Raw genomic sequence first — 57,671 nt, 5'->3', positions numbered from 1 at the left:
CGATTGGATACTTGGAAGGTGTTGGAATAGCCGGGCAGCGTTTTTCAAAAATTCGACTATAATAGAGTGGGAAGCGATTGATATCCTGATTAGCTTCTTTGATTACTCCGAGGGCAGCGTTCAATAATGGATGCTATGTTAACGAAGGCGCGAAAGGATGGTAAGGTTACTATAGCATCATTATCCAACACTACACTAGCAACAGTCCACGGAATTGAACGAGAGGCAGCATAATTGGCCTTTTTTTGTTGAGCTTCGATTGTTGGAAGGTAGGGCAGCTGTTATACTGAGGAGTAAATCGAATCCTACTCTCCATCGGATCAGGGAGCCTATAGCATGAAACAGATAGATGCATTTGATCGACCCTTTGATAGTTTCGACACGTTAGCCGACCGGATCGGAGAAGCGCTCCGCTGTCCGGTAACGATTGAAAACGCTAACCATCAGCTGATCGCTTACAGCTCTCACAAGGTGCCCGCCGACCCCGCCCGTACGGCAACGATAATCAGCCGGCGCGTGCCGGAGCAAGTCGTTAGCTCCTTGTGGAAGAACGGGATACTGCGGATGCTGATGGATAGCGATCAGCCGGTGAGGGTGCCGGCGATTTCCGACGTCGGATTGGGCGATCGGGTTGTCGTGGCCATTCGGCATCACAACGAGGTGCTTGGCTATATTTGGGCCTTGGAGGACGAGGAGCGTCTGGATGAGCAGGGACTGATGACGCTGCGTCAAGCGGCTCGGGCTTCCCGTGACCTCATGCTGCAATTGCAACTGCAGCGAAGCAAGGAAGAAGCCGGCAAGCAAAATTTATTTTGGCAACTGCTCACCGGGAACAGGATGACTGCGGACGAAATCAAACGAAAAGCCGCCGAGCTGGGGATCGACCTACCTCGCGCTTATCAGGTGCTCGTGCTTCAATTCGGATCGGAGATTGTCCTCAACGAGTATCGGCAAATCCAGTATATGCTGACCGCAGCGGCGGGCATGTCCGTTAAGCTCCAGGTACGGGATGCGCGCCATCTTATTGTGCTAGCGGGTACTGCCTCCGGGCAGCCGGACAACAAGGCCTCCGGCGCATTCGTCCGCTCGTTTATCCGGCAGTGGAGCGAGCGAATGGGAGGCGCTGCGGTCGACGGCGCCGGCGGGCTTTTCTATGACGATTATACGCTGGTTGAGCGAAGCTATCGGGAAGCTCTTCAGGTGCTGAGCTTGAAGCGTGATTTTCCGCAAGCCTTATCGGACGCGGTCAGCTACGGCGCTCTTGGCTTTTACCGCTTTTTGCCGCTTATGGATCAGGCGGGGAATGCGGCGATGGAGGAGCCAGGCGTTATCCATAAGCTGCTCAAATATGACCGGGAGCATGGAAGCTGCCTGCTGCAGACGCTGCGGGTCTACCTGGAGCAGGACAGCCATGTCAAGGATACTGCCGACGCGCTGCACATCCATACGAATACGCTTACCTACCGGCTGAAGCGAATTGCCGAGGTTGGAGGCATTGATTTGAACAGCATGGATCAGAAGGTGGATGTGTATCTCCAGCTTAAGCTGATGACGATGACGCGAAGCGTTTGTTGATTTTAACCAAAGCGCTGCCAATTTTTCTGAGTTTTGCACAATGTGGCGGCGTTAACTCCCCTCTATACTTGTATCAAACAAGGCGGGGGGAATCTTAATGAAGATTGGCATACCAAAAGAAATCAAAAATAACGAAACACGAGTGGCGCTGACTCCGGAAGGCGTTAAGCAGCTCACAAGCGAAGGGCATCGGGTTGCGGTGCAGCAGGGAGCCGGCAGCGGAGCGGGCTTCGCGGATGATGAATATCGCGAAGCGGGGGCTCTTCTACTGGAGGACGCGTCGGAGGTTTGGGCGTTCGCTGAGTTGGTTATGAAAGTGAAGGAGCCGCTGCCCGTAGAGTATATGTATTTCCGCGAAAACCTCATGCTGTTCTGTTACTTGCACCTGGCTGCGGATCCCGGGCTGGCTCTTGCGCTCGTGAAGCATAAGGTGACTGCCATCGCTTACGAGACGGTGGAGGTGAATCGGACCTATCCGCTGCTTGCACCCATGAGTGAAATCGCCGGAAGAATGGCCGTACAGCTCGGGGCGCGATTGCTGGAGAAGCCGCAAGGCGGCAAAGGACTGCTCCTCAGCGGGGTCCCGGGCGTCGGACGGGGCAGGGTGACCATTATCGGCGGAGGGGTGGTCGGAAGCAATGCGGCGAAGCTGGCGATCGGCATGGGGGCCGATGTCACCGTGATTGAGCGCGACCCGCAGCGGCTCCGTTATTTGGACGATCTGTATGGAGGCTTGCTGCATACGCGCTTGTCCGGCGAGACGGCTATTGCCGAAGCGGTGATGCAATCCGATCTGGTGATCGGCGCCGTTCTCGTGCCCGGGGCCAAGGCGCCTGTCCTGGTTAAGGAGCAGACGGTTTGCCAAATGGCGCCGGGGTCCGTCGTAGTCGACGTGGCGATTGACCAAGGAGGCATATTCGAGACGGTGGACCGCGTGACCACCCATGACGATCCGTATTATGTGAAGCATGGAGTTTCCCATTATGCCGTCCCCAACATCCCTGGCTCGGTGCCAAGAACGGCAACGCTCGCTTTAGCTTATACAACGCTTCCCTATGTCTTGAAGCTGGCTTCCCTTGGCATGCAACGCGCGGTAAGCGAGGATGAGGCCTTGGCGCTTGGCGTAAACACCGCAAGGGGAGCGATCACCCAGCCGGCAGCCGCACGCGATCTCGGATACGAGCATGTCCCTGTAGCGGATGCATTGGCCGCAGTCGTGTAGGCTGGAGGCGAGAATGAACAGTTGTAGACAAACATGGGCCGAGGTAGATCTGAAAGCGGTTAAGGCCAACGCCGCCTTCTTCCGTCAATCGGTCCTCGCTTCCTCCTGCCGACTGATGGCAGTAGTCAAGGCTGATGGATACGGTCATGGTGCCGTAGAGGTTGCCCTGGCCGTTCTGGAGTCGGGCGCCGACTGCTTGGGAGTCGCCTTCGCCGATGAAGCTGTGGCACTTAGGCAAGCCGGTATCGGGCACCCCATTCTTGTGCTGGGGTATACGCCCCCGCAAGCCGTAGAGGTCGCCGTAAGGCATCGAATCGCACTAACCGTGTTCTCGGAGCAGGTGCTGGAAGCGGTGATCGAAATCGCTGAGCGGCTTCGTTGCCGAACCTCCATTCACATCAAGATCGACACCGGACTCGGGAGGCTTGGGGTGACCGGCCGCGAGGAAGCGGCCTCCCTTATCAGAAAAGCACAGCAATCGCTCTATGTCGAAGTTGAAGGGATTTTCACGCACTTCGCCGAAGCCGATAGTGAGGACCCGGCTTATACGGAGCACCAATATAACCGGTTTATTTCGATATGCGGACATTTGGAGGACGAAGGCCTGCGGATTCCGTTGAAGCATTGCTGTAATACGGCTGCCGCTCTTCGGCATCCCGATTATCATCTCGATATGGTACGGATCGGCATCGGTTTGTACGGTCTCCAACCGGCTCAAGGTGCCTCCGACGGCTCTTCTCGGCTTCAACCGGCCATGCAGCTCAAGACGAGAATCGCTTCCTTGAAGCGCATCGGGATTGGGGAGTGGGTCAGCTACGGACGTACTTTCCGGGCTGAGCGAAGCACGCTGGCCGCCATCCTTCCGATCGGTTATGCCGATGGGGTGCCCAGGCTTATTTCCAACCGGGGTCAGGTGCTGGTCTGCGGCATTAGAGTCCCCGTCATCGGTCGCGTATGCATGGATCAGATGGCGGTGGATGTTACGGAGCTTCCATCTGTGAGCGTAGGGGACGAAGCGATTGTTTTTGGCGGCGAGCAAGGGATCGGAGCAGGTGAAACGGCGGCATGGGCGCAGACGATTCACTACGAGCTTGTATGCGGTATAGGCAAAAGAGTGCCGCGCGAGTATATCCGCTAGGTTGGACGGGGGGGATGAGGCTGAATGACGCCAGACATGGTAAATGATTGGGACAAGGCGGTTTCCGGGCTAGGATTCAGCGGTGTCCTACTGGCTGCAGAACGGGGAGAAATCCGGTACATGAAAGCATTCGGCTTGGCTAGCTATGAGCGGGGGGAGCCCTGCCGGACGGATACAGGATTTCTTGTCGCATCGATTACGAAGCCGTTCACTGCATTCGGGATTCTGCTGCTTCAGCAGCAAGGAAAGCTTGAATTGACCGATCCTGCCGCAGCCTACCTGCCCACATTGATTCGTGACGAGCGGATTACCATCCACCACCTGTTAACCCATACGTCCGGACTTCCGGACTTCGAGTCGCTTCCCTTATTTTTTGAACGATTCGGTCATGTGTCCTATCCCCGGGAGCACATATTCAAGCTGTTAGAAGACATGCCGCTCGAATTTGCTCCTGGAACCGATTGGAGCTATAGCAATACGGGGTATAACGCACTGGGTCTGCTGATCGACCAGGTTGCAGGCATGCCCTATGAAGCATTTATATACAATCAAGTGCTGGAGCCCTTAGGCATGAGCAATACAGGCTTCGTCGGTTCCGGGTTACCGCTTCCGGGGCTGGCTGAAGGCTATTCGTGCCGGGAAGGGGAGAAGGTTAGAGTCCCTTTTTTTGAACCCGGCAATTTCCGCGCATCGGGAAACCTGTATACCACAGCGGAAGATCTTCACAAGCTGGCGTCCGCCCTTATGGGGATTAGCGCTTCCGTCGTATCGAAGGACATAACGGAGCGAATGCTCACCCGGCATGTATGGGCTAAAAACCGGCATTACGGTTACGGGCTTTCCCTCTACGAAAAGAGCTGGGGTCACGGCGGAACGCTTCCTGGATGCCGCTGCGTTTGGAGGGTGTATCCCGGGCGCCAACGGACAGTGATCATGCTCGGAAACAGCGATGCCGTTGCCGCTGGGGATTTGCTTCGAATTCTCGAAACATGAGATTGTCTGTCTATGTGGACACTCTGTAAGGCGGAATGCTTCGGAACAACAAGTTCTGCTATTCCGTTTAATAGCCCCATTATTATGAAATAGCGGAACGCGTTGTTCCGTTATTTCCCGTTTCAGCCACTAAAACTGGAAAAATAGACTCCGGCTCGAAGAAGAAGATAACAGAAAGGTACTGATGGTCAAGGAAAACAAATCATCCGTTAAGAATAAGTGGAACTTCCCGTACGGTAGAATCGTGTATGGTGAAGATATAAGCGTGGGGGGGCAAACCACGTTCTTCTCATTTCGTTTTCGTTATTTACCATGATATGCAATATTGTTACTTTTCATTTAGTGCCTTTTTGTTACTATACTAACACAAATGAAACTTGGTTTCACTGGTTGGAACTACACCCCGTTATTACTACTAAATCCATTAGGTAATAGAGGGGGAGATTTTTATGAGAATCATATTTGATAATCATTTACACATAGTCAACTTGCATATCTTCTTTAAGAATCAGGCGCTACTACTCAATTAATGATCATGAGCGAACTGCAGTAATTGGGTGGGGCATTGAAGCAACGGTGAACTATAGCGCAATAAACAGGGGACAGAACGTTTCAGTAGCTGTTCTCTGTTTTCATTAAATTAACGGAGATAAAAAAATCCATATATAAATTGTATAATTATACAATATAATGTATTGTTATAAGGAAAAATGGGTGAACGAAAATGATTCAAATAAGAAAAGCAAATACTAATGATGCCCATACCATTGCCTTAATGGTAGCGAAACTTCTTACAGAATTAGAAGGGAAAAGTTTTGAACAGCATTCTTTTACCAATGCCGTGAAAGAATGCATGGACACTGATTTGTATACAGTTTTCCTTGCATTTTCCGAAAATGAAGAATGTATTGGAATCGTATCGGTTTCATTATCAAGAGCAGTATATGCTGGTGGTACTTTCGGTATCATTCAAGAATTATACGTTCAACCAGAGATGCGTTCTCTTAAAATCGGTCAAAAACTAATAAAGACAATAATTGATTATGGCGTTAATCAACAATGGAAACGAATTGAAGTTGGGGCTCCAAATCCATTAAATTGGCAAAGGACCATTGACTTTTATGAAAGGGAAGGCTTTACCGCAATAGGGCCTCGCTTGAAAATGGTGCTTTGAATACACCTTTATACAGAAATATAAGATCCATTGTATCGAACGGGAGATGGTAGCGCGACTAATGTAATCAAGTTGCCTTTTCTAAGAACTTGGAGAGATCCTTAACCGTCTACCCATTTTCCTTGAACGCAAGCGAGAACAAATAATTCGCAAACATGTGTTGGAGGGCTTGCTTGAAGTAAGTTACAATCGGAGCGAGAGAAAGATTTCCTAATAATGGTGGTGGATTGTGATATCTTACAATGACTGATGCGGTAAGTAGTGGTTATGAATATGTATGTAGCGTTCAATCCCTCGCCTTGTTTCTCGAGGTGTCTCATAATCATTGAGATATACCTCGTTGTACTTCAGGCTACGCCAGAAGCGCTCGATGACAATATTATCGGTAGCACGCCCCTTGCCGTCCATGCTGATACGGACCTCATTACCTTTAAGCAACTCAATATACTTGGGACTCGTAAAATGGCTTCCTTGGTCACTGTTGACAATTCCGGGCTTCCGCCGCTTGAGTGCACGTTCCATGGTGTCAAGAACGAAGCCGATCTCTAAGCTCTGATCCAGCTGCCAGTCCACAAGATAGCGGGAGAACCAATCCATTACTGCATAGAGGTACATCCAACCTTGTCTCATGCGAATATACGTGATATCTACACTCCAGACCTGATCAGGTTCCGTAATCTGTAACCCCCGAAGCAGATAAGGATAAGTCCGATGCTGCAGGTCGCGTTTGCTCAGATTGGGACCTGGATGTATTGCCATGATCCCCATTTCACGCATGTAGCGCCTTACTGTATTCCCGTGAATGAAATCCTGACCACGATTCATAATGGCCGCGATCTTACGATAGCCCATGAAGGGATATTGCGTGTAAAGCTCGTCAATCCGGTGTTTGAGGCGAATCTCCTCCGGAGAGGGAGGAACCGGTTTGTAATACAAACTGGAGCGATTTAGGCTCAGGAGATCAGCCTGAACGAGGATAGAGTGCTCAGAGCCCTCCCATTCTAGCAGATCCAAACGTTCCTCGCGGGAAAGATTAGAGGCCAGATTTTTTTTTGAGCCACGACAATTGTGTGGTTAGCTTTCCCACCTCGGCGTAGAGTTCATCGATCTGTTGCTCGTATTCTTTTTTCATCTTAGTGATGCCCTTACGGTCATCCACGAAGAGCTGGGACAAGTTCTGGACGGCTTCGGACTTCCATCGGTTCAGCACATTAGCGTGAATACCGTGTTCAGAAGCTAGCTGAGCGACGGACTTTTCCTCTCTCAAAATTTCCAGTACGATTCGAGCTTTTTCTTCGGGTGTGAACTTCCTTCTGGTGGATGCCATACAACTAAGATACTCCTTTTTTACTGTCTAGTTTCTGTGTAGCATTATAGACTTTACTATTGTATGTGTAAATCCCAATGATATTGATTACGAAAGATTGTCAAATATTAAAGACAGGCTGTTGGAAGAATATCCATTACTAACTAAGATTGATACGATAATTTGCTCGATTGACGATGTATTAAGCAAACCAAATGAGTGGGGTTTTTGGATTAAGATAATTTGTGTTTGCATATATGGTCATGACGTTGGTGAAAAAGTACCACCGATAATTATTTCTCCAGAGTTCATTTTAGACTTAAATACAGAGACCAAAGAGGAAGTAGATCGTGTACGTAGTTCACTTTCTAATGCTAGTGATAACACAATGAAAACTAGATATATTAAAGGTTACTCTAAGAGATTAATTCGTGCATTATACTCTTTAATTTTAGAAGATACAGGAGTATGGCAAGATGACATTATTAAGATGAAGAATGCCATATTAAACTATTGTGAAATTGACTCCGCTTTAGTTGATTATCTCTATGCTTGTTACTTGGATAGTAATAATGTACTTGTTGAAGAGTTTCTGGGAATTGCAGATGAAGTATATAGCTATTTTGAGAACGCGTTAAATGCAATGGCTGCTTCCAGAACTTCCTTCGACTAACACCATATTGACGCTTCGGGTCACTCTGAGAAGCGAGTGACCACATTCGGCCCCCTAAGCCCGTCGGAAGTCACTGCATTAGGTGTTCGGCAAGCCTCACAACTATAAGCAGTGACTCTAATTAAAACATAAGACTATTGAGCTAACGAAGAACGATAGCGTAATAACCAGGGAGCAGATCGCTACTGCAGCTGCTCCTTGGCCCGTTGAACTAAAGGTCAGGATAGCGACATCAGAAAACCGACTGTAAAAAGTACAGTCGGTTTTGTCTAATATTATAAAATTTATTAAATCCAACCATTAGGCCTATCTGCCAATTCCTGAACAGAGTTCATAAACAATCCTGCATGATAACCATCACAAACAGAGTGATGGACTTGTAAAGATAACGGTAAGTATATTGAATTACCTTTATTAATGAATTTTCCTGCTGTAATAATGGGCAGAAGATAATTACTGTTATTATTGATATTTAAGTTAAATCCAGTAAATGAAGTCCATGGGATAATAGAAATAGAAAAAGTATTTTCAGGTATAGGTGTTTTGGGAAACAATTTCCTCGAACCATTATAATTTTCTACATCAGAAAGGTAAAAATCATAAAACTCTTTGAAATCATTCTTTCCAGTAGTCCAAATACCAGAGAATGATTCAGATACACTATCAAAAATCGTATAAAGTGGATCTAATTTATCCCAATAACCTAAATCTCCCTCACTATTGTAACCAGTTCTAAAAGCTGTATTTGAGTTTATCACACTTGTCACTAAGAAAATAAATGCAGGATAAAATTTATATTCTTTTTGTTTAATGCTTCGATATAAAACACTAATATCAATTTCTGTGGTTATGCTAAAAGTCGTATGTTGGTTCAAATAATGATTAAATATCTCTTTTCTCTTCCAATTGTCAAAATCAATTTTATTAAAGTTCATTTGATATGCCTCCTAAATTTTGTCTAAAGTGAATTTAGGAGGCTGACTTGTCTGCTTTCTTCATTAAAACCAATCCTTTTTTAAGAGTCAATATTATTGTATCATAAATAACTATTTTAAAAACAACCCACTTCATCCAATTTTCTTTCCTAACGGAGAACGATAGCGTGGAGATGCCGCCAGGACAGCTCCTTTTTAATGACCATTGAAGTAACGGGCAGCATAATTAAAAAGAGTTGAGGTGGAGAATGTGGATTTTAATGATTTTTCATCCGTGGTAGAAGAAGCAAGATTAAAGCATCCCGTATGGTTTGGATTAGATAGTGACCCCACGGGGGCTGATGACGCTATTAGTAAGATTGAAAGCCGATTATCAGTGATTCTTCCAGAAGAGTACAAACGTTTCGTAAAAACGTATGGTGGAGGCTATTTCGCTTTCACTAACATTTTTTCGGTAAATGAAGATAGCGAATGGCATATAACCGAAAGAAATATTAAAATTGGACTTTTGTACTCTCACAACTTTATAGCTGTTTCGGATAATGAAGTTGGCGATTTTTATGGGTTTCAGATTGAAAATGGAGTATGTAACCCGAGTATTAAATTTTATGACCACGAATCAAATCAAGTAAAAAAAACAGGATACAAAAACTTGTATGAATATATATTGAAGGTGGGGCTAAAGCAAGGTTAAGGAAGTCAAGTGATTGCGCTAACGGCGAACGTTAGCGGAATAACCAGGGAGCAGACAGCCGCTGCTCCCTGGTGTCGTTGAAGTAACGGGCAGCAGGATAGTTTAATGAGGCTGTAGAATATAATCATTTACTTACCATTCAGAAAGGTGTGAGTACCATGGAGCAAATCAATACCAATTAAAAAAGGCGGTAACCTAAAGTTAACCGCCAATTCTTAATGGAAGCAAGGTGGTTACATGACAACGTTAGACTATAAAATTCATGAAAGAATACCATCTGTCTCTGAACACCAGTTCTTGTGGGAGTCAGTCGGTTGGGGTAGGATTAACACTGAAATGTCCAGAGGTTCATTGAATAACTCTCTTTATGGTGTTGTAATAACAGTCAATGATGAACCGGTTGGCATGGGGCGCATCGTTGGCGATGATCATATGTTTTTTTATATTCAGGATGTGGCTGTTCTTCCTTCCTTTCAGGGAAAAGGAGTAGGTAAGGAGATAATAAATTATTTACTTGCATACATCAAGAAGCGTCGACTTGAAAATGGGATAGCTTTCGTCGGACTATTTGCTTCTGAAGGGAAAGATGATTTTTACGAAAAGTTCGGTTTTAAAGATCACTCTCCACATATGACGGGGATGTTTAGTGTTATCGAAAATTAGTTACTCACGAATAAGTGGCTGTCATTTCTCTGACAGTCACTTATTACGCTATATGGGAACGATAGTTCAACGAATCAGGAGCAGTTTACCGCCACGGCAGCCGCTCCTTTTTGCGTTAAGCTATTGGTCAGGAAAAGTTCCAAATTGGTAGCCTTGGACATCTTGCTTGACTCGTAAATTAACCTTAAATTGATTCTTGTACTAAAAGAATTCTAACAAAGACAGGAGTAGAACAGATGGAAATAGAAGATTTCGTAGATCCTTGTGGCGGATAGTTGGCATTCTATTCAAGTATATAAACCTCATGCTGTTTATTGATTCAGTATTGAGTTTATTGCGTTTATAGGAGACGTTAACGGAATAACCAGGGAGCAGACAGCCGCGCGGCAGCTGCTACCTTGTGTCGTTGAAGTAACGGGAGAATACTTATAACCAAAAATAACCAACCAAATGCTAAGATTTAGGTTAAAATTGTTTGAGTATCCTTAAGTGTTGGAGGTATGCCCATGCGAAATATAGATTACAGCAACTATTTTTGGCAAGATGATGAGATAAGGTTGCGTGCGATACAACCAGAAGATTGGGAAAGTCATTATATTAATCGATTTGATACACCTGCACGGCGCCTTCTAGAGTGTGCAGTTGAATTGCCACCAACGTTCGCAGAAGCAAAATCTTTTATAGAGCGATTTTCTGACTTTTCATCAAACCGTCTTATGTTTTCCATTGAAAATTTGGATGGTGAAAATGTTGGCGGAATTAATTTAAACAGTATTGACGAAAGAAACGGTACGTTTAGCATTGGGATCCAAATCGACACAGATCATCGAGGGAAGGGTTACGGTACTAGGGCCATAAATATACTTTTAAAATATGCTTTCTTTGAGCGCAGGCTTAATAAATTCAATAATTTCGTTCTTGAAGGGAACAAGGCCTCGGCTGCAATGCTAAGGAAAGTAGGATGTGTTCAAGAAGGAGTCCGTCGCCAAGTGTGCTACACCAATGGAAGATATTATGATTCCATCTTGTTTGGATTGACCAAGGACGAATATGTTGAACGACTTCAGCTTTGAATTAACGGAGACGATAGCGTAATAAATAGGGGACCTATAGCCGCTGCAGCCCCCCCCCCTATTTCAGCAAGCGGACCCGTGCGGCAAGCGGCTTCTTCTTCTAGCGACGGGAAAGTTTCCGTCCACATAATCCCAATTTCTGCTATAATATTTAAATGCACTGATCACCATTTCTCTAGCAGAAGGAAGTGTGTCCTTTGTCAACATTTCAATGGATCACAGGTTTTCTCAAGCCTTACCGCAGTAAGTTGATGTGGTTTGTCGGATGCGGTTTACTTATCACGGTCATCGAGCTGTCTATTGTTTATTTTGTTAAAATAGTCATTGATGAGCTCATCCCGAATAAACAAGCAACCCAGCTGTACCTTGCCATTGTTGGATTCGTGGTGCTTGTCGCTATCATGCTAGGTGCCCAGGCCTGGCGAACCTTCCTTCAACGTGAGCTTCAGGAGCTTCCCTCCAAGGACTTGATCCTCAGCATCTTCCGTCATCTTAGAAGGCTCGGCTTCTCCTATTACGAGCAGCATCCGGCAGGGGAAACCCTCGGCTTGTTCCATACGGAAGTAACATCGATCCAGAGAATGTTCCGGCAATACGTACCTTCGCTTATACAACACTCCATAACGTTAATCATGTGTTTGGCTGTCATTGTCTATCTCTCCTGGCAATTAAGTCTGACGATCGTTCCCTTCTTCTTGTCCTATTACTTATTCGGGCCGTACTTCGAGAAGAGAGCAGCCCTGCACGCCAAGGAGGCGAACCGAGAGCGGCAGAACTCCAACAAGATGTTGTATGACAGCATTTCAGCGATTCATGAGGTCCGGGCGTATGGCGGCCAGCAATGGAGCATCTCCCGGTTGATCGACCAATATCGCCTTTTACATGACACTCAGCTGAAGCAATATTATTATGCCTACATGCGCGGAACGGTGCGCCGAATCACGACAGGGCTTGGGGCAGCGGGCGTAATGGCGTACGGGATTTATCTTGTTCAGCTGGGGCAGGTTACCGTAGGTGAATTTGTCATTTACACGATCTTTTATTTTCGCGTGATGAATTTGATGACCTCTATCGTTACGTTGACCACGGAGCAGAGAATTCTGCTTCAACAGGCGGAAGCGCTGAGAAGCTTCATGCAGGAATCTCCTCAGGTGACGGAGTTGCTCGAGCCTACGATTCTCCCGAATATTCGAGGGGAGATCCAATTCAAGCAGGTGAGCTTCGGTTATCCCTCCAGGGAGTATGTGCTCAACCAATTGTCAATGCATATTCAGCCAGGACAAAAAATAGCGCTGGTCGGAGCCAGCGGTGGGGGCAAGTCTACCGTGTTGAAGCTGATTGCCCGCTTCTACGATGCAACGGAGGGCGAGCTTCTCGTCGATGGCATACCGATCAAACAGCTATCCTTCGGGCAGCTACGCTCGGCCATCGGGTATGTTTTTCAAGAAACATATGTTTTCGGAGGCTCTGTGAAGGACAATATTCGCTTCGGAAATCCGGATGCTACCGATGAGGAGATTACTGAGGCTGCGAAGGCCGCGTATGCTCACGACTTCATTGAACAGCTGCCGAACGGCTACGATACGCTGGTAGGGGAGCGAGGGATCAAGCTCTCGGGAGGACAGAAGCAGCGGATTGCGATTGCCCGAATGTTCATCAAGAACCCGACGATCGTGCTTCTGGACGAGGCGACAAGCGCTCTGGACAATGTGAGCGAGCATGAGGTGCAGAAGGCGCTGGAGCGGCTGCTTGCAGATCGTACTACGATTGCCGTAGCGCACCGTCTGGCAACAGTACAACATTATGATCAGCTGATTGTCCTGGACCAGGGAACGAATGCAGAGCAAGGTACGTATACGGAGCTGCTGCAGCGGGGAGAGCGGTTCCGGCAGCTGGTCCATGGTACAGGAATGGAGGCAGGAGCATGAGCAATGCCAGATGGTTAGCCCAAGTGTTGGGAATGGTGAAATACGGGGTATGGACCGGGCTTACACTGTTTGCAATTAAGATCGTAGCCAGTTTATCGATGACAGGAATCCAGAAGTGGATCATCGATGACGTTTTTCTAGGGGGACAGTATGATAAGGCGGTTCTCTATCTATCCATATTTGTCATAGCTCTGATTGTGTACAATGCCTTCCACGCGATCGCTGCTCGATTCATCGATGGGAGTGCCTTCCGACTGTTCCGTATCTTGACCGAAAGGTACATGGAGCGGCTGCACCTGTTTCCGACAGCGAAGCTCCATGGGGAACGCACAGGGAGCTTCATTCATCATGTGACGGGAGATGTGCAGGGGATCACCTCCATCCTTCAAGGCTTCCTGCCTCAAGGTATCCAGCATACGTTGAGCTTCCTCTTGCTAACAGGTTTTATCGGCTGGTCCAGTCCGATTCTGTTGATTGCCATCCTGTCGGTTAGCAGCTTGTACATCGTGATGGTTCGTCGATTCGCCCCCAAGGTCAAAGCGGCAGCCAAAGAGGTTCAGGAACGCAGATCTGACCTGATGGTGCATTTGGAGGAGGGCGTTTCCTCCTCGCGCGAAGTGATTGCCTTTCATCGCCTAGCTTGGGAGAATCATAAGTTTATGCATCACTTCGAAAAGCTGTTTGCGGCCATACAGAAAGAAGCTGCGCTAGACAATCAGCAGATGCTCCGGAGCGAGCCACTACGTCATATCGTCACTTACCTTACGTTGGGTATCGGGGGAGCCATGGCGATCAAAGGGCAAATCTCGGTAGGAACGCTCGTGGTGGTATTTCAATTTACGTCACAGCTCATGGAATCTGCTAACGGATTATATCAGTTCATTATGCAGATTTCAGGCAAAATGGCTGTCGTCGAACGGCTTCGCAAGGTTCTGGAGCAGGACATCTGGCAGGATGGAGAGCACCAGCTGAAGGGCAGCATCCATGAATTGAGAATGAACCAGGTCAGCTTCCGGTACCAAGAGGACCTGCCCGATGTGCTGCGAACCGTAACGGCCGAGCTTCCGGTCGGAGGGAAATCGGCATTCGTCGGCACCAGCGGCGGAGGGAAGTCGACCATATCCCAATTGCTGATTCGATTCTTCCAGCCGACAAATGGGGAGATCAACGTCAACGGCATCCCGCTGGAGAAGATTCGTCGGTCCGACTGGACCTCGAGGATTCAGATCGTCTTTCAGGAGCCATATTTATTTCCAGAATCAATTCGTACCAATATAACGATGGGAAGGCAAGGGTATTCGGAGCCTGACCTCCGTGAAGCATGCAGATGGGCACAGATTGACACCTTCATCGAGAGCCTGCCTCAAGGCTACGATACGGAGCTAGGGGAGAGAGGCATTACGTTATCGGGAGGGCAAAGGCAACGGCTTGCGATAGCACGTGCGCTTCTGGCTCGGCCCGAGATTCTGATCCTGGATGAAGCAACCAGTGCGCTCGATGTAGAGACGGAACGAAGATTGCAAGAGGCAATTGATGAGGCGCGGCAAGGTCTGACCACGATCATCATCGCTCACCGACTGTCCACCGTCCAGAATGCCGATGTGATTTTTGTTATGGATCAGGGCTGTATTATTGAAAAAGGAACCCACGAAACTCTCCTCCGCCTAGATGGTGTGTATTCGAGGTTAAGCAGCAAAGAGCTGCAGCAGGAACATATCGCGAGCTGAAATCCAATCTAGTAACGAATGTGTAGGGAATTCTTTGTAATTGTGTTTTACCACCCCCGTTTACCCAAGTCAATACTGTTGCTTATCCCAAACAGCACAGAATGCTACGAAGAGACCTTAAACTTCGTGATATTTGCTCGGGTGTCATTACACCTAAGCTAATAGCGGTTTCAAAATCATCCATATCAAATACATGATAACTGCCATCCAAGTTCACTGAAGAAATGAAATTAGAGGGGGAACTTGCATCTCCACTCCGACAATTTTGCCAGACGGCCGAGTAAGTCTAAATGAAAAATGGAGATGGTCTGATACGGAGCAGAGTGAGGGTGAATCGATTGTTGAGGAGGTAACAGTTCAACCAGATCTATGAGGATCGGGTTCAAGCACCCTTCATTTTTTGCTTTCGACTTCATTGGATATGTCGACTCAGCGTATGACTCATGTGGGCATTAAAGCGGCTAGCACATCACGCAGAGATTGAGGCAAATGTATACCCCCATCAATTCCGTCATACCAGTGCATGCCAGTTTCTTGATAACTGAGCATCTTTACAATTTATTCAAGGCATGCTGGGGCATAAAAAAGGCAAATCTACACTCAGCTCCGCGGAGATCGACGGAGAGAACTTTGAAGCCGGTTTTTTTAAAAATGGGTGCTAGCGGCGGATTTACCATTAAAGATCCGCTACTCAACGGAGAATGTTAGCACAAGTACCGGAAACCATCATACAACTCCGACGCGGAAAGATGTCCAGAATATGTGGATGGAAACCCGGATAAGCTTGTCCGGGTTTAGAGGCGTCGACTCGCCGAATGCAGAATATTCAATCACGTTAGGCATGAACACAACACGATGCGGTAGCCTCACGAGTGGCTGATTAAATTGATCTAGTCAGCGTATCCTTTGATAAAAGCGTTTATCATTTGGTATTTTAATTGTTCTAATGAAATGTTGTCCGGATACATGGAATACATCAACATGATTCCGTGTAGCGCAGTAGAGAAGTGCAGGGACTCCAATTCGGGATTTGCCGCATTAAGCTTTTTGAAAATTTCAACCTGTACTCTAGATTGACGAATCATTTCATCCTTAAGCATTTGACTACATGCCGACACGACTTGGTCTTCTTCCGGATGAGTCTGCAGGTGCAAATAAAAGCGGTACGCTCTCGGCTGTTCTTTTACGTTTCGCAGGGCGTTATCCGCTATATACTGAAGCTGTTCTATGGGGGAGGAGAGCTTGATCGCCTCTTTCATGACTTGTTTGATTTCTTCTTTACGGTCCTGAACAAGCTCCACAAGGAGGTCCGTTTTCCCTTTATAGTAATTGTACAGTAAGCCCTTGGAAATGCCAGCATTCTTCGCTACATCCTCTATAGATGTACTGTGAAACCCCTTTGCAATAAATATGTCAATCGCAGCAGATCGGATTTTTTCTTTCGAGATGTTGCGAATCCGTTCATTCTCTTCTGGAGATCTTGGCATGAGCAGTCACCTTTCTTTCATCCACTAGCCTTATGATAAACAAAAGATATAATCCCGTCAATTTATATTGACTGAACGATTGGTCAATGTTAAATTTAGGAGGTATAACGTACACTTGGAGGGGATGTAATGGATTTATATTACGAAGTGATGGGGCAAGGCAAACCATTAGTTATGATTCACGGGGGAGGTGCCGATACCAGAGATTGGAGGTACCTGGCTCCGCTTTTAGCAAAGCATTACATGGTGATCATGTTCGACGGCCGAGGTTGCGGGCAATCTCCCTCCCAGACAGAAGCCGCGAATTATATTAAGGATGTCCATACTTTATTGGAACATCTCTCCATTGAGAAAGCAGCGATACTTGGGCATTCCATTGGAGGACAAATAGCAACGGAATTCGCTCTGGCTTATCCTCAATTTGTAGAAGAACTTATTCTAATTGCGCCTGCTTTAAACGGGTTTGTGCATGCACCGGATCTATTAGAATCATTCCAGGCCATTCAAGCTGCCGCACCGGATGTATCCAGAATGACCGAATTGGTTGTCACCTCACCCTTCTGTTCCGTCATTAAGCACAGTTCACAGCGTGAGTTGATGAGAGAGATGACAGAGCATAACATCAGGAGAATGTTTGAATGGGCAGCCTTTGGAGCAGTATGGCCTAAACCTCCGGCAATGGAAAGGTTGCATGAAATCGGCTCAAGGACGTTATTCGTTCGCGGTACTCGCGACCACGAAGATAGTGTAAGAATAGAAACGCATTATCGGGTGGTTCCGAATATTCGGTTCGTTGAAATTACCGATGGGGACCATATGGTAAACCTTACCCACCCGGAAGAACTGTATGTAAACATTATTGCTTTTCTAGGCAATCAAACTAACCTGTCCTAGTTTGTACTTAAAGCTGTAGGGATACTAGAAATCAACCAGGTAATGGCAATCTGTTTAAAACTGTGGAACACACTTCAGACTATATTAGAAACACTAAAGTCTCCGGAATTGTATCAATAATTTTCTGGATACTCCTGGTTTTTTGTATTTTATCTGGGGGCTTCGGACTATGATTCCGCGTCCAATAATGTGGGATGTGTCAACTCTATTACGTTAACTGGGTACGGTTAAACCGAACCTCAGCCGGCGGTTGGAATTAACCGCTTGGCCAAGGTTCTTTTTTCTGGGGAATAGAATTATTGTGGAATAATTCCTCCAGCAACCCTGTCGCCGGAATTTCCAGACGGATCGGTCTTACCATCGTCTTCAGCTGCATGGACAATAATGGACCGTCCAATTAGCGAAAACTTGCTGTTCTTATCCAGGGATGCGCCTTCTAAGTCGAATTCCAAGCGACCCTTGCCATCCTCGGAGACTTCGATATTGTCTAGGTCACCGATGTGATGGCCTTCTTTGCTATGATGACCGTGCTTTTTATTATCTGGATTAAAGTGTCCCCCCGCAGTGGTAAAGTCGAAGCCGGTAAAGGCCTTCTCGTGTATGTGCACTCCATGCTTCCCTGGCGTTAGGTTTGAAACTTTTAAAGCTACATTTACACCGCCTGCATAGGGCGTGAGGACCGCCTCCCCAATCCGGTTCCCCTTACCGTCATATACGATAACATACGGCTTTCCTATCGAAACCCCTCGTGTGAGGCCATCCCAGTACACCGATTCTCCGAGTAAATCGGCCGCCTTTCGAAGCGGAATATAGGTGGTTCCTTCATAAACAATAGCCTCAGGAACCTGAGTCCCTCCATTATCGTATTTTCCCTCTGCCGACGTTTTATCTTCCCCTTGAACAAAAAATTGCAGGCGATCCAAGCTAACTTCCAGATTCGTTGTAGAAGCGGCATGGGACAGTCCCGAGAAAAAAAGGGCGCCTCCTAGAAAACCAATAGCAAGTTTCTCAAAACGTTTTAATTTCGATAACATGGTTACTTCTTCCTCTCGAATGTGTTTGGCATTGTTTAACAATCTGATTATATATGCGTAAATAGGGTAGGCAAAGGCTCCAAAAGTGGGCTTTCAAGTACCCCAAAGGACCGTTTTAGTTATAAAAAAAGCCGACCCTTCGGTCAGCAGAGGAATAGAATATCAATGCTTATGTTGAGATCTATCCAAAAGGGCTTTGAGAAGCTGAGTTCGGCTAGCTACTCCGAATTTTTGAAATAATGACTTGAGATGCTTTTTCACCGTAAATTCGCTGAGGAACAGCTGGGATGCAATTTGGGCATTCGAAAGACCTTGTGTCAGCAATGCAGCAACCTCTTTTTGACGTGAGGTTAAGTCTACAAAGAGGGATTCCTTGGTGGAGATTGGATTAGCTACAGGCTCCTGAGGACTTGCATGAATCAAATGGTCCATTCCTGCCTTTCGTAACATGCCCTGAATATATTCGGATAGCTGGTCGCCTCTTGTGTCCAGTACATAGGGATATGCTGGAGTTATACCGTCATAGTGGGTATGCATACCGTGCGTTACGATTTTCTTAAAGCCAAGACTCTCGAAGACCTTGGTGAAATACGGAATCGGCGGTGGGGCAGCGATCAGTTTTTCTCCTGTAAGAATCAACGAATGCATGAGCTTCGTTACAGCGGCACTGATGGAGGGATCCGTATAATCCGACATATGAATGGAGTTAATAAACCACCCAGCCCGGTCATCCTCGGATACTTCATAGTACTTTCTCTGTTCCGGAGTGAGGCTGCTGAAGTAAGCCCCGGAACGGGGATTTTGCAGTAGAAATGGTATGGTCTTACAATTGATTGGAATGAAGATGGCAATAGCAGTGATGTTTCCCGCAGCATCTTTAAGAATTTTTACTGCATCATATCCCAAATCCAGCAATTGATCGATATCAAACCACCGGAAGGTATACAACGATTCCTCGGCGGTTAATACAAATCGAAACCGGTTGCTAGTGAGCGGATCGAATATTTCCAGCTGTAAGTCCTGTGCCTCATTTCGTGCCTTATTCTCATACTGCAATAGCTCCTCCCGATGCTGCTTGTCGGCAGGTTCAAACCGGCCCTCATCTTCCTTAAACCAGCTCATGTAGGCTCTAACCAAAGAATCACCGACATAATTCATGAATTCGTATGCCTCCCAGGGCAGCATCCATTGACGATTTGCCGACGTAAGTTTCCCATAATAGAAGAGAAGAGCCCTAGTCCGAATATCGTTCACCCGCTGTGGGGTTCTAGCCATTAACTCGTTCATGACCGCTTTACGCATTAAATGATGGAAGGTCCAGCCTCGTTCCGTTTGTTTTACAAAAGAATAAGAAATCAGCTCATAAAATTCGGCTGTTGGCACAGCTCGTTGTAGCACAAATTCTAGAATATCCTGGTTAAAATGGCGAAGTACAGCAGCGCATTCCACTAATAATCTCATAGGCTCCGTAGGGACCTCCCGGAGCCATACGGTTACAACATAGGGTAACGATCTCAGGTCGAACGCGCCGGCCGCCGCCCTGCTCTCACGCACCGTTTCCGAGCCTATAGCGAGTGTCGCCAGGGAAACAGTGAAGGGATGACCTAAACTTTGCTGCCAGACAGCATCGAGGGTCTTGGTATCGTTGATGCCGAACTGCCGTAAATAAAGCTCAACCTCTTCAAAGGAGAAATCCGGTATCAACCTGCTAGAAATATGCCTCCTGGAGGGATGCGGCTTAAACCAGGCGGGGGAAAGGGGATATCGGCCCGAAAGCACAATCACCGTACGTTGCCCGAGCTTGTTCAGAAAATGCTCACGAAGCCATTGCTCCAAGTGACTTACCCGCTCAAACGTGTCGATAAACAGTGCCACACCGACCGTTGCGGCAAGCTTGTTGAGCGTCTGCAGGCAATCATTGATTACCTTTGTGTCTTGATGCTCATCCCAAGGATCGTTATCGATGGATTGCAGCAGGTGCCTGCAAAACGAAGAGGGTGTGTGGACGAAGCTGTCACCGTCTACTACGATGGTATGCCAGCCCTTGCTTGTGGCCATCCTTTGTAAACGATACGTTAAGAAGCTTTTGCCTACTCCCGCTGTGCCGTACAGATTCATAATTTTATAGGAATCTTTAGACCCCAGGCACGCGTCAAAATCATTCAGCAGCTCCTCACGGCCAATAAAGCAATGCTCATACATGACATTGTACCTCTCACATTTGATTCGTTAGGCGAACCCGATTTTATGCTATATATGTTTCGACACCAAGTATCGGTTTTCCTTCATATACCAGGGCAGGTTTGCACGACGGCTGATCTCCGCGAAATGAGGGATCCTTTTTTTTATCGGCTCAAAAGTACCCTAACGAGTACCCCGAACTATACCTTCGACGACTATATAGAATTTACCAAATGTAGAATAATGAGTAAGTTGACTGCCATAACGAAAAGATTCGGGCAGAGAACTAAGGAGGTGTAGTAACGATGTTGCCAATTTAATTCGGAAAGGCGAATGATGAATTCACTTTATGATTACATAAGGGAAAATTAATCACTCAGGAGGATCTTATGAGCATTCGTCGTTATATGACAATCGGCATGATCATGTTATCGTTGCTGTGCGAGCCTGTCCTTCCGACTCTGGCGGCGGCGCCGGTTGCGGGAGAGAGTGTCCTGCAAAAGTCGGAAGTAATGCCGGCTTGGGCGTCTCGAGAAGTGGCGGAAATGCGCAGTGTCGGCATTATCGAAGGCTATGAAGACGGCACTTTCCGTCCTGATCAGTTGGTCACGAAGGAAGAGTTCATCTGGATGACGGAGCGGATGTTGACGCGAACAACCGGTACGGTCACGGATGCACAGCGTCAGAGAATCCATGATGCCTTGTTTCAATTTTTACCGGAAGCTTCGGAGAAGCCGAAGGATTGGTTGAATCGACAGGAAGCCGCAGTTGTCGTCTCTCCGTTGTTCACGGAGGCGAAGACGGATCAAACGGCATCGTATAAGGATCGGAGCGAGCAGCCCGAATGGGCGCGCCCCGCGATTAGCAAGTTAGCGGGACTCCATATTGTTCAAGGCTATCCCGATGGTAAATTCCATGGCGAGAAGCACATTACCCGGGCAGAAGCTGCTATCGTGCTGTATCGGGTCTGGGAGATGCTAAAGGAACATGACATGCAGCTCATCTACGTTACAGCGAAGAATGAAGCCGGCGCCGTCTGGACGGGAGCTAATTGGTTCATTCATGAGAAGAACAGCAAAGAAGTGAAGGTATGGGGTCAGACCGGGGTTAGCGGCGGTTTCCTGGCGCTGCTGCCCGCCAGGAAGTGGGAAATCAACATTCAGAAGGATCAAAGTATTGCCCATGCCTCCGTCGATTTGAACAAGGACGGCTCTTTCCTTGAGTTGAAGGCGCAGCGCTCCGCCGTGCTTCAAGGAAAGGTTGTCGACAAGGAAGGGAAGGCGGCAAACGGGGCGATTTTGGCGGTTACGACAAATCCTACGTTCTATGCCATCACGGATGCGACAGGACAATATAGCCTTGATGTGCTGCCGGAAAAGCAATACTCTCTGCGCATTGTTGAGGATCCGGAAGTAAAGCGGATCTCGAACGGATCAGGTCAGATGGCGGCTTTGACCGGTATGGACAGCATTCCCAGCGGGTTCCGTATTCTGGATCAGCCCAAGCCGGATCAGAAGGCTTGCCAATGCAGCGTATATGACTATGCCGGAACGATTGCTGCGCCTGCCGGTGGGAAGGTAATACAGCTGAATCCGCTTTCGCTCTCCGATAAGCGCGTCCCGCTTCCTGTTGACTCCCAAGGTAATGGCGGAGGGGGGTCGGAACAGCCGGATCGTATGCCGCCAGCCATCCCGACAGGGCTTACAGCGTCCGCGGGAAATAAAGCCGTGTCGCTGAACTGGTCTTCTGTCAGCGATACGGATACGGCAGGATACAAGGTCTACCTGTCTGTTGATGGGGGAGTAACATGGGAGTCCGGCATTAATGCGGGAAATGTAACAAGCTATAACGTGACCGGTTTGGCCAACGGAACACTTTATTCATTTGCAGTCACGGCATATGACACTACCGGCAATGAGTCGGCCAAGTCGTCAACAGTGAACGCGACACCTGCAGTACCCCCGGATACGACGGCTCCTGCTGTGCCGACAGGCTTGGTGGCAGAACCAGGCAATGGGACCGTGAAGCTGAGCTGGTCGATGGTGGATGATGCTGATGTTGCGGGCTACAAGGTTTATTATTCCACGGACGACGGTTTAAATTGGAGCCCCTCGATTGATGTGGGCAACGTAACGACTTATACCGTTCAGGGCTTAACGAACGGTACTGCCTATTCGTTCGCCGTTACTGCCTATGACCAAATGAACAATACGTCCGACAAATCCATTGTGACCGCTGTGCCAGGGAATTTGGCTAAGCCGGACGGACTTGTGGCCGAGTACAAGAACGGCGCAGTAGTCGCATCTTGGACACCGGTTCAGGGTGCAGATATAGCCGGGTATAAGCTCTACCTTTCCACAGACCGAGCAACGTGGTACACCGTCGCGGATGTAATCAATCAAACGACCTATACGCTTTCAAACTTGCCCGATGGAACCTACTACCTGATTGTTACAGCTTACACCTCAGGGGGGATCGAATCGGCCAAGTCGGATTCGGTTCAAGTTGTCGTCATCTACCAGCTTCCGATTCCTACAGGCTTGGCTGCTGTGCCGCAGGATAAAGGGGCATTGTTGACCTGGTCCCCTGGCATCGGCTATAGGTTTTCCGGTTATAAGGTGTATCGTTCCGACGATGGCGGCACTACTTGGGACGAAGGGACGGCTGTGTATAACACCGCCTACACCGCCAGCTCACTTACGAACGGTTTGGAGTACCTTTTTTCCGTTACGGCCTATGACCCCTTCAGTAATGCGGAATCTGCCAAGTCCGCTGCCGTCCGTGTTACGCCAATGGCTTCGCTGTCTCAAGCGCCTTCCGGTCTAAAGGCCACAGCAGGCGACCAATCCGTACAATTACGATGGTCTGCCATGCTTGACAGTGATGTCGCAGGATATAAGGTTTATGTATCAACTGACGGCGGAGCTGCCTGGGGAGTAGGCAAAGCGGTCGATAAAAGCAAGAGTGCCTACACGGTGTATGGACTGACGAAAGGTACATCGTATCATTTTGCGATGTCCGCTGTGGATTCTCACGGGATGGAGTCGGCGAAGTCGGCTTCGGTCGCTGCAACTCCGTATGGGTTCACAGGCAATGAAGTGCTGCCGGACCCTAGTACGTTAGCTCCTGTTATCGATCCGGGGGTGCAAGCGTCTTTCGCAGATACGATAGGCTTCTTGTACACAGGCGTTAATCCGATCCAAATCGGTGTGGCACCCGGCGCCATTGAGCCGCATCGAGCGGCTGTGCTGCGCGGCAAGGTGTTGGATACAAGTGGGCAACCCGTGTCGGGAGCGAAAGTGGCGATTATGGACGCGCCGGAACTCGGCGCTACGTTAAGCCGAACTGACGGCATGTTTGACCTTGTCGTAAACGGTGGCGGGCTACTGACGGTTCAATACAGCAAGGAAGGCTATCTAACCGTTCAGCGCAAGGTTCAAGTGCCTTGGGAGCAAACGGTAATCACGCCGAATGTTACGTTAACTGCACTTGATAGCAAGGTAACGACCATTGCGCTGAAGGATGCCGCTCAGCACCAAGTAGCCAGGGGAACGCCGGTTACCGATGCAGACGGAACAAGAACAGCTACGCTGCTAGTGCCGCCGGGTACGACGGCCTTCATGAAGCTGCCGGACGGGTCGACCCAATCTTTGGATAGCATGCAGTTCCGGGCGACCGAGTATACCGTTGGGGAGAATGGCATGCAGGCGATGCCTGGAGAACTGCCTGACCTGGTTGGCTACACATATGCTGTCGAGCTGTCCGCGGACGAAGCCATTTCCGCCGGTGCCACCGAGGTGCGTTTCAGCCAACCGCTATATATGTATGTTGATAATTTTATTGGCTTCCCAGTAGGTGAAGCCGTACCCTTAGGCTACTATGATCGACAGCTTGGGCAGTGGGTTCCATCGAACAATGGGAAGGTCATCAAGATTCTTCATAATGACAACGGCGTTGCTGCTCTCGATGTGAACGGTGATGATGCCCCGGATGGGGAAGATGTACTCTCGCTTTTGGGCATTACTTTGGAGGAACGAATGAAGCTCGCCGGATTGTACACAGCTGGGCAGTCGGTGTGGCGCGTACCGATTGAGCATTTTACGCCATGGGATTGTAACTGGCCTTACGGACCACCCGAAGATATTGCCGATCCCAATGGCCGTCAACCCAACTTTAATAGCCGCCGCGTGGATGATCCTTGTAAAGAGCAAGGTTCGATTATCGGGTGTCAAGAGCAATCCTTAGGCGAAACCATTCCTATTGCCGGAACCTCTCTGCAGCTTGTATACAATAGCCTTAGGGAAGAAGGTTATAAGGATAAATCGGCACTTCACATCCCGTTATCCGGCGACTCCTATCCACTCTCCGCTTTATACATGGAGGCGCGTGTGGACATTGCCGGGAGGAGCTTCTCGAAAAGGTTTAGCCCTAACTCGAACCTTAATTATTCCGTCGAGTGGGATGGCAAGGATGCTTACGGACGTACACTTCTCGGAAAATATCCGTATAAGGTGACGATTACGTATGCGTTCCCTGCAATATACTACGGAGCGGGAGACTTTGATAGGGCGTTCGCTCAAGCAAGCAGAAGAGGCATTAACGTCTACGGAAATAGAAGTGCTGCAATTACTTATACCCAACGCATTCATGAGGGCATGTTGGATAGTCCTTATAATTCTTTTAGGGAAGCCGGCATTGCCGGATGGAGCTTCAATAATCATCATATCAACCATGATTCCCCTGGTTTTGATAATGAAGTGAGCAAGGGCGACGGGGCTACGCAGCGTTTCTCATTGCAAGGTTTGGATTCAAAGCGATTACAATACCGCGGCAGTGCTACTATACCGGGCAGTCTTGTTCTAGGAGCCAACTATACTTTGGGGCACCCACGTGCGCTTGGTCCGGACGGCAACCTGTATTTGGTATATACGTACCGGGATCACCCATTATCGCCGCGAAGCCATGAGGAAATATTTAAGCTAAGCCCGCTGGGAGTTCTGACTCTTGTTGGCAAGCTGCATCCGAGCATCTATCCTACTGAAATTATGGTAGATTCACGGAATACGATATATATCGAAGGCGGACATCAAATTCTCAAAAAGGCAGAAACGGATGCCGATTGGATGGTTGTAGCGGGAACCGGAAACATCGGCAGCTTTAGTACGATGATTGAGGATGGCGCTGTTGCTGCTGAGACTGACCTTCTTATGGCTACTCAACTGACATTGGGGCATGACGGTACCCTCTATTTTATACAGGATGGGATATTGTATAAGATGGGGACAGATGGAATCATATACCGACTTGGTGCCCGGTCATCCGGTGTGGATGAAGGGTCGGTCAGCAAAGAAAACATCGGTTACGTCGATGATATCGAAATGGGACCGGACGGTTCACTCTACCTTCTTGATCGAGCTTCCGGATTCATGTACAGGCAATACGACCGAATTCGCAAGGTTTCACCGGACGGCAGCATTACCTTAATTATGGGGGGGGCGGGTGCCCAAACTTCTATCGTGTTGGCTGAAGGCGTTGATGCTGCAGATGTCAGAGCGTCGGATACTTCAAGGTTTGTTGTAGATAAGCAAGGGCGGGTATATATATATAGCCCTACCTTTCAAGATTTGAGTCAGAAGCTATACCGTATTACAAGTGAAGGAAAAATAGAGACGGTATATAATGAACTCATTGAAAAGTATAAACAGCTTGTAAAAAAAGCTGGGGAAGGCTCCAATGGTGGTTCGGTGCCTATGAAACCAATTGGAGTGGATCCAATCAACGGACTGGTTCTAGAGGTTAGTCGAGCGGGTAGTGGCGGTCTTGGTAAGGAACCTTACTTGATTAAAACAGCATCATCTAGGGTTATTCCGGAATCTGACGGCTCTGTTGTTTATGAGTTTGATGAAGAATACGGCCGTCACAAGTATACCAGAAGTGCGATAACAGGCACGGTTATGACTTCTTTCGGATATGACAACAAGGGACGCATAATCAGTCAGACGGACCGTTCGGGCAATACCATTACCGTTGAGCGGGACAGCAGCGGGAAGCCGACGGCTATCGTTGGGCCTCAAGGTCAGAGGACGGAAATCTTTCTGGACGTACAAGGACGTATTACCGCTGTAAATCATCCGGGTGGAGAGAAGTACCAGGTCGGATATAATGAAGCAGGGCTGCTGTCAACATTTACAGATCCCAACGGGAATGTAAGTGAATATGCTTATGACGGGAAAGGGCGGTTGATTCAAGCCAAGACGCCGGAGGGTGGCATCAAGACCCTGAAGAGGACGCAGCAGGATAACGGATATACCGTAGAATTTACCAACCCTGACGGCTTGACCACAACATATGAAGTGAAAATGATTGACAATAAGCTCCACCGAATCACAACGGACCCTCGAGGAGCCAAGACGATAAGTGTCGATAACGAGTGGGGGATCTTGGAAATCACCCACTCAGATGGAACGAGGGAAATCAGAAAGGCCAAGTCGGACCCCCGTTGGGGCATGACGGCGCCTCAAATCGGAAGTTTAACGGTAACCACGCCTGAAGGCCGTACAGTGACTTATTCCGAGACAACGAGCGTACAATTGGGGGACCCTACGAATCTTCTTAGCGTAACGCGGTACGAAAAGACGATAACGTTAAACGGTGATTCTTCCAAATCGATATACGACTCCGCGACGAGAACGTTAACGGAAACGACCGCGGCAGGGTTGACGATTGTTACCACTTATGACGATAAAGATCGTACAATCCGTGTGGAGGAGCTTGGTACCGGCATTGCGCCAATGTTGTACACGTACGATGTTAAAGGACGTATTGAAAAAGTTCAACAAGGCGGCCAATTCCGTGCCTACAGTTATGATTCCCAAGGTCAGTTAGAGTCCGTGACCGATGCCTCCGGCAGCAGCAAGCGCTATACGCATGATGAAGCCGGCCGGTTGACATCTATGACGCTGCCTGGCGGAAACACTTATACCAAAGATTATGACCATAACGGCAACGTGATCGGTTTTGTGATGCCGGATGGTACGCGGTACAGGCAAGACTTCAGCAAGCAGGATTTGATGACAGGCTTTGCACCGGAAGGAGGGGAGCCGAACCTCAAGGTACAATATACCTTAGGCGGCAGCAAGGATCAGTCTTCTTTAGCTAGTGGGGCTATTGTTGATTACGAATATGATAGCATGGGACGTCTCACCTCGATGTCGGATGCGGACCTTGCCCGAACCTTTACCTACGGTGATCTCACCCAACGTGTCAGTCAAATCAGCAGTAAAAATCTGCTGATAGGCTCAGAGCAGAACATTGCGTTCACCTACGATGGTTCTGAGGTGAAATCCATGACGTTCTCCGGTAAGATGAACGCATCGCATCAGATGACTTACGATGAGCATATTCGTTTGACCAATGTCACGACCACGATCAGCGGCGCGGTGTACGGTACCAACACCGTCGTCTCGGGCGAATATCAAACCCAGCTTACGTGGAATAAGGACAATATGGTAACTCAAATCGGACCGTTCGAATTCGTGCGTAGCGCTCCGGGACAGCGAATTGGCCATACTACCGATGGTAAGCTCGACATGGAGACTACCTATACGGAATTAGGTCAAATCGATAGTCTGATTTATAAACTGAATGGATTGGAGTACCAACGTATCAAGCATAGCTATGATTTGCGGGGATGGCTCACAAACAAGACCGTTACATCATCCGTATATGGAATAACAGCGGAGCACTACGAGTACGATCCTGATGGTCAATTGTTATCGACAACCCATAAGGAAGCGGATGATACTACATGGATCGAAACGTATACGTATGACAAGAACAGGAACCGTATAAGCAGAACGATTAACGGGCTCACGGAAACCAGTACTTACTCGGAGCACGATAGTTTGGAGCAGGTCGGCCATACCTTGTACGAATTTAACGAAGACGGGTACTTGTCGCAGCGGGGAGGAGACACGTTCCGCTATGCGGCTAGAGGAGAGCTGCTGCAAGCTACAGTCAGCGGTGCAACTTATCATTACACCTATGATCCTCTCGGTAGAAGAACGGCATGGGAGAGCGGGCAGGAGTCCCTTCAGTATGTTTACAGCCCATTGAATCCGCATCAAATCTCTGCAACGATGGATGAGGAAGGGACCATCACGACTTACCATTACGGAGATAACGGCTTACTGCTTGCAATGGAGCGAAACGGCAGCAGGTACTATGTGATCACAGATGGCGTCGGAACACCGAAACAGGTCCTCCGAGATAACGGAGACGTTATCAAGGAACTTCGTTATGACAGCTATGGCGTGGTCTTACTCGATACTGCACCCAATTTCGAGCTGGCTATCGGCTTTGCGGGCGGTATTCATGATCCGGGCACCAAGCTGACCCGATTCGGATTCCGTGATTACGATGCGCAGGCGGGGCGGTGGACAGCACGTGACCCCGTACGTTTTGAGAGCGGTCAAGCAAACCTGTATGCTTATGTCAACAACAATCCGATTATGCTCCGAGATCCTTGCGGTTTGTTCTGTGTTGGCGGATCGCTTTACGGGGGCATAGGCGGTGGCGGAAAGATCTGTATCGACCCTGACAATGGCGATGTTTCAGGCTGCGGAGAGTTTGGTTTTGGCAAAGGCGGAGGCCTTGAAGTAAATCCGTCCGAAGATGGTGTGGATGACGGCATTGACATTGAGATTACGGGTAAAGGAGCATTGGGGCCCGGAAAAATGGAGGGAGGAATAAAGTTCCACGATGAGTGGTCAGGCGGCTGTTTAAGCGCGAAGCCGATTCTGAAGGGTGAGCTTGGGCCATTCAAAGTTGATTTTATGAACCCAACTAAGTCAGGTTTGAAAGGCAAGGTAGAAGAGTTGAAAGTCAGTCCCTTGGATATCATTAAAAAAGGAATGGACTCTATAGGCTCTTCATTAGGTGTGAAGGTAGAGGCTGCTATCAAGGTTAAAGGGTGCTTCGAATTCTAGAGTAAATTTGCGTTAAAAAATCCGTGTGGAGGCTTTCCTAGAGATGGCCTTCATACGGGTATTTTAGGTTAATGACAAATGCGTAGCTTAAGGGTCAGGAGCTGTGAAATTACAGGAGCAGGAGAAACCACGGCAGATCAGTAATGATCCGGTAACGATCACAGCAACAATTGATCAGACCGGCCTGGATGATGAGTTTTTTGTCCTTCTGAAGGATCAACTGAGTAAGAACATTCGAACATCACCTTTGAACTCATTAAGCCGGGCAAAGGCACGACTCTGAATGAGCTGATCGCTGCGGGGCAAACGCCCGATCTCATTTTCAGATACAACGAAAATCTCGCTCCCTATCAAACGATTGGTCTGCAAGTCGACTTGCAGCCGATGCTCAAGCAGCATCATGTCAATTTGGGGCGCGTCGAACCTTACATTATCGAATATGTCAAAATTGCGTCAACGAAGGATGAGTTGTTCGGCTTCCCGCTGACGCAGTCCTTTCATGCGCTTTATTACAACAAAGACATCTTAGACAAGTTCGGCGTTCCTTATCCGAAGGACGGAATGAAGTGGGATCAGGTATACCAGCTCGCCAAGGAGCTTACCCGTTTGGAGAACGGTGTGTAGTACAGGGGCTTCGACCCAGGCAGCTTTATTTGGTCGACCCACCATCGTCATATCTTTGATCCAAATGCAGGGGCAACACGTGCTGAATCTATCCAAACAATCATCAACATACATAGCCTGAGTCCAACTAGTAAAGAAGCATTGCAAAGTTTGAAGTAATTTACAGTGTGCCCCGCTTTGCAGGAAATGTCAACATTCTGAATACAATATAACATGGAGCTGCCGCGAGACGATGCCGGCAGCTTTTTTTACGCTACCCCGAAAATTTTTCATAGCACAAAATTTAAAAAAAAAGGAAACAGGATACTAGGCGCGGGTAAGACTTTTATAAAAAAATGCGCTTTTTGAATTTATGTGAAAGAACAACGTTAACTGGCAATCCCAGGGATGGTCTCTGGCCGTTCGATGTCTTGTTGAAAAGGATCAAGCCGCTTGGTTACCTACCGAGTTCATAAGATTAAAGGAAATCGAAGGATTAACCAGAATATGTAATACGTAGCGAGTAGGAGGGATGAAATTGGTAATAAAGGCTGTCTTTTTTGATTTGTTTGAGACACTAATCTCGGAATATGAAAATGGTAAAAGGAAGGCACCTAGATCCACTCACTTCGTGGAACAGCTTGGCATAGAATCGAAAGTATTTGATAAAGAGTGGTACGAGAGCAAGAGAAAAGAATGGACGGTACTTACTCCGATTTTCCTTCGGTGTTAAGGGAAATTTTTACTTGCCTTGGTCACGAAGTATCAATTGAAATTATTAATGTAATACATATGGAACGAGTTAAGTCCAAATCTATACCTTTTAGCAGAATAGACGATGAAATTTTAGATATGTTGGAGCAAATAAAAGCATTGGGAGTGAAAATCTGTCTAATTAGCAACTGTACTCCTGAGGAAGTATCAGCTTGGGAGTCTTGCACGTTAGCCAAATATTTCGATGATGTTATTTTTTCTTATGCTGTAAAAATGGCAAAACCTAATTCAGAAATTTATCATCTCGCCTGCAAAAGAATGGATGTCTCACCGTCGGAGTCATTATTTGTTGGTGACGGTGGATCGAATGAACTACAAGGCGCCGCCAAAGTTGGAATGGTGCCTTGACGTTATTAAGAGCGTAAGCAGATGGGGGACAATATGGACAAGGTATTACTTAAGGTAGCCGATTTGATTAGTGGAATCGATAAAAGATTCATTATTGGAATTTCAGGCCATGGTGCATCTGGAAAGTCAACGTTTGCCCATAATCTTTTAACCCTCTTGGGAAATAACAATGTAAACAATATCAACACGGATCCCTATATTATCGGGTCTCAGCTTCGGAAGTACACTTTAATTCAATATGAATACATGAATGAATTCCATCAGGATAAAATGACAGCTTGTCATCCCGCTGCTCATAATATAGCTGCTTTAGAGAGAGACATTCATATGATAAAAGATGGTTTAAATTTTTATACAATAGGCACGAACTATTCAAAGGGTATGTTGGTTTCTTCACAAAACAAAATAAATATAGTGGAAGGTATGAGCGTTGCTTTTACAGATCCTAATTTGTATGATCTAAAAGTTTATCTATATACTGACGGGGAAACTGAATTATTGAGAAGAAGTATACGTGATGTAGCGGAAAGAGGCACGGAAATCGATTATTTAAGAAAATCTCACGAAGAACGACGAATTCAATATGAGATATTTATGCATCCTTATCATCGGAATTTTGATATCGTAATAAAAAATTCCAATGCAGACTCTATACTTGAAAAAGATAATTGTGTCTAAGATGAGCGGCTCGCTGCGGCAATTGCTCAATGAAGCATAACTAGAATACTGACATACTGTTGTCAGGTTTAAACGTTTATAATAGCTTCAAAAACAGTATCCATTTAAAAAAGGAGATATCGGATTTGAGCAAAAAGGTAGATTATAAAAAAGATTATAAGCAGCTATATGTGCCAAAAGCGGCGCCTGAAATTGTGGAAGTGCCGAGGATGCCATTCTTTATGGTCAGCGGCTCTGGGGACCCTAATGGCGAGGAATTCGCCAAAGCAACAGAAGCATTGTACAGTATGAGTTATGCGGTGCGGATGTCCTACAAAAGCGAACATGTTCCCGCCGGATATTATGAGTATACGGTTTTTCCACTTGAGGGTGAATGGGACTTGCTTGATCGGTCAATACCCGCGACGGACAAAAACAATTTTAAGTATACGATCATGATACGCCAGCCTGATTTTTTGACGGAAGAATGGTTCGTACGATTTTTGGAACAGACGAAAAGGAAAAAACAAAACCCGTTCCTTGAGAAAGTTCGGTTTGAGCATGTGGAGGATGGATTGAGCTGCCAAATGATGCATATTGGAAGCTTTGACAATGAGCCGGAAAGCTTTGCGCAAATGGAGGCTTTTTGTGATGAACATGGATTTATCCGGGCAAGCAAGATTCATCGGGAAATTTATTTATCGGATCCCCGAAAGACTGAATCTTCAAAGATGAAGACGGTGTTAAGATTTCCTGTAAACAGGAACGATATTAGAAATTAGTCCTTACGAACTCGGGAGAGATATTATGTTTAAAACCTTCATTATTATCATAGCGGCCATTGCGCATATTGCAGCTTCCGGAGGGAACGCCAATAAGTCAACTTATGAACAAACAGACATTATCGATAGATATATTTATGAGCAAGAAACCTATAATGTAGGCCCCTTGGTGGATAAGCTGGATGCCCTTGGATATTACGATCAAATGAAAGATAAGAATCTGGATGATTTCAAAGAAAATGCTGCAGGGGAACAAAATATTTATGGCTGGGAAGAAACGGGACGGGTGTTTTTTGCGGATGCCGAGATGCTGGCAGAAGGGTTTCTGGTAGACTTTATTGAAGAGATTGCTCCTTATTTAGAGCGACAAGGCGTTAATTTTAAGGAGGTCCAGGATACGCTGAAAAGCAATGGTGATTACGTTCTGATTGTAAACGGAGAGGAACACCTTATCTTTACGGAAAAAGAGCGACGCGATGGCTTGGATTGGGAGCTTTCGACGGAACGCAGCTTTAAGATGATTAATCGCTATTTGAAACAACAGGGCTCCAGGGAGCAAATCTATGCACTTTATGGAGGCAATGATTTGACAGCTGTGTTTTTAACAGATGATATGTACGAAGCCATCATGTCTTATTCCGAAATGCCGGAGTATGAAAAACCGCAAAAATTTGCTCCTTAAGGGATGGGGTTCGGGGCACGAGCTCTTACACTGCAAATCAAAAAAAGAACCTGGACAGTCGTACCAGGTTCTTTAATATTGCACATATACGGACACGATGATATAATCGGATTATGTATCACATATTTCAATGGTCAGAAGTAATGCATTTTACAATTTTATTGTACCATTCCGGCGCCCCCTTGTCAAATGTTTTTTTCATTTTAATGCTTAGGAGAGATGTAGAATGAGTTCTTTGGTTCTCGATTTTCAGGAAATGGAAAAAACGCAGCTTTTACTCGTTGGCGGAAAAGGGTTACATTTAGGTGAATTATCAAAAATCGATGGAATACAAGTACCTGAAGGTTTTTGTGTTACAACAGTGGGATATCAAAAGGCTATTGAACAAAACGAAACGTATCATGCTTTGTTGGATCAACTAACCACGCTAAAAGCTGAAGATCGAGATCAAATTGGTGATATCAGCAGAAAGATTCGACAAATTCTTATGGATGTAGAAATTCCTTCCGATGTTGTGAAAGCAGTTAGTCATTATCTCTCCCAGTTCGGCGAGGAACATGCTTATGCAGTGCGTTCTAGTGCAACAGCTGAAGATTTACCCCATGCCTCGTTTGCCGGTCAACAAGACACCTATTTAAATATCATCGGCAAAGAAGCGATCTTGCAGCATATCAGCAAGTGTTGGGCTTCCCTCTTTACGGATCGGGCGGTAATCTACCGTATGCAAAATGGATTTGATCACCGTCAAGTTTATTTATCCGTTATCATCCAAAGGATGGTTTTTCCACAAGCTTCTGGTATTTTATTTACCGCTGATCCGATTACTTCCAACCGAAAGCTGTTATCAATCGACGCTGGTTTTGGACTTGGCGAAGCACTGGTCTCTGGCTTGGTGTCTGCCGATGGTTATAAAGTACAGGGAGGGGAAATCGTCGATAAGAGGATAGCAACCAAAAAATTGGCTATCTATGGACGAAAAGAAGGCGGAACAGAGACACTGCAGATCGATCCTGATCGGCAAAAGACTCAAACACTGACTGATGAACAAATTTTACAACTGGCAAGTATCGGAAGACGGATCGAAGCTCATTTTGGTTGCCCGCAAGATATCGAATGGTGTTTGGCCCAAGATAAATTTTATATTGTCCAGAGTCGTCCAATCACAACTTTATACCCCATCCCTGAAGCGGGCGACCAAGACAATCACGTCTATATCTCTGTTGGTCATCAACAAATGATGACGGATCCCATAAAACCACTGGGATTGTCTTTTTACCTGTTAATTACTCCTGCTCCCATGCGTAAAGCCGGTGGAAGGTTGTTTGTTGATATCACACGTATGATGGCTTCACCTGTCGGCCGGGAATCTTTATTAACCCTGGGGCAATCCGATCCGCTCATAAAAGACGCACTCACGACCATAATAGAGCGAGATTTTATAAAATTGTTACCCAATGATCAAACGGCACCGATTCCCGGCAGAAGCAATCCAGATACACTGTCACCATTCGAAAACGATCCGGCAATCGTCTCTGAATTAATTAAGAGGAGTCAAGCATCCATAGAAGAGCTAAAGCAAAGCATTCAAGGGAAATCAGGATCAGATTTGTTTGATTTTATTCTGGAAGATATCCAGCAATTAAAGAAGATTTTATTTGACCCCCAAAGCTCGCGTGTGTTTATGGCTGCTATGGATGCTTCAAAATGGATTAATGAAAAAATGAACGAGTGGTTAGGCGAAAAAAACGCAGCAGACACGCTTTCTCAATCCGTCCCAAACAATATTACTTCGGAAATGGGACTCGCGCTAATGGATGTCGCGGATGTGATTCGGCCTTATCCGGAAGTAGTTGCTTATTTACAGCATGTAAAAGATGACAACTTTTTGGATGAACTGGTTAAGCTTAATGGGGGAAGGGAAGCCCGAGACGCTATATATGCTTATCTCAGCAAATACGGAATGCGGTGCACCGGAGAAATCGATATTACGAAAACTCGTTGGAGTGAAAAACCAATTACACTTGTCCCCATGATTCTGGGTAACATTAAAAGCTTTGGGCCTAATGCCGGCAAGCGAAAATTTGATCAAGGGCGCCGGGAAGCTTTGGAAAAAGAACAAGAGTTGTTGGATCGATTGAAGCAATTGCCGGACGGTGAACAAAAAGCAAAGGAAACCAAACGAATGATCGACCTGATCCGGAATTTCATCGGTTATCGCGAATATCCAAAATACGGGTATATCAGTCGCTATTTCGTTTATAAGCTGGCTTTGCTGAAAGAAGCTGAAAAGCTCGTACAGGCGGGTGTTATTCATGAAAAAGAAGATATCTACTTTCTGACTTTTGATGAACTTCACGAAGTCGTACGTACAAAAAAACTGGATTACCAGATCATCAGCAAACGAAAAGAAGAGTACAAATTATATGAAAAACTCACCCCACCACGCGTTATCACGTCTGATGGTGAAATCATTGCAGGTAAGTACAAACGAGAAAATTTGCCGGCTAATGCGATTGTAGGCCTACCTGTTTCTTCCGGAGTGGTTGAAGGAAGAGCACGGGTCATTTTAAGCATGGAAAATGCCGACTTGGAAGATGGAGATATATTAGTCACCTCCTTTACTGACCCCGGCTGGACACCATTATTTGTATCCATAAAAGGTCTAGTCACCGAGGTAGGCGGACTGATGACCCATGGAGCAGTGATCGCCCGTGAATATGGATTACCGGCAATTGTCGGGGTGGAAAATGCCACCAAATTGATAAAAGACGGGCAACGAATTCGCGTGCATGGAACAGAAGGATATATCGAAATATTGTAGTACGGTGGTAGGGCTGGGGCCATGGCGATAGGTGCAGAGCCTGCGAAGCAGACCTGCACCTCATGAACCCCCAGGCTGCTTATAAGCCGGCATCCGGCTGGATCCATAGATCCCCGTTCCAGCTGTGAATACGATACCACCGGTGTCCTTCAGAATCGTTCCACTGCTCGAAAGCTTCTACCTTCTGCGGGCTGAGTTGACCGAAAATTGGGTACGATGTCTTGGGGAACAAATGCAGTTCGGTCGGTTTCGTGAGCTCGAGGGTCTCATTAATCTTCTTCGAACCTAAAGGCTGGGCGTAGGCCGGCTGGATCCAGAAGGTATCGCCATTCTCGCCGCGCACGTGGTATACGCCATTCTCCGTCCTTTCTAAAGCGAACACTTTCTGCGGGGGAATGAATCTCGCATCTGATGGCCGCTGAAGGCGGTGAGCCGTATCGTATTCCTCCATATAGAGCGTTTCCGTCGGCAGCATCATCTCCTGATTCAGAACCTCTACATTGACCAGCATATAAGGATTGGAGACAAGCCATTGATCGCCGATCCAAGAGGTTTCAATTCGGTAGCTGTTGGTCAAATAAGAGTAGGAGGAATCAAATATTGCATTCGCATGAACCACCTGAGGGGTAAGAACGGCGTCCGTTTTTGAAGACGAAACAGGTTGGCTGTACAGCTGTGCCGGCCCCAATAGAAGAATATAGGAATCGATAGGCTTGATGACCCCCATCTTCTCCTTCTCCAAGTGCATCCACAGCTCCCCAAGCCAAGTCGTCTTGACTCGAACCCACACTTTCTCACCGGACTCCTTGGTATACCACTCGTTCTCCGCTTCGACGGTCTCCACATCCTGGGGACTGAGCACCGCCCATGGCTCCACGGATTCATCCTGCTCGGGATAAAGCGGCGTTTCCTCCAGAAGCGAAATAACGGGCGGGATGCTCGGCGGCTCAAACTTACGCGGACCAAAGGCGTGGGAGGAAGCCGTAGGATAAACGAGGGTCGCAAGAAAGCTCGCTAGCCAAACAGACATCAGTAAGACTCGAGCCCAACGTCTCCAAACCACAGTTCTCACAATACAATTCTCCTTTGCTCGAGAGGATTTTATCTTATTAGACGCGCAAAAGAGATCGGAGTTTCTTAAGACCTCAGAAGTGGAACCGTTTTATAATAAATTGATTTGTATTCAAGGGGGTAAAGCATGGATTATTTTTCACCGGAAAAAGCGGCGTTAAAGGTGAAACGGTGGCCAAAAGCTACCATAGCGGCGGGTTATCGTCATACCGTCGGGCTTACATCGGACGGCACAGTAGTTGCAGTGGGTGATAATAAAAATAGCCAATGCGATGTAAGCGGTTGGCGTGGCATCCAGCTGCCGGGTAAAGTTTTTTGAGCCAACAGCTGTCTAGTGAGTTTTTCAAGGAATTTATGGATTTTTGTGGAATATCTATAAAACAATTGTTTTGTAAAGGGGGCTTAGCTCATGACAGATGATCGTAAATATTTATTGGAGGCATTTATTGAAGCTGAAAAAGCCAGAGATGAAGGTACCTATCCAATCGGAGCCGTTATTGTGGATTCTGACGGTATGATTATTAGCAGGGGACATAACAGGGTTTTCTCGGAATCAGATACAACAGCGCATGCTGAGGTTGATGCAATAAGAAATGCCGGACCAAGCATGCTGGATATTGAGAATAAGAAATTCCTGAAAAAGGGCTTTACATTATACACAACATGCGAACCTTGCCCCATGTGCAGCTGTACTATTCTGTTATCTTTTAATATTAGTAGGGTAGTTTGGGCTGCGGATGATATAGAGATGGGGGCTATGAGAAAGTTTAAGGAAGGGCCTCATTTCCAAGATCGTTTTAGTAAAATTTCTTTTGAAGCAGCTCCTTATAGGGATTTAGAAATTCGTCAGCGGAAAATGCTTGCTGATTGGTCTATAAAACGAGGGTATGTAGATACTCATTGGCAACATAATAATGGGGCTTGAATGCCCCTGACGGGGTCCAAAGAATGAGAAGTTTGAAAACATACCGTGGCGGATGCATTATCTTGAGATTTATGTTATGTTTTCATTGAGGTCCGATGACGGCCAGTATACGTTTACTCCAAATTGTTAATCATTTTACCATAGACCTATACGATAATGGAGTGATCAATTGAGCAAAGCGAAGGGGAAAGGCGGCACGGGCAGGGGGACCGATAAAAAGGGCTGGAACCGATGGCAGGCCAGCACCAACCGAGCCATGAACAGGCCCAAGCCGTATAAGAGCAAGGGGACGAAGAATCAGGATGGTGCCGCAGCTACCGGTGCGGATCAAGGCAACACCTAACGAGCACAAGTACAATTAGAGGTAGAATAGGATGGGATCAACATGATAGATCAAGACCTGGAAAACACCGAAGCTGCACAATGGGAGAAAATAAAGGCAGCGGCTAATCGAACGTCCAATTGGAGAGAGCGACTGGAAGCAGTGGACAAGCTGGGGGAGCTGGATAGTGATCAGGCTATTCGTCTATTACAATACAGACTGACTAATGATTCGGTCTATCGGGTGCAGGAGGCTGCGTACCGTAAGCTAAGGGCGCTAGGCGAAGATGTTCAAATGCCCCCGAAAAAACATCGCGAATCCATGAAAGATTTGTCCAAGATTCTGCTGCGAATCAAAAAAAGCTTGCCCGAGGGTCACTCCTATGAGGAATTTAAAGAGAAATTCAAAAAGATGAGGCTCGACGTTTATGATACATACGAAGGGAACAAGGGTGATGAGTTTGACCCGTGGCTCGAAGGAGTGTGGGCTGAGCTCGGAGCGAAACGAAGTTAGTAAGTCTCCTACAATGTAATTTAATTAGGCGGTTCTCAATGCGCAGGTATGCGCCTGGGGGATCGTCTATTTTCATTGGGAAATATTCACGAAATAGATCAGTTTATTGATGGGAATATTGAAATCCTGGAAAAACATAAGCCGCATTGCTGGCCAACGTATTTTCTTATTAAATGAGAAGCTAAATGATACGAAAGCGAATCCTCGAAGGTGGGAGGGATATAAATGGTTAGCAAAATAATTGGTGGTTGGATGGTCATTACATCAAGCTATTTTCTTACGCTGTATGCGATGTTTACATTATATTGGATCATCTTTAAAGAGCCCGTAGACCATAATTGGAACATATCTGGTACTTTTATTGGCGCACCTTTGTTGATCATTCCATATCTCGTAGCTGGTATTTATACTAAGAAAGCTTTTGACAATAAACGTACTGGTGCGCTATGGGTCAGTATAATTCCTGTCATCAGCGAACGATTGTTGATATATCTAATTGGTTATTTACTGGTGCTTGGGGGCGGTGACGGATCGATGGATGGAGTAACAACTATGATGTTCATACGCGGCGAAGCAGCGCCTTATTATACGTATACCTATATTATCTGTGGTGTTATTAGTGTTTTGATTTGCGTTATTGCTGCATCTAATAAACCTAAGAAGCATTTTTAGTAATACGACAATCTCCCCCAAATCGCTTTTCCCGTACATGAAATCGCTGTGGGCACTTGCATCGGCCCAATACGAGCAAAGATTGAAGCGAAAAGAAATGGCATCTTGTTCCAATAAATGGTATCATGTGTCTTGCTTTACATTTATATGAATAGTCTCTAATGAAAGGGGATTCGGCTATATATGAATGAACAAAGTGCAAAAAATAAGATAGCTTGGGAACATCGAGCGTACGAATTTTGGATCAGACGAGATGGTTCACCTAAGGAAAAGGCAAAACAAATATTGGAAAACCCCAAAGCACAGCTAAAGAAACATAAGCAATACTTTGAACAGATTGCAGGGAAAAAGATTGCTAATCTTTGCGGATCAAATGGAAGGAAAGCAGTCCCATTAGCACTGTTAGGTGCAGATGTAACAGTATTTGATATATCGGAAGAAAATAAAAAATATGCCCTAGAGCTCGCGGATTCTGCCAAGGTATCTATTCATTATGTTGTTACTGATATTTACGATATAGACTTAGAAAAGTATAGTGGTCATTTTGACATGCTATACTTGGAAGGTGGAATATTACACTATTTCAACGACATCGAAAGATTCATGTCTATTCTTTTTTCATTACTTAAAAATAATGGGGTAATGGTTCTAAGTGACTTTCATCCTTTAAGAAGGTGTATCGTTTCTAACTCTAAAATCCAATATCAAGTCCAACAAAGTTACTTTGACGAAGAATTGCATAATGGGGATGTAGCATATAAACATTATTTCGACGAAAGTGAACAAAAAGACTTTCCAGATGTTTCGATTAGGCTTTATACCCTTAGCGAAATAATAAATTCGGTTATTACATCTGGTTTTAAGTTAATGAAGTTTGAAGAGCATCGTGGTTGGAAAAATGAAAACATACCATGGGAATTTACAATTTTGGCTAATAAATAAAAAGAGAAATTCTATACAAAGAAACCCTCCATTATCGGGGAGTGGTTTGCTGTATATATGCTTATATAAATATTTGGTCTTTGGTCACCCGGCACGAACCTCGCCCAAAGGGTCTCTGAATACGTACAATACTTTAAAGATTGAGCAAAAGGTAGACGATAGCTGAATATGCTACCAGGACGAAGCTGCCAGCACACGATCGGCGGTTTATAACTGAATTATAACGAAATCAAGTCGCTGATTAAGGTTCAATGTGAGACATTTAGTACTCCAATGTTCAGGGGAAATAGGTACAATATTTCCATCTAAGTAGCTTACTTCTTCGCGTGAACGGCCGTATAATGGAAGCTGACCATCTATTATTGAGTCTGGGAGGTACGAATCATGCGCAATGTGAACGCACCATTTCGGGCAAGAATCGGACTGTTGGACGACGGACCGCTTACATTCGACCAGTTGAGCAGTGTACTCGAACGAACGGCTTTCGCGGTCCCTTTTGAAAATTTAGCAATCATTGAATCCAGAACACAGACCATCTCAAAGGAGCAGCTCTTGGACAAAATTACGGTTCAAGGTGAAGGAGGCCTATGCTATGAATTAAATACATTGTTTTACTTCTTCATGCTGGACAACGAACTGGATGCCCGGCTGGTCAGCGGCGTGGTATACAATCACGAGAAGCAGAGTTACCCGGCCACCGGACGAACGCATGTTACGATTCTGTTCCGGCATGAGAATCGGACTTACCTCATCGATACGGGCTTCGGCAGTAATCTTCCGCTACGACCTGTGCCGTTATCAGGCGAGCCTGTCTCCTCTTCAAATGGGGACTTTCGAATTGTCCCGGCGTACGGGAAGCATGCCGAGCTTGGTGATTACGTCCTGGAGATGAAGCTGAAGCATAAGCATAGCGAGTGGATGACCGGCTACGTATTCGATACCGCGAAGACTATTACCGACGATACCCAGCTGAATGCGATTCAGCGCATAATCGCCGAGCATTCCGACTCGCCTTTCAACAAGAAACCGCTTGTCACGAAGGTCACGGAACGCGGAACGATCACGTTGACCCCCTCCTTCTTCACGGAGTGGTGTGACGGCGTCATGACCAAAACTCCGGTAGACGAGTCCAGTTACAGGGAACTTCTCTGGCGATATTTCGGGATGCGTAGATCTCGGTAAGATGATGCGTTGGGTACTCTTTGGTGTGAAGGGGCTTGTCGCGATGCAGATCCTCTTTTCATTGAAGTAACCGGCAGCATTCATTTTAATATTAAAATAAGGATGCATGGTAATCAGGAGGAATGTATGGAACATCCAGTGGTTATTGAAGAGTACAACGAAAAATGGCCTTTCGAATACCAACAGGAAGAAAGAAAAATTAAGGATGTATTGGCTAATAAAGCAATTGCTATAGAACATATTGGGAGCACTTCCGTTCAGGGCCTGGGGGCCAAACCGATCATTGATTTCATGGTCGGAGTACGTGATTTAAACGAAGTAGAAGAATTTATTGAACCGTTAGCGAAAATAGGCTATGAACATGTGTACCATAAAGAATTCCCTACTAGAAGATTCTTTAGAAAAGGTCAATGGAGAGCAGGAACGCACCACCTGCATATATACAATTATGGAAGCGAGGAGTGGAAAAACAATATTTTATTTAGGGATTATTTAAGAACCCATCCCGAGGTTCTAAAGCAATACAATCAATTGAAAAAAGAACTCGCGGAAAAATATATTAACGATAGGGCTGCTTATACTAATGCCAAAAATCCATTCATCTCTGATGTGATTCAAAAGGCCAAATGGAGTGAGTAGATTAAAATCGTGATTCATTCCTCTAATGGAAAACGACAATTTAACTACAGCTGATGGATCCAGAAATCAACGATATAGAAAACTAAAGCAAATCAAAGATTAAATAAGCTCGTTCCACCCGGATTCGAGCTTGTTTTTTCAGTGTTCCACGGAAGGAACATCTGCCGCCAGGAGCGAATTTGGCCGAATCATAGTTTGCGCTGTTTCTCTATAATGGCTTGTACGGCTGCTTATAGTGAATATGTGAACTCTTACGTTGACTTGCAGACTAATATATATTACAGGGGTGTTCTACGTGGCCGAAATATCCATACGGATTTGTTCTGACGAAGATCTGGACCTTCTTTCTTTGCTAAACAAGCAACTTATCGAAGATGAGAATCATGACAATCCCATGAATCTCGAACAGTTGAAAGATAGAATGAGGGGGTTTATCAGTACGGATTATATAGCCTATGCATTTGAAGTTACGGGTGAAACCATTGGCTATGCTTTGGTGAACCATACAAGGAAGCCTTTATATTTAAGACAGTTTTTTATCTGCAGAAACCGTAGAAGGCATGGGTATGGCAGATTAGGTTTTAATAAGTTGCTCGAAGTATTGAACACGAATAACATAGATATCGAGGTTATGTATTGGAATCATTCTGGATATGCATTTTGGAAATCGCTTGGATTTAAAGAGAGAAGCATTTATATGAGACATCAAGAGTATACGAATTAGTAGCAGCTGCCGGTCAAAAAACAACACTCGGAAATCGAGTATCACATAAACGAATTTGAATCGGGGTGCATCATGGAGGATAAGATCGCAGAGCTTCTGCTCCAGTACGGCATCGCCCATCCTGAAATCTCGTTGCTCAGGCACAATGAAAATCGGACGTATAAAGTGACCGATAGGTCAGACAGTAACACCTACCTTCTTCGCGTGCACGATCCGATAACCGTGAATATGGCCGGCATACAACATACAAGGCAAGGAGTTGAATCCGAGCTGAAGCTGTTGGAGGCGATTGCTCGTGGGACGGACCTCGCTATACAGGCACCTGTAGTAAGCCGGTCTAGACAACTCGTAACTGAGATCGAATTTGATGGGCGAAGTATATGCTGCTCGCTGCTCCGCTGGATCGATGGCCGCAATATGACTAAGGAGGACTTGTCGACCCCTGATGCCGCATACAGATTAGGCGCTCAGGTAGCGAATCTCCATGCGTTTTTCGCTACTTATGATAAGGTCATTCCTTCGGATCGACCGGACTACGGTATTCGCAGAATCGAAAAGATGCTCACCCAAATTCGGCGCGGCGTCGAACTTGAATTGTTTTCTGATAAAAATTTCGATGTGGTAGAGCAAACGCTTAATCTTATCGTTGATCGGTTGAAGGCCGAATGTCCTGAGACGGTGAAACAGGGTATAATCCACGCGGATTTGAACATGGGCAACATAATTGTTACTCCGCTAGGAAGGTACGTTTTTATCGATTACTGCTTATTCGGTTCTGGTTATCGCTTATTTGACGTAGCAATGACAGCTTTAAATGCCCCAAGGGAAATCCGAGAGCATGTCGTCAAAGGGTACTATGGGAAGGAGCCTCCAAAAGAGGAAATTTATCCTGTAATTGAAGGTTTCATGCTTACCGCGGTATTAGGATATTACGCTTTTGTTATGGAGAACGAAGCTGTACATTCGTGGATTCGGGAAAGGATGCCGCAGTTTTGCGATAACCGTTGTGGCCCCTTCCTCAAGGACAAAAGTATATTCCTCAGCTTTTGAATGGCGGGGTAGGACGGGACCAGCTACTCAGAGACAAGGATAATATCGAAACTGGTGATAAAATGAACAAGTTTTTGAAAAACGGAAGAATATTTCTAATTATCATCATCATTAGTATCGTAATTTTTGAAGCTATATTCCATCAGCATGGTTCAATAAATAAGCGGATTGCAGCAGAACTACAGGACTACAATAGCCATTTTCAAGAGGTACTCTATTCGCAGTTAATCGACAATAGCATTCTTACATTCTATCAGGTTTATAATAATGAACTCGCGTTCGGGGTCCTGGAGGATGGCGCTTTCGGATTAAACGTGAAAGGGGGAAGCGATACTGTTCCCTTGGTTTCGGATGGGGCTCTTACGTGGGTCGCTACAAGTAATCCAAATGTGGAGCTAAGTCTTATTTACGGCGCTATCTTAAATCCTGAAATCACACAGATCACAGTCATAAGTGAGAAAAGTAAAGCGGCAACCATTATTGATAGTAAAGGAGTTAGGTTCTGGTTCTTGGTTACAGGGCAGTTTGATTACCCAGGCCATTACTTTTACGGGTTGGAAGTAACAGTAAGACCAAATAAAAAACTTGCCTCGCTCATGGAAATGGACAATAAGAGCAGTTTCAGGAAGATGGTCTATAGGGGTGGAGGTTCGAGCGGGGCAATTCCGGCAGGGCAAGTCTCTTCGTTCTATGTAGAGTATCAAATTAAAGAAGGTGTTGATTTTGACCAAGTAAAGGCAAATGCGTGTGATGGGAGTACTTTACTGGTCCTTAACGGTTTAAAAGTAATTGAAGAAATACCCCTAGTTAGTTTTGCTAAGTCAAATTAGTGAACTTGGGAACAATACCACCACGGAAACAGGCTGCCAAGATCATCACCAGGCAGCCTTATCTTTCACCCTTGCCGTTTCCACATGGTAAGTGTCAATACAGCAAACCCCGGACGAATCTAACGTGATTAGTTATGTAGTTAGGCACTGCAGCCTTCACATACAAATATGTTTTGACCGGTACCTTTTTCCAAGCAGATTCCGACTAATACTTGGTCATGTTTTACTTCACTATCAAGTGACTCCATATCAATATATTTGTCTCGTGCATCTAGACGAGCTTCTTCTTCATTGAAACCAAAACCGATTCCAGTAGTTTTCACGCCCGATTTTAGATTTTCAATCGAGAATTTATAACGTTCCTTTGTCACATGTATCACTCCCATTGTTGGCTAGAATAATGAGGTCCCAGCAATTTGTGTTAACTCTCTACTATTCTACCACATTCAGTCTATCAATATATAGTAGAAATTCTCTGAAATTCGAAATATTTTCCTCAACATATAGAAAGGACGTCCGCAAGCAAAAAAAAGCAGTCGATCCCTGGGATTAGACCTGCTGCATCTCCATTTCATATAACCGGTTATAGGCCTCCGCTAAAACGAACAAAAGGCACCTACTCGGAGCTATTCTCCTGAGGTGCCCAGTATATTCATTCTATTCTGCATTAACACGCTTCATTATAGACGGATTGATCCAAGGAGGGCCGGGATGTCCGCATTCATAGGTAAACAATTTTCTTTTCCTTGCGTAATATCGGTTTATTTCATTGAGGTAGTTTTTGGAGAAGGGATACATACTCGGATCCAGTTCAATGGCATGCTTCTTTAGCAAATGTACAATACGATGCAGGTTCAGCTCTTTTTGGGTCTCCAATTCCAAATATGGTCTATTCATCGGACCCAAGCCGTTAGGATATAGGTTAGCATACGTTTTTATTTTTTGGAGCTGAATATTTTTGACGGAGGATAGAAGGAAGAGCATCTTGGACAATCCCAGTGAGATGTTCGGACGGAGGTCATGATTATGTTTAAGCGCAAGCAGCAGCTTCCGATACTGCTCCAAAAAGTTGATTAAAGCGGATTCCACGCTTGAACCGGGTAATGTAACCTTTCGATCATGCTTAAAACGAGCGCTGCTGATCGCCATAACCTTATTCCTCGGAGCCGGGTTGTAAATCAATTTGGATTGCGGTTTCCAGTTTACGCAGAAGGAATAGTTCTTTGAACATCAGCGTTTCCATCATGCGGATGAGCAGGACATTGAACCTTAGAATGTCACTATTACTTGGGTTTGACGGGAAATTCAGATCCTTACCAACGAATGCCTGAAGCTGTTCTGCCTCAGCATTGATAAGGTGAGCAAGCGCTATTTCCTCAAGTGCAATCGACTCCAATAAATCAATCGCGGTTTCCTCTAAAGTGGGCCTGTTTTCTCCACTGGGTATTTCAGGCATACTCACGACACATTCCCTCTCTCCATTAACCTAAAGTTATATTATTACGGTTACGGAAAAGTGTTAATTGTATTTAGAAAATTAATAGGTCTTTGTCCTCCGTTCGGAGTTGTTTCACACTTTCCCTGAACGTGTAGTTTTAAATGTGCAAGCTTTAATCTGAGGAGGTAACAAAAGTTGAGTATAAAATTTCGCCATATTGCTAGAGCACTCATAGTGGATAATAATCATATCTTAATTGCTCGCATGAAAGGCGCTCATTCATTTTTACCAGGTGGGGGTGTTGATCTTGGTGAAAGTGCGCATGATGCTCTTAAAAGAGAGTTAGCAGAGGAACTAGGAGTGACCTCGTGTGAAGTTACTCGCTTTCTTGGCGTTGTTGAGTTTGGAATGAAGGAAAAGGAATATCACGAAATAAATCATTTGTTTGAAGTCAGAACAAATGGTTTATCTGCCACGATTACACCTCAATCTTTAGAGCCGCATCTTGAATTTTATTGGATTGAACCCACGTTGGAAAAGCTTAAGGAACATAATGTTTTGCCGTATCTCGTGCAGGAGTTAATACCTCAAATATTACGTGAGGGCAAACCGATGTGGGCAAGTAATATGTACACCGGGTACGATAGTGGAATAAGCAGGGAGTAGACTGCCGCGGCAGCTTAAAAAGTTAAGCCGCAGGTCCTAGGAGGGCTACGGCCTTTTCTACGTATTATGGGCGAAATGCAGGATACAAGACAAAAAGGATCCCAGCTAGGTTAGGGTAGTCAAGGCTATGAATCGGCGGACAGCTTCATTTTCTCCATTTCAGCCAACGTCATAGCATTGCACTGCCGGATAAAGCCAAGAATGAGCTGTGCTTCCTGCTCACTGTATTGAGAGAGAACCGCAAGCGTTGATTGCGTAATGGATTGGAATAAAGGGGAAACGTGAGCTGAGCCGTTAGGGGCTGGTTTGACAACGACCCGCCTCCGATCCTCTGGGTCTCTGTCCCGTACGACATAGCCTCCTTGTTCCAAGCGGTCGATGATATTTGTGACGGCGCCTGTCGTCAGCCCGGTCAACTGCGCGAGCTGGCCGGCCGTAACGGGCCCCGTACGGTTGAGGAAATCCAGACACTTGTGATCGGTAGCATTTAGGCCAAGCCGCTCGGAGATCAACTGGTGAAACATAACGGCTCGCGCGCTGTTCTGGCGCAACTCGTCGAGTAGGGCTTTATGTATCGTCGACAAATTAGGCGTATCGGAAGAAGACATATTGCTTGACAAAAGCAAAACCTCCATGTAAGATCAAAATATCTTAATTAATTAAGATATAATATCGATTAAGATAATAAATTCATTAAAGTTTTAGCAACAGTATACCATAAGGCACTTGGAGAGCAAAACACTCCGCTCGCGATTACGGAGAAGTTTTGGCCAGTTCAGAGAGGGAGAGGATCAGATGAGAAATAATCGGAATACGGAGGAAACTCAAGCAATAGCGGAGCTATTCTTTCGACTGAAGCAGGCATGGGACGACGGTGATGCCGCAGCGTACGGATCATGCTTTACAGAAGAAGCGGATTACGTTACTTTCCAGGGAGAGCATCTGCAGGGCCGTCAGGCGATTACCGATGTCCACCAAGCATTGTGGCAGGGCGTATTGAAAGGATCGAAGCTTGTAGGCGAAATCAAGAAAATTCGGATGCTAACCACGGACTTTGCGGTGTTCCATGGTGTTGGTGCAGTGAAGCTGCGCTGGCAGAAAACGGCTCCGCCGAAGCGCGATTCAATTAATACCAACGTGGTCGTGAAGCAGCAGGGGGAATGGAAGATTGCAGCCTTCCAGAATAGCCGTATCTCGGAGCCGGGACTGGTGCAGCGTCTCTTCACAAAGTTTAGTAAATAAAACAACGTGCCGCACAAATGTCCTCATGCAGCCCAGTTCATGGGGGGGTTCATTACTCGCCTTGGAAATCCCCCCAATAGTGTCAGTGTTATCGCAAGCAAACGATCGATCCAGCTTCATAGCTCCAATCGGGGAACCCGACAGTGCATCTTGCTCTACCTCCCAATCTCTCTCCTTACTTCCTCCATAATCATCCACACTCCCTCCTCGATTTTTTCCGGCTTTACCTGTGAAATACTAATTCGCAGAAACTTTTCCCGCTCAAGCCAGTTCGTCAAATAAAACTGCTTTCCGGCCACAACCATCACATTCCTCTCTGTCAAACGCCTTATCAGCCGATCCAGGTTAACGGTTTGCGGTAGCCTGAACTGTACATAGACGCCGGATTCGACCCCCGATAATGCTACCCATCCTTCGCCGTTTTGACGGTTGACCGCATCGTTTACCGCCCGAATCCGTGCTGCATATTGGCTGCTGATTTTATGCCTATGCCGTTCATACATGCCGTTTTTGATATATACATCTAGCGCCGCTTGTGACAAAAGTGAAGTATCGGCATGCCCCCTATAGGCACGGAATGTCTCAAACAGCCGTTCGGGCAGCACGACCGCACCTAAGCGCAAGCCCGGGAAAATAATCTTGGAGAAGCTCTTCACGTAAACGACATGCGATGTGCGGCTATACGCGTAAATCGGATCGAATTCCTTTTCCTCTCCTAAATCGCCCATATAGTCGTCCTCGACGATGTATACATCGTATTTGCCCGCCAGCCGGGCAATCGCTTTCCGCTCTTGAGCCGTGTACGTGGTTCCTAGCGGATTGTGATATCTGGACATGGTGTAGAAAAATTTGATTCCGCCATTCTTGAACCTTTGCTCCAGCTCCTCCAAATGAATACCGGCTGCTTTGCGCGGAATCCCTACTACAGGTATGCCCTCCATCTCAAGATATCGCAAGTAGTTATCGTAGCTCGGCTGCTCGACCAGAATGGTCTCATTTCGGTTTGGAAACGGCATTCTAGCCAAAATTTCCAGAGCCCGCTGGGCCCCCGAAGTAATGATAATCTGCTCCATTCTGGCAAACACCTGATCATTTGCCAAATGGGATACCAGGGTCTGCCGAAGCTGCGAGAGCCCTTTCGGATCCCCGCCAGTAAACAGTTGTTGCTTATACGTATCAATCGCTTTGTTCAAGCAATGCTGGAAGTCCAAATAAGGAAATACGTTACTATCCGGCATGGCCGATGAAAAATCTATCTTGCCGTCATCCTGGGCATTGGATACGCCTTCCGGCTTGTCAACGACGTAGTACCCGCTCTGGGGAATCGAATAAACAGCGTGACGTTTTTCCAACTCCGCGTAAGCCCGAACAATGGTACTAACACTACATCCGTACCGTTTCGCGGCATCGCGGACGGAAAGCAATTTTTGGCCCGGGCGGTAGTGCCCGTCGTTGATTTTAAGCTCCATGTCGGAAAGGATATACAAGTATCTTTTCATGTTTTTTCCCCCTCGTTCCTGCCACTCTCATTATAATTGATACTAATAACTGTATCGATACAATTATGGGAATTTGTTGTTGTTGCTATTTCCATTTCGTTTTACCATTTCAATATCAGCTCCATGTTCGCGAACATGACACGATTTATTCAAGGAGGGTACTTGCTTCGATGAATCCATCGGGATTGAAACTTGCTTATCTATGTACGATTATGAATGCTATCATCATGGGATTTTCATTTTTATTCACTAAGATTGCTCTCGATTTCGCAGAGCCTATGGATACGCTGACATTCCGGTTTGCGGCATCCTTCGCCGTGATGTCCATTCCCGTCCTGCTGGGCCGGGTCCGTTTGAACTACCGCGGGAAAAAGCTTCGCAAGGTGCTGCTCCTGACCACTTTGTATCCGCTTGGTTTTTTCACGCTCCAATCCTATGGCCTGAAGCACGCCACGTCCAGCGAAGGGGGTATTCTATTTGCTTTCTCACCGGTTTTAACGGTGCTGCTGGCGTTCTTGTTTTTGAAAGAAACAACCACCCTCCTGCAAAAGCTATCCATCGGTCTGTCGGTCAGCGGAGTTCTGTTCATTTTTATCATGAAGGGCAGCCGCATCGATTGGTCCAACATGACAGGGATTGTTCTCTTATTCATATCCTGCTTGGTTGTGGCTGGGTACAACGTGCTCGCGAGACGGCTTCTCCAATCGTTCAGTCCAGCGGAAATGACGTATGTCATGCTGGGTATTGCCTTTCTATCTTTCCTTGCCGTGTCACTTGCGGGGCATGCAGCCACAGAAACGCTCGATCAATTGTTCTCTCCGCTTGCTAGCGGTACGTTTATCGCGGCCATCCTCTATCTTGGCATCTTGTCCACACTGGTAACGGCGCTAAGTTCAAACTATGCCTTGACTAAAATTGAAGCCTCCAGAGTGAGTGTATTTTCCAATCTATCGACCATTGTGTCCATCGCTGCCGGAGCGTTTTTGCTTGGGGAGGAGGTCAGACTGTATCATATTGCCGGTTCTGCGCTTATTATCGCCGGAGTCATGGGTGCCAATCTGTTTGGGAAGAAAAAGGGAGCGGCAAGTTCTCAATCGTGCTAAAGCCGGATAAGGGGCTCGTTTCAAGGGTTCCGATTGCTTGCTTTTGCGAATGGAAAAAAGGCAACAAGCAGCTAAGCCGCCTGTTGCCTCATAATTATACTGAGTTGGATTAGAATGCCGCCGTCCAACCTGCGTCCGCAGTCACGATCGCACCGTTGACAAAGCTCGATTCGTCGGAGCCAAGAAACAGAGCCACTTGTGCGATCTCTTCCGGAGTGCCTGCGCGAGGAATGACTCCTTGAGTAATTTTCGTTCTCGACGCTCCGAATTCATTCAAATTCGTCATCGAAGAGCTGATGTTTGTAATAGTAGCTCCCGGAGCGATGGCATTGCAGCGAATGCCCTTCTGAGCATACATAAACGCCGTGTTCTTCGTCAGGCCGACAACAGCATGCTTGGAAGCAACATAAGCAGCTCCTGCATGAGCGCCGCTGAAGCCGCCGGTGGAAGCAATGTTGACGATAACGCCCTTGCCCTTCTCGAGGAAAATCGGAAGAGCCTTGCGGATTGCGCGCATGACGCTTTTCGTATTCACATCAAAGATGAGATCCCAACGGGCGTCGTCCACGTCGCCTACTGCAGCCATGTTGTCCATGATGCCGGCATTGTTGACCAGTATATCTAGGGTGCCGAATTCATTCGCAGCCGTGTCGATCATCGCATTGACGTCATCCAGGTCTCCGACGTTCGTCTTGAGCGCAATCGCCATGCCCCCGTTTTCCGTGATGCCTGTTACAACGGATTGAACCCCTTCCAGGTTCAAGTCCGTTGCAACAACCTTTGCGCCTTCCTTTGCATAAATTTCAGCGATTGCCTTACCCATGCCCGATGCAGCTCCTGTAACAATGGCTACTTTGCCTTCTAAACGCATTTATATACCCCTCTCAAAATGAAGCATTAATACTAGACACCTGTCCGGTTCGTAATTGCGGAGGAAGCTTGTCAAATGTTCCCTTATCAAATGTTGCCCAGGGGAGATACACCTTTATTCACCCATGAACGAACAGTTCAGGACCTAGAGCTAGGAAACCTACAACCATTCAAAAGTAAATCTACCCGGTGCACGAGAATGTGCTGATACTAGTAACTGCCTAGGAAACCGCGCAAATCGCGGTTTTTTATTTTGTCTTTCATGAATTGTTTTAGACAAAGTATTTGAATGAAAACACTACCTTGACAGACACAGTAATATGTTTTATCATGCAGGTATGGAGGTGATTGAAATGAGCGAGAACAAAATCACATCCGACCTGTTGCGCGGACATACGGATACGATGATTTTACGGCTCTTATCCGAAGCGGATCGTTACGGTTACGAGATTGTCAAGCTGATTGCCGAGCGTTCGGGCGGCGAGTATGAACTAAAGGAAGCTACGATGTATTCCAGCTTCCGTCGGCTAGAAGCAGACGGCGATATCGAGTGGTATTGGGGCGATGAATCACAGGGCGGACGTCGCAAATATTTTAGAATTACCGCAAAAGGAAAGGATACATACGCCCGCAACAAGAGCAACTGGGAGTATGCAAAACGCGTGTTAGAAAACTTATTATAAGGAGATTGATGAGATGAATCAGAAAGTGACGGATTATTTGAACAGCGTGTTTATGCCATACGATGGGGTAAAAAGTGTCACCGAATTGAAGGCCGACCTGCTTTCCGATTTGCAGGAGCGATACCGTGAACTCAGAGCTGAGGGCAAGGACGATGAAACAGCGTTTAAGATGACGATTGAGAGTATCGGCGATATCGAGCAAACGATCCTGGAGGTCGCCAACCTCTCCCGTTCGCTGGAACGGCAAGTACTGACAAACTTTAGCGGAAGCAACCTGGCGAAAAGCGACTTTGCAGGCGTTACGGCCCATAAAGGACAGTTTAAAGGCAGCGCGTTGCACGGTTCCGACTTTTCGGGCGCAGATTTGACAGGCAGTTCGTTTAAGGGCAGCGACGTACGCGAAGCCAATTTTGACGGCGCGAACCTGACGGACTGCAGTCTATCGGCTCTTGACCTGGCGAATGCAAGCTTCAATAAGACGATCCTTGTGCGCACCAACTTCAGCGCGGCAGGCCTTGAAGGAGCCAAATTCACAGGCGTAAGACTGACCGATGTAACGTTTTCGACGAGCGATCTTAGAAAAACGATTTTTGAAGGCTGCATATTTGATGGGGTTGACTTTAAATACTCCGATTTGACCGGGCAGTGTTTGGACGGACAGACGTTTATCGGCGTTAAGTTCGACAGAGCGGGATTAAACAACGTTTCGTTCAAGAGCGCTATATTTAAAAATGTTTCTTTCCAGCCCGGGTTTACTCTCACGAATAAGTACTACCGGATGATCAAAACCGTCTGCTTTGACGGTGCAACGATGGATAAACTGACTTTCGCTGTGCTCAAAGGCATGGGAGCCGATTTGTCAAAAGTGACTGTCAATGAAGGGAGGTAATCCTATGCAAGCTGCGCAAGCCTACCACCGGGCTTGACCCCGAGGCGCGAATCGAGGTCTGGAAGATTGTCAAAGAGCTTGCCGACGGCGGAACGACGGTACTTCTCACCACGCAGTACTTGGAAGAGGCCGAGCAGCTTGCCGACCGAATTGCCATACTGCATGAGGGTAGGATTATCGCTAACGGTACGCTCCAGGAGTTAAAAAAATGTTCCCGTCTTTAAAAGTGGAGTATGTTGAAAAACAGCCGACATTAGAGGATATCTTCCTTGCTATCGTAGGTAAAAAGAAGGGGAAACTAAATGGAGGCGTCAAAAAATCATTTCTTCACCGATATTAGCGTTATGCTTGGACGTTCCCTGCGTCATATTTTCCGTAGTATGGATGCCATTATCACGGTCACCCTCATCCCGATCGCATTGTTGCTGCTGTTCGTCTATGTGTTCGGCGGTGCAATTCATCGTTTTGTTATGGAATAAAGTTGTTGTCAAATTTGAAGACAAGAACGTTACTCCACCCCCGATTTGACAAGAACTTTATCTCATTCCTGCGAGTATCGCATAGGCAGATACTTACTGCTTTTATTAAGCTGCTTGGGAACGATAATTGAATGGCTACAGTAGCTGGATCCTGCGCGGCTTGTGTGGCTCTTATGTACACGCAAGTTAACAGACTAGGTGTCCTTAATCTTTCCAGTAGGGAAGGTTGAGGGCATTATTTATGTTTCGAGACATTTTCGAGCAAATGTTATTCAATAAAGATAATAATAATAATAAATATATTAAACATAATAAACACAGTAAACATAATAAATATAATAAACGTAATAAACAAACAAGATAAAAATCTCAAAAATTAGCATTTGTAAGGTTCATAAGCATCGGGAGACGTTATTTGAAACAGGACACCGCAGCAGCCAGCAACTCGCTTGGCTGCCTTGTCATTAGGTTAACGGGGAGGATAGTTCATTGGTTGCTGGCCCCGCAGAGAAGCTGTTGCGCGATTAATATACTGAAGACAGATATCGGTGAGATTCCGATGTTTTCGACGCACCGATGAATTTACGGTGATTCGAACGTCTTAAGGTATGAATCGGAAATTACACTGAATTCAAACTCTAGGAGGAACCAACGATGACGGTAAAACTTACCCCTTACATTAATTTGGAAGGACGCACGAAGGAAGCCATTCAGTTCTACGAGCAAACCATTGGTGCCGAGATTCTATTCATTACGACTTACGGAGACATGCCGAACATGCCCGATACATTTACCGACGAACTGAAGGGTCTTGTGGCGCATGCGAAGCTGAGAGTGGGCGAATCGGAGCTGATGTTTTCGGATGCGCCCTGGAGTTCGCCGATCGAAACCGGGAAACGGGTGACGATCTGCATTACGACGAACGAGGTTGAGAAGTCAAAGCGAATCTTCGATGCTCTGCAGCAAGACGGCCATGTCAATATGCCGTTTCAGGAGGAATCCTTCAGCCCTGGATTCGGCGACGTCACGGACAAGTTCGGCGTGACCTTCCAGGTATACACGGAGATGTAAACCATACCTCACGAAGAAAGAGTTGCCCACCATCTGGTGGCGCTACTCTTTTTTTATATACAAACGAATTCTTCAATAGGTATTATAGTATTGAAGAATTCTTTCCTTGAAGGGTGGACGCCGCAATGAACGTAACCGCACCAGAACTTCAGTTATTTGACGAGTTGAAGCCGGGATTAACCTCTTTCTGCTATAGGATGCTAGGGTCTATCGATGACGCAGACGATGCCGTACAGGAAACCTTCATTCGCGTCTGGCAAAGCTGGAACTCCTTCCGACAGGAAGCGTCATTTAAAACGTGGGTCTATCGGATCGCATCGAATATTTGCCTGGACAAGCTAAGACAAGCGAAACGCCGCATTCGCCCTGTAGACTTCTCCGGCCCTGCGGAATCCATTGTCGAACCTCGCGAGACGTTGCCTGATTCGTCTTGGATCTGGCCGGCCCCTGACTTTTCGAATAATCCGGAGGATATTTTCATCCGTAAAGATACGCTGCATATCTGTTTTATTACACTTTTACAGATCTTGCCTCCCCGTCAACGTGCGGTGATCATTTTGAAGGATGTATTCGAGTGGTCCTCCAAGCAGATCGCAGAGACGCTAGGCATGTCGCCGGCAGCGGTTAACAGCGCTCTGCAGAGAGCCAGAGAAACGCTTACGCGGGAACAACTCCGTTCCGATGAATTGGTCTGGAGCGAGGAAGCACCTGATCAGGAATTGCTGTCGCGTTATGTGGAAGCCTTCGAGCAATTCGATATCAGCGCCCTGGTTGCCTTGTTTCATGAAGAGGGTCGGATGTCGATGCCGCCTTTCCCTATGTGGGTGCGCGGCAAGGACGATTTGTTCAAGTTCTTCACGCTTACGCGCCCGCATTGCGAGGGATCCCGGTTTGTGCCGGTTACGGCGAATGGCGGTTTCCCCGCGTTAGCGCAGTATATGTGGAGCAGGGAAGAGGACAGCTTGGTCCCTTGGGGAATTCACATCTTAGAAGTGAAAGACAACAAAGTATTCCACGTCCAAAATTTTATCAATCGAAAATTATTTGCCCGATTCGGGCTTCCGGATCGATTAGACCGATGAATTTCTTCGGTTGGCTTCGTCTACAGAAGTGAAAACAAAAACAAGAGAGGGTGTTTTTACAATGGAAACGAATCAACCGACGAAAGTTACCGTGCAAGCCGTCATTGGGGCGCCAGTAGAGAAGGTATGGAGGTACTGGTCCGAGCCGGAGCACATCACGAAGTGGAATCAAGCAACAGACACGTGGCACGCACCAAGGGCGGAAAATGATCTGCGGGTTGGAGGCAGGTTTCTTACCCGGATGGAAGCAAAGGACGGTAGTATGGGGTTTGACTTCTTTGGAACATACGACGTTGTGAAACCGCATGAGCAAATTTCGTACACAATGGAAGACGGGAGAAAGGTGGAGATCTCCTTCATGAATCAAGGGAACGAAACGAAGGTGGTGGAGATATTCGACGCGGAAAGCACGCATTCCATTGACATGCAGCAGGCGGGATGGCAAGCGATTTTGGACAATTTCAAGAAATACACGGAGGAATCCCGATGATCGAGACGAATAGGAAGACAGGGACAACGTCGGTAAACGACATCTCTAATGCGCGTCTATGGACAGCGCGGATCATGAGCGGGATTGTCATTCTGTTCATGCTGTTCGATGGGATCGGGAAAATTGCCAAGCCCGCGGCAGTGGTAGACGGCTCAGTCACGCTAGGCTATGCGGAACATCACCTTACAACGATGGGCGTTCTAGCCTTGCTCTGCACCATTCTGTATGCCATTCCGCGAACGCGCTTCTTAGGGGCGCTGCTGCTCACAGGCTTCTTAGGAGGCGCCGTGGCCACACATCTCAGGGTGGATAACCCGTTATGGTCTCATCTGCTTTTCCCCGTCTATGTGGCTATACTGGCATGGGGAGCGCTGTGGCTGAGCGATCGAAGATTGCGCAATCTTCTCTGGGAACGCGAATAACAAATGTACTGCCGCCGAGGAAAAAACGGCGGCTTTTTTGTTGCGTCGCTACTTGATTAGCCCATCAGGAGGCTGCCGCCTTTTTCAATCGGTGGCTTGTGTGTTGACAGGCTTCAGCCGGCCACTTGCTTGGCTGCCTTTTCATTAGGCGAACTGGCAGGATAATTCATTTGTCTTTCGGGGAATATATCCACAGTTCCTTTTGTTACCATAAAGATAATTCGGTTTACTGACGGGCTTTTCTTCTTCAGGGAACTGTAAAAAAGAGGGATATAAATGTCCGAAGAGACAATAGATCGAGTAATTCTCATAGCCATTAACCTAATTACTGTACTTCTTCTCATTTTATCGACTCCTAAGGATAAACTTCGCGAGGCGTCGATTATTTTCTTTTTTAAACAAACCATGACATGGAGTTTTGGACTGATTGTTGTGGAGTTAGGGCTTATTCAATACCCTATCAGAGAGTTTGTTAAGGCTGGAGGGACAAGCTTTTCGTTTGAATATTTTATTTAT

Annotated in this window: 51 protein-coding genes and 5 pseudogenes (2 of these 56 cut by a window edge); 44 read left to right on the top strand and 12 right to left on the bottom strand. The window is 46.5% G+C overall.

The window, feature by feature from the left end:
* The 6 genes from QMO62_RS30800 to QMO62_RS30775 form a co-directional block, all read left to right on the top strand.
* Positions 1-30, top strand: the 3' portion of a protein-coding gene (locus tag QMO62_RS30800; protein ID WP_284646269.1) for an NUDIX hydrolase. Its footprint begins 468 nt before the window's first position; the window shows 30 of its 498 coding nt (coding positions 469-498); its start codon lies off the left edge, out of view; the stop codon is at positions 28-30.
* 306 nt (positions 31-336) lie between these two features.
* Positions 337-1,575: a PucR family transcriptional regulator gene (locus tag QMO62_RS30795; RefSeq protein WP_284646268.1), complete on the top strand. Its 1,239-nt coding sequence runs from the start codon at positions 337-339 to the stop codon at positions 1,573-1,575.
* Between the two features lie 97 nt (positions 1,576-1,672).
* Positions 1,673-2,797 (top strand): alanine dehydrogenase, encoded by a 1,125-nt coding sequence (gene ald / locus QMO62_RS30790; RefSeq protein WP_284646267.1) that lies wholly within the window; start codon positions 1,673-1,675, stop codon positions 2,795-2,797.
* Positions 2,798-2,810: 13 nt separating this feature from the next.
* Positions 2,811-3,935 (top strand): alanine racemase, encoded by a 1,125-nt coding sequence (alr, locus tag QMO62_RS30785; RefSeq protein ID WP_284646266.1) that lies wholly within the window; start codon positions 2,811-2,813, stop codon positions 3,933-3,935.
* Positions 3,936-3,959: 24 nt separating this feature from the next.
* Positions 3,960-4,928 carry a serine hydrolase domain-containing protein gene (locus QMO62_RS30780; RefSeq protein ID WP_284646265.1) on the top strand — a complete coding sequence of 323 codons (969 nt, stop codon included), beginning with the start codon at positions 3,960-3,962 and terminating at the stop codon, positions 4,926-4,928.
* 724 nt (positions 4,929-5,652) lie between these two features.
* Positions 5,653-6,102, top strand: coding sequence for a GNAT family N-acetyltransferase (locus tag QMO62_RS30775; protein ID WP_284646264.1), 450 nt, complete (start codon positions 5,653-5,655; stop codon positions 6,100-6,102).
* Between the two features lie 237 nt (positions 6,103-6,339).
* On the opposite strand, the gene QMO62_RS30770 is transcribed toward QMO62_RS30775, so the two are convergent.
* Positions 6,340-7,429 (bottom strand): IS3 family transposase gene (locus QMO62_RS30770; RefSeq protein ID WP_284646263.1). Its coding sequence is split into 2 segments (ribosomal slippage): positions 6,340-7,156 and positions 7,155-7,429, totalling 1,092 coding nucleotides; the frame shifts between segments, so codons are not numbered across the junction.
* A 49-nt stretch (positions 7,430-7,478) separates the two neighbouring features.
* On the opposite strand from QMO62_RS30770, the pseudogene QMO62_RS30765 reads away from it, so the two are divergent.
* Positions 7,479-8,081 (top strand): annotated as a pseudogene (locus tag QMO62_RS30765) (nucleotidyltransferase); the annotation flags it as partial.
* A gap of 287 nt (positions 8,082-8,368) precedes the next feature.
* Here QMO62_RS30765 and catA read toward each other — a convergent pair.
* Positions 8,369-9,016: a type A chloramphenicol O-acetyltransferase gene (gene catA / locus QMO62_RS30760; protein ID WP_284646262.1), complete on the bottom strand. Its 648-nt coding sequence runs from the start codon at positions 9,014-9,016 to the stop codon at positions 8,369-8,371.
* 250 nt (positions 9,017-9,266) lie between these two features.
* Between catA and QMO62_RS30755 the strand changes: the two genes are divergently transcribed.
* The 6 genes from QMO62_RS30755 to QMO62_RS33670 all read left to right on the top strand — a co-directional run bounded on the left by QMO62_RS30755 (position 9,267) and on the right by QMO62_RS33670 (position 15,474).
* Positions 9,267-9,710, top strand: coding sequence for an SMI1/KNR4 family protein (locus QMO62_RS30755; protein WP_284646261.1), 444 nt, complete (start codon positions 9,267-9,269; stop codon positions 9,708-9,710).
* Positions 9,711-9,947: 237 nt separating this feature from the next.
* A complete protein-coding gene (locus QMO62_RS30750; RefSeq protein ID WP_284646260.1) occupies positions 9,948-10,373 on the top strand; it encodes a GNAT family N-acetyltransferase in 426 nt (141 codons plus the stop codon).
* A gap of 506 nt (positions 10,374-10,879) precedes the next feature.
* On the top strand, positions 10,880-11,446 hold the full coding sequence (locus QMO62_RS30745) for a GNAT family N-acetyltransferase (protein ID WP_284646259.1): 567 nt from the start codon (positions 10,880-10,882) through the stop codon (positions 11,444-11,446).
* 197 nt (positions 11,447-11,643) lie between these two features.
* Positions 11,644-13,374, top strand: a complete 1,731-nt coding sequence (locus tag QMO62_RS30740) for an ABC transporter ATP-binding protein (RefSeq protein ID WP_284646258.1) — start codon at positions 11,644-11,646, stop codon at positions 13,372-13,374.
* Positions 13,371-15,101 carry an ABC transporter ATP-binding protein gene (locus QMO62_RS30735; RefSeq protein ID WP_284646257.1) on the top strand — a complete coding sequence of 577 codons (1,731 nt, stop codon included), beginning with the start codon at positions 13,371-13,373 and terminating at the stop codon, positions 15,099-15,101. Before QMO62_RS30740 ends, QMO62_RS30735 begins: the two co-directional genes overlap by 4 nt.
* A 229-nt stretch (positions 15,102-15,330) precedes the next feature.
* Complete coding sequence (locus QMO62_RS33670; protein WP_504928725.1) at positions 15,331-15,474, top strand: avidin-fold protein; 144 nt, start codon at positions 15,331-15,333, stop codon at positions 15,472-15,474.
* Positions 15,475-15,991: 517 nt separating this feature from the next.
* On the opposite strand, the gene QMO62_RS30730 is transcribed toward QMO62_RS33670, so the two are convergent.
* Together QMO62_RS30730 and QMO62_RS33295 are read right to left on the bottom strand one after the other, a co-directional pair.
* Positions 15,992-16,402 (bottom strand): TetR/AcrR family transcriptional regulator, encoded by a 411-nt coding sequence (locus QMO62_RS30730; protein ID WP_348651747.1) that lies wholly within the window; start codon positions 16,400-16,402, stop codon positions 15,992-15,994.
* Between the two features lie 3 nt (positions 16,403-16,405).
* Positions 16,406-16,588, bottom strand: a pseudogene (locus tag QMO62_RS33295) (TetR/AcrR family transcriptional regulator); the annotation flags it as partial.
* A 129-nt stretch (positions 16,589-16,717) separates the two neighbouring features.
* On the opposite strand from QMO62_RS33295, the gene QMO62_RS30725 reads away from it, so the two are divergent.
* Positions 16,718-17,482 (top strand): alpha/beta fold hydrolase, encoded by a 765-nt coding sequence (locus QMO62_RS30725; RefSeq protein ID WP_284646255.1) that lies wholly within the window; start codon positions 16,718-16,720, stop codon positions 17,480-17,482.
* A gap of 296 nt (positions 17,483-17,778) precedes the next feature.
* On the opposite strand, the gene QMO62_RS30720 is transcribed toward QMO62_RS30725, so the two are convergent.
* Together QMO62_RS30720 and QMO62_RS30715 are read right to left on the bottom strand one after the other, a co-directional pair.
* A complete protein-coding gene (locus QMO62_RS30720; RefSeq protein ID WP_284646254.1) occupies positions 17,779-18,516 on the bottom strand; it encodes a superoxide dismutase family protein in 738 nt (245 codons plus the stop codon).
* A gap of 162 nt (positions 18,517-18,678) precedes the next feature.
* Complete coding sequence (locus QMO62_RS30715; protein WP_284646253.1) at positions 18,679-20,718, bottom strand: LuxR C-terminal-related transcriptional regulator; 2,040 nt, start codon at positions 20,716-20,718, stop codon at positions 18,679-18,681.
* A gap of 368 nt (positions 20,719-21,086) precedes the next feature.
* On the opposite strand from QMO62_RS30715, the gene QMO62_RS30710 reads away from it, so the two are divergent.
* The 7 genes from QMO62_RS30710 (at position 21,087) to ppsA (ending at position 36,351) form a co-directional block, all read left to right on the top strand.
* Positions 21,087-29,684, top strand: a complete 8,598-nt coding sequence (locus QMO62_RS30710) for a fibronectin type III domain-containing protein (RefSeq protein ID WP_284646252.1) — start codon at positions 21,087-21,089, stop codon at positions 29,682-29,684.
* Between the two features lie 240 nt (positions 29,685-29,924).
* Positions 29,925-30,308, top strand: a complete 384-nt coding sequence (locus QMO62_RS30705; protein ID WP_284646742.1) for an extracellular solute-binding protein — start codon at positions 29,925-29,927, stop codon at positions 30,306-30,308.
* Positions 30,309-30,983: 675 nt separating this feature from the next.
* The gene (locus QMO62_RS30700) at positions 30,984-31,409 is read left to right on the top strand and encodes an HAD family hydrolase (protein ID WP_284646251.1); all 426 of its coding nucleotides are present in this window, start codon (positions 30,984-30,986) and stop codon (positions 31,407-31,409) included.
* Positions 31,410-31,442: 33 nt separating this feature from the next.
* A complete protein-coding gene (locus QMO62_RS30695) occupies positions 31,443-32,087 on the top strand; it encodes a uridine kinase family protein (protein ID WP_284646250.1) in 645 nt (214 codons plus the stop codon).
* A 125-nt stretch (positions 32,088-32,212) separates the two neighbouring features.
* A complete protein-coding gene (locus tag QMO62_RS30690; RefSeq protein ID WP_284646249.1) occupies positions 32,213-32,848 on the top strand; it encodes a GyrI-like domain-containing protein in 636 nt (211 codons plus the stop codon).
* A 25-nt stretch (positions 32,849-32,873) separates the two neighbouring features.
* The gene (locus QMO62_RS30685; protein WP_284646248.1) at positions 32,874-33,530 is read left to right on the top strand and encodes a hypothetical protein; all 657 of its coding nucleotides are present in this window, start codon (positions 32,874-32,876) and stop codon (positions 33,528-33,530) included.
* A gap of 226 nt (positions 33,531-33,756) precedes the next feature.
* Positions 33,757-36,351: a phosphoenolpyruvate synthase gene (gene ppsA / locus QMO62_RS30680; protein WP_284646247.1), complete on the top strand. Its 2,595-nt coding sequence runs from the start codon at positions 33,757-33,759 to the stop codon at positions 36,349-36,351.
* A gap of 79 nt (positions 36,352-36,430) precedes the next feature.
* Here ppsA and QMO62_RS30675 read toward each other — a convergent pair whose 3' ends face one another.
* A complete protein-coding gene (locus QMO62_RS30675; protein WP_284646246.1) occupies positions 36,431-37,381 on the bottom strand; it encodes an SH3 domain-containing protein in 951 nt (316 codons plus the stop codon).
* A gap of 168 nt (positions 37,382-37,549) precedes the next feature.
* On the opposite strand from QMO62_RS30675, the pseudogene QMO62_RS30670 reads away from it, so the two are divergent.
* The 11 genes and pseudogenes from QMO62_RS30670 to QMO62_RS30620 all read left to right on the top strand — a co-directional run.
* Positions 37,550-37,717: pseudogene (locus QMO62_RS30670) on the top strand (RCC1-like domain-containing protein); the annotation flags it as partial.
* A gap of 114 nt (positions 37,718-37,831) precedes the next feature.
* Positions 37,832-38,347, top strand: a complete 516-nt coding sequence (locus tag QMO62_RS30665) for a nucleoside deaminase (RefSeq protein ID WP_284646245.1) — start codon at positions 37,832-37,834, stop codon at positions 38,345-38,347.
* Positions 38,348-38,516: 169 nt separating this feature from the next.
* Complete coding sequence (locus QMO62_RS30660) at positions 38,517-38,690, top strand: DUF3934 family protein (RefSeq protein ID WP_284646244.1); 174 nt, start codon at positions 38,517-38,519, stop codon at positions 38,688-38,690.
* 42 nt (positions 38,691-38,732) lie between these two features.
* On the top strand, positions 38,733-39,182 hold the full coding sequence (locus tag QMO62_RS30655; RefSeq protein ID WP_284646243.1) for a HEAT repeat domain-containing protein: 450 nt from the start codon (positions 38,733-38,735) through the stop codon (positions 39,180-39,182).
* Between the two features lie 225 nt (positions 39,183-39,407).
* Positions 39,408-39,854 (top strand): hypothetical protein, encoded by a 447-nt coding sequence (locus QMO62_RS30650; RefSeq protein ID WP_284646242.1) that lies wholly within the window; start codon positions 39,408-39,410, stop codon positions 39,852-39,854.
* 183 nt (positions 39,855-40,037) lie between these two features.
* Complete coding sequence (locus tag QMO62_RS30645; RefSeq protein WP_284646241.1) at positions 40,038-40,796, top strand: class I SAM-dependent methyltransferase; 759 nt, start codon at positions 40,038-40,040, stop codon at positions 40,794-40,796.
* A gap of 384 nt (positions 40,797-41,180) precedes the next feature.
* Complete coding sequence (locus tag QMO62_RS30640) at positions 41,181-41,978, top strand: arylamine N-acetyltransferase family protein (RefSeq protein ID WP_284646240.1); 798 nt, start codon at positions 41,181-41,183, stop codon at positions 41,976-41,978.
* Positions 41,979-42,104: 126 nt separating this feature from the next.
* Positions 42,105-42,617 carry a GrpB family protein gene (locus QMO62_RS30635; RefSeq protein WP_284646239.1) on the top strand — a complete coding sequence of 171 codons (513 nt, stop codon included), beginning with the start codon at positions 42,105-42,107 and terminating at the stop codon, positions 42,615-42,617.
* A 295-nt stretch (positions 42,618-42,912) separates the two neighbouring features.
* Positions 42,913-43,341 carry a GNAT family N-acetyltransferase gene (locus QMO62_RS30630; RefSeq protein WP_284646238.1) on the top strand — a complete coding sequence of 143 codons (429 nt, stop codon included), beginning with the start codon at positions 42,913-42,915 and terminating at the stop codon, positions 43,339-43,341.
* A 72-nt stretch (positions 43,342-43,413) separates the two neighbouring features.
* Positions 43,414-44,391, top strand: a complete 978-nt coding sequence (locus QMO62_RS30625) for a phosphotransferase enzyme family protein (protein WP_284646237.1) — start codon at positions 43,414-43,416, stop codon at positions 44,389-44,391.
* 62 nt (positions 44,392-44,453) lie between these two features.
* The gene (locus QMO62_RS30620) at positions 44,454-45,221 is read left to right on the top strand and encodes a hypothetical protein (protein ID WP_284646236.1); all 768 of its coding nucleotides are present in this window, start codon (positions 44,454-44,456) and stop codon (positions 45,219-45,221) included.
* A gap of 140 nt (positions 45,222-45,361) precedes the next feature.
* On the opposite strand, the gene QMO62_RS30615 is transcribed toward QMO62_RS30620, so the two are convergent.
* Both QMO62_RS30615 and QMO62_RS30610 read right to left on the bottom strand, forming a co-directional pair.
* A complete protein-coding gene (locus tag QMO62_RS30615; RefSeq protein WP_284646235.1) occupies positions 45,362-45,592 on the bottom strand; it encodes a hypothetical protein in 231 nt (76 codons plus the stop codon).
* Between the two features lie 782 nt (positions 45,593-46,374).
* Positions 46,375-46,677: an alpha-helical endospore appendage domain-containing protein gene (locus QMO62_RS30610; protein ID WP_284646741.1), complete on the bottom strand. Its 303-nt coding sequence runs from the start codon at positions 46,675-46,677 to the stop codon at positions 46,375-46,377.
* Positions 46,678-46,854: 177 nt separating this feature from the next.
* Here QMO62_RS30610 and QMO62_RS30605 point away from each other — a divergent pair, with 177 nt between their 5' ends.
* Complete coding sequence (locus QMO62_RS30605) at positions 46,855-47,325, top strand: NUDIX domain-containing protein (RefSeq protein ID WP_284646234.1); 471 nt, start codon at positions 46,855-46,857, stop codon at positions 47,323-47,325.
* A gap of 125 nt (positions 47,326-47,450) precedes the next feature.
* Here the strand turns inward: QMO62_RS30605 and QMO62_RS30600 are convergent, their stop codons facing one another.
* Positions 47,451-47,945: a MarR family transcriptional regulator gene (locus tag QMO62_RS30600; protein ID WP_284646233.1), complete on the bottom strand. Its 495-nt coding sequence runs from the start codon at positions 47,943-47,945 to the stop codon at positions 47,451-47,453.
* A gap of 175 nt (positions 47,946-48,120) precedes the next feature.
* On the opposite strand from QMO62_RS30600, the gene QMO62_RS30595 reads away from it, so the two are divergent.
* Complete coding sequence (locus QMO62_RS30595; protein ID WP_284646232.1) at positions 48,121-48,567, top strand: SgcJ/EcaC family oxidoreductase; 447 nt, start codon at positions 48,121-48,123, stop codon at positions 48,565-48,567.
* Positions 48,568-48,722: 155 nt separating this feature from the next.
* Here QMO62_RS30595 and QMO62_RS30590 read toward each other — a convergent pair whose 3' ends face one another.
* Positions 48,723-50,066 carry an aminotransferase-like domain-containing protein gene (locus tag QMO62_RS30590; RefSeq protein ID WP_284646231.1) on the bottom strand — a complete coding sequence of 448 codons (1,344 nt, stop codon included), beginning with the start codon at positions 50,064-50,066 and terminating at the stop codon, positions 48,723-48,725.
* A 170-nt stretch (positions 50,067-50,236) separates the two neighbouring features.
* On the opposite strand from QMO62_RS30590, the gene QMO62_RS30585 reads away from it, so the two are divergent.
* Positions 50,237-51,169 carry a DMT family transporter gene (locus QMO62_RS30585; protein ID WP_284646230.1) on the top strand — a complete coding sequence of 311 codons (933 nt, stop codon included), beginning with the start codon at positions 50,237-50,239 and terminating at the stop codon, positions 51,167-51,169.
* A gap of 109 nt (positions 51,170-51,278) precedes the next feature.
* On the opposite strand, the gene QMO62_RS30580 is transcribed toward QMO62_RS30585, so the two are convergent.
* Positions 51,279-52,040 carry an SDR family oxidoreductase gene (locus tag QMO62_RS30580; RefSeq protein WP_284646229.1) on the bottom strand — a complete coding sequence of 254 codons (762 nt, stop codon included), beginning with the start codon at positions 52,038-52,040 and terminating at the stop codon, positions 51,279-51,281.
* A 352-nt stretch (positions 52,041-52,392) separates the two neighbouring features.
* On the opposite strand from QMO62_RS30580, the gene QMO62_RS30575 reads away from it, so the two are divergent.
* The 9 genes and pseudogenes from QMO62_RS30575 to QMO62_RS30535 form a co-directional block, all read left to right on the top strand.
* On the top strand, positions 52,393-52,722 hold the full coding sequence (locus QMO62_RS30575) for a PadR family transcriptional regulator (protein ID WP_284646228.1): 330 nt from the start codon (positions 52,393-52,395) through the stop codon (positions 52,720-52,722).
* Positions 52,723-52,735: 13 nt separating this feature from the next.
* A complete protein-coding gene (locus tag QMO62_RS30570) occupies positions 52,736-53,611 on the top strand; it encodes a pentapeptide repeat-containing protein (protein WP_284646227.1) in 876 nt (291 codons plus the stop codon).
* An 11-nt stretch (positions 53,612-53,622) separates the two neighbouring features.
* Positions 53,623-53,951: pseudogene (locus QMO62_RS30565) on the top strand (hypothetical protein); the annotation flags it as partial.
* A pseudogene (locus QMO62_RS30560) lies at positions 53,914-54,069 on the top strand (ABC transporter permease); the annotation flags it as partial. The pseudogenes QMO62_RS30565 and QMO62_RS30560, both read left to right, overlap by 38 nt.
* 675 nt (positions 54,070-54,744) lie before the next feature.
* The gene (locus QMO62_RS30555) at positions 54,745-55,161 is read left to right on the top strand and encodes a VOC family protein (protein ID WP_284646226.1); all 417 of its coding nucleotides are present in this window, start codon (positions 54,745-54,747) and stop codon (positions 55,159-55,161) included.
* Positions 55,162-55,286: 125 nt separating this feature from the next.
* Positions 55,287-56,243, top strand: coding sequence for a sigma-70 family RNA polymerase sigma factor (locus QMO62_RS30550; RefSeq protein WP_284646225.1), 957 nt, complete (start codon positions 55,287-55,289; stop codon positions 56,241-56,243).
* 61 nt (positions 56,244-56,304) lie between these two features.
* Positions 56,305-56,733 (top strand): SRPBCC family protein, encoded by a 429-nt coding sequence (locus QMO62_RS30545; protein WP_284646224.1) that lies wholly within the window; start codon positions 56,305-56,307, stop codon positions 56,731-56,733.
* A complete protein-coding gene (locus QMO62_RS30540; RefSeq protein ID WP_284646223.1) occupies positions 56,730-57,155 on the top strand; it encodes a DoxX family protein in 426 nt (141 codons plus the stop codon). Before QMO62_RS30545 ends, QMO62_RS30540 begins: the two co-directional genes overlap by 4 nt.
* Positions 57,156-57,431: 276 nt before the next feature.
* On the top strand, positions 57,432-57,671 hold the 5' end (the start) of the coding sequence (locus tag QMO62_RS30535) for a CBO0543 family protein (RefSeq protein WP_284646222.1). The gene runs 249 nt beyond the window's last position; the window shows 240 of its 489 coding nt (coding positions 1-240); it begins with the start codon at positions 57,432-57,434; its stop codon lies off the right edge, out of view.

Source organism: Paenibacillus silviterrae, from assembly GCF_030167925.1.
GTDB lineage: Bacteria > Bacillota > Bacilli > Paenibacillales > NBRC-103111 > Paenibacillus_G > Paenibacillus_G silviterrae.
The sequence above is the reverse complement of the archived record's forward strand: the minus strand, read 5'-3'. Positions and strand labels throughout refer to the sequence as shown.

What these genes read in the sequence shown, in the direction of transcription:
- alr (WP_284646266.1), top strand. Translation starts at nt 2,811, where the DNA reads ATGAACAGTTGTAGACAAACATGGGCCGAGGTAGATCTGAAAGCGGTT.
- QMO62_RS30625 (WP_284646237.1), top strand. Translation starts at nt 43,414, where the DNA reads ATGGAGGATAAGATCGCAGAGCTTCTGCTCCAGTACGGCATCGCCCAT.
- QMO62_RS30675 (WP_284646246.1), bottom strand. Translation starts at nt 37,381, where the DNA reads ATGTCTGTTTGGCTAGCGAGCTTTCTTGCGACCCTCGTTTATCCTACG.
- QMO62_RS30695 (WP_284646250.1), top strand. Translation starts at nt 31,443, where the DNA reads ATGGACAAGGTATTACTTAAGGTAGCCGATTTGATTAGTGGAATCGAT.
- ald (WP_284646267.1), top strand. Translation starts at nt 1,673, where the DNA reads ATGAAGATTGGCATACCAAAAGAAATCAAAAATAACGAAACACGAGTG.
- QMO62_RS30685 (WP_284646248.1), top strand. Translation starts at nt 32,874, where the DNA reads ATGTTTAAAACCTTCATTATTATCATAGCGGCCATTGCGCATATTGCA.
- ppsA (WP_284646247.1), top strand. Translation starts at nt 33,757, where the DNA reads ATGAGTTCTTTGGTTCTCGATTTTCAGGAAATGGAAAAAACGCAGCTT.
- QMO62_RS30745 (WP_284646259.1), top strand. Translation starts at nt 10,880, where the DNA reads ATGCGAAATATAGATTACAGCAACTATTTTTGGCAAGATGATGAGATA.
- QMO62_RS30580 (WP_284646229.1), bottom strand. Translation starts at nt 52,040, where the DNA reads ATGCGTTTAGAAGGCAAAGTAGCCATTGTTACAGGAGCTGCATCGGGC.
- QMO62_RS30710 (WP_284646252.1), top strand. Translation starts at nt 21,087, where the DNA reads ATGAGCATTCGTCGTTATATGACAATCGGCATGATCATGTTATCGTTG.
- QMO62_RS30545 (WP_284646224.1), top strand. Translation starts at nt 56,305, where the DNA reads ATGGAAACGAATCAACCGACGAAAGTTACCGTGCAAGCCGTCATTGGG.
- QMO62_RS30550 (WP_284646225.1), top strand. Translation starts at nt 55,287, where the DNA reads ATGAACGTAACCGCACCAGAACTTCAGTTATTTGACGAGTTGAAGCCG.
- QMO62_RS30640 (WP_284646240.1), top strand. Translation starts at nt 41,181, where the DNA reads ATGCGCAATGTGAACGCACCATTTCGGGCAAGAATCGGACTGTTGGAC.
- QMO62_RS30610 (WP_284646741.1), bottom strand. Translation starts at nt 46,677, where the DNA reads ATGCCTGAAATACCCAGTGGAGAAAACAGGCCCACTTTAGAGGAAACC.
- QMO62_RS30715 (WP_284646253.1), bottom strand. Translation starts at nt 20,718, where the DNA reads ATGTATGAGCATTGCTTTATTGGCCGTGAGGAGCTGCTGAATGATTTT.
- QMO62_RS30725 (WP_284646255.1), top strand. Translation starts at nt 16,718, where the DNA reads ATGGATTTATATTACGAAGTGATGGGGCAAGGCAAACCATTAGTTATG.
- QMO62_RS30720 (WP_284646254.1), bottom strand. Translation starts at nt 18,516, where the DNA reads ATGTTATCGAAATTAAAACGTTTTGAGAAACTTGCTATTGGTTTTCTA.
- QMO62_RS30635 (WP_284646239.1), top strand. Translation starts at nt 42,105, where the DNA reads ATGGAACATCCAGTGGTTATTGAAGAGTACAACGAAAAATGGCCTTTC.
- QMO62_RS30735 (WP_284646257.1), top strand. Translation starts at nt 13,371, where the DNA reads ATGAGCAATGCCAGATGGTTAGCCCAAGTGTTGGGAATGGTGAAATAC.
- QMO62_RS30620 (WP_284646236.1), top strand. Translation starts at nt 44,454, where the DNA reads ATGAACAAGTTTTTGAAAAACGGAAGAATATTTCTAATTATCATCATC.
- QMO62_RS30595 (WP_284646232.1), top strand. Translation starts at nt 48,121, where the DNA reads ATGAGAAATAATCGGAATACGGAGGAAACTCAAGCAATAGCGGAGCTA.
- QMO62_RS30655 (WP_284646243.1), top strand. Translation starts at nt 38,733, where the DNA reads ATGATAGATCAAGACCTGGAAAACACCGAAGCTGCACAATGGGAGAAA.
- QMO62_RS30570 (WP_284646227.1), top strand. Translation starts at nt 52,736, where the DNA reads ATGAATCAGAAAGTGACGGATTATTTGAACAGCGTGTTTATGCCATAC.
- QMO62_RS30645 (WP_284646241.1), top strand. Translation starts at nt 40,038, where the DNA reads ATGAATGAACAAAGTGCAAAAAATAAGATAGCTTGGGAACATCGAGCG.
- QMO62_RS30650 (WP_284646242.1), top strand. Translation starts at nt 39,408, where the DNA reads ATGGTTAGCAAAATAATTGGTGGTTGGATGGTCATTACATCAAGCTAT.
- QMO62_RS30795 (WP_284646268.1), top strand. Translation starts at nt 337, where the DNA reads ATGAAACAGATAGATGCATTTGATCGACCCTTTGATAGTTTCGACACG.
- catA (WP_284646262.1), bottom strand. Translation starts at nt 9,016, where the DNA reads ATGAACTTTAATAAAATTGATTTTGACAATTGGAAGAGAAAAGAGATA.
- QMO62_RS30665 (WP_284646245.1), top strand. Translation starts at nt 37,832, where the DNA reads ATGACAGATGATCGTAAATATTTATTGGAGGCATTTATTGAAGCTGAA.
- QMO62_RS30540 (WP_284646223.1), top strand. Translation starts at nt 56,730, where the DNA reads ATGATCGAGACGAATAGGAAGACAGGGACAACGTCGGTAAACGACATC.
- QMO62_RS30780 (WP_284646265.1), top strand. Translation starts at nt 3,960, where the DNA reads ATGACGCCAGACATGGTAAATGATTGGGACAAGGCGGTTTCCGGGCTA.
- QMO62_RS30700 (WP_284646251.1), top strand. Translation starts at nt 30,984, where the DNA reads ATGGACGGTACTTACTCCGATTTTCCTTCGGTGTTAAGGGAAATTTTT.
- QMO62_RS30575 (WP_284646228.1), top strand. Translation starts at nt 52,393, where the DNA reads ATGAGCGAGAACAAAATCACATCCGACCTGTTGCGCGGACATACGGAT.
- QMO62_RS30750 (WP_284646260.1), top strand. Translation starts at nt 9,948, where the DNA reads ATGACAACGTTAGACTATAAAATTCATGAAAGAATACCATCTGTCTCT.
- QMO62_RS30775 (WP_284646264.1), top strand. Translation starts at nt 5,653, where the DNA reads ATGATTCAAATAAGAAAAGCAAATACTAATGATGCCCATACCATTGCC.
- QMO62_RS30590 (WP_284646231.1), bottom strand. Translation starts at nt 50,066, where the DNA reads ATGAAAAGATACTTGTATATCCTTTCCGACATGGAGCTTAAAATCAAC.
- QMO62_RS30555 (WP_284646226.1), top strand. Translation starts at nt 54,745, where the DNA reads ATGACGGTAAAACTTACCCCTTACATTAATTTGGAAGGACGCACGAAG.
- QMO62_RS30585 (WP_284646230.1), top strand. Translation starts at nt 50,237, where the DNA reads ATGAATCCATCGGGATTGAAACTTGCTTATCTATGTACGATTATGAAT.